This window comes from Deinococcus arcticus, from assembly GCF_003028415.1.
In the GTDB taxonomy this organism is placed as follows: Bacteria; Deinococcota; Deinococci; order Deinococcales; family Deinococcaceae; genus Deinococcus; species Deinococcus arcticus.
This window is the reverse complement of record NZ_PYSV01000009.1, coordinates 55,158-110,453: the sequence shown is the minus strand read 5'-3', so window position 1 is coordinate 110,453 and position 55,296 is coordinate 55,158. Positions and strand designations below refer to the sequence as shown.

The 55,296-nt window shown below is 69.6% G+C and carries 51 protein-coding genes, 1 tRNA gene and 1 riboswitch (2 of these 53 running past the window's edge); of the genes, 19 read left to right on the top strand and 33 right to left on the bottom strand.

The annotated features are described in order from the left end of the window. Together C8263_RS10735 and C8263_RS10730 are read right to left on the bottom strand one after the other, a co-directional pair. On the bottom strand, nt 1-620 hold the 5' portion of the coding sequence (locus tag C8263_RS10735) for an SIS domain-containing protein (RefSeq protein ID WP_107138161.1). Its footprint begins 379 nt before the window's first position; 620 of the gene's 999 nt are visible here — the first part of the coding sequence; its start codon is at nt 618-620; its stop codon lies off the left edge, out of view. Between the two features lie 189 nt (nt 621-809). Beyond that, nucleotides 810-886: transfer RNA gene (locus C8263_RS10730), tRNA-Arg, on the bottom strand. A 40-nt stretch (nt 887-926) separates the two neighbouring features. On the opposite strand from C8263_RS10730, the gene C8263_RS10725 reads away from it, so the two are divergent. From C8263_RS10725 to C8263_RS10715, 3 genes are all read left to right on the top strand, one after another. Beyond that, a complete protein-coding gene (locus C8263_RS10725; protein ID WP_107138116.1) occupies nt 927-2,864 on the top strand; it encodes a peptidylprolyl isomerase in 1,938 nt (645 codons plus the stop codon). A 330-nt stretch (nt 2,865-3,194) separates the two neighbouring features. Then, the gene (trpS, locus tag C8263_RS10720) at nt 3,195-4,193 is read left to right on the top strand and encodes a tryptophan--tRNA ligase (RefSeq protein WP_107138115.1); all 999 of its coding nucleotides are present in this window, start codon (nt 3,195-3,197) and stop codon (nt 4,191-4,193) included. 7 nt (nt 4,194-4,200) lie between these two features. Continuing rightward, nucleotides 4,201-4,986, top strand: a complete 786-nt coding sequence (locus C8263_RS10715; RefSeq protein ID WP_107138114.1) for a segregation and condensation protein A — start codon at nt 4,201-4,203, stop codon at nt 4,984-4,986. Nucleotides 4,987-4,997: 11 nt separating this feature from the next. On the opposite strand, the gene argC is transcribed toward C8263_RS10715, so the two are convergent. The 5 genes from argC to C8263_RS10690 form a co-directional block, all read right to left on the bottom strand. Beyond that, nucleotides 4,998-5,918: an N-acetyl-gamma-glutamyl-phosphate reductase gene (gene argC / locus C8263_RS10710; RefSeq protein WP_107138113.1), complete on the bottom strand. Its 921-nt coding sequence runs from the start codon at nt 5,916-5,918 to the stop codon at nt 4,998-5,000. After that, entirely contained in the window at nt 5,915-6,145 is a 231-nt protein-coding gene (locus tag C8263_RS10705) for a hypothetical protein (RefSeq protein WP_107138112.1), read from the bottom strand. The genes argC and C8263_RS10705 overlap by 4 nt, the downstream gene beginning before the upstream one ends. Nucleotides 6,146-6,233: 88 nt before the next feature. After that, nucleotides 6,234-6,752 carry an NUDIX hydrolase gene (locus tag C8263_RS10700; RefSeq protein ID WP_107138111.1) on the bottom strand — a complete coding sequence of 173 codons (519 nt, stop codon included), beginning with the start codon at nt 6,750-6,752 and terminating at the stop codon, nt 6,234-6,236. Between the two features lie 40 nt (nt 6,753-6,792). Next, nucleotides 6,793-7,764: an ornithine carbamoyltransferase gene (gene argF, locus C8263_RS10695; protein WP_233218765.1), complete on the bottom strand. Its 972-nt coding sequence runs from the start codon at nt 7,762-7,764 to the stop codon at nt 6,793-6,795. A gap of 226 nt (nt 7,765-7,990) precedes the next feature. Further along, entirely contained in the window at nt 7,991-9,994 is a 2,004-nt protein-coding gene (locus C8263_RS10690; RefSeq protein ID WP_107138110.1) for a M14 family zinc carboxypeptidase, read from the bottom strand. A gap of 343 nt (nt 9,995-10,337) precedes the next feature. On the opposite strand from C8263_RS10690, the gene C8263_RS10685 reads away from it, so the two are divergent. Both C8263_RS10685 and C8263_RS10680 read left to right on the top strand, forming a co-directional pair. Then, nucleotides 10,338-11,123, top strand: coding sequence for a histidinol-phosphatase HisJ family protein (locus tag C8263_RS10685; protein WP_107138109.1), 786 nt, complete (start codon nt 10,338-10,340; stop codon nt 11,121-11,123). 19 nt (nt 11,124-11,142) lie between these two features. After that, complete coding sequence (locus tag C8263_RS10680) at nt 11,143-12,828, top strand: DNA polymerase/3'-5' exonuclease PolX (protein ID WP_107138108.1); 1,686 nt, start codon at nt 11,143-11,145, stop codon at nt 12,826-12,828. A 46-nt stretch (nt 12,829-12,874) separates the two neighbouring features. On the opposite strand, the gene C8263_RS10675 is transcribed toward C8263_RS10680, so the two are convergent. The 3 genes from C8263_RS10675 to C8263_RS10665 form a co-directional block, all read right to left on the bottom strand. Further along, nucleotides 12,875-13,420, bottom strand: a complete 546-nt coding sequence (locus tag C8263_RS10675) for a hypothetical protein (protein WP_146160653.1) — start codon at nt 13,418-13,420, stop codon at nt 12,875-12,877. Between the two features lie 339 nt (nt 13,421-13,759). Next, entirely contained in the window at nt 13,760-14,344 is a 585-nt protein-coding gene (locus C8263_RS10670; RefSeq protein WP_107138106.1) for a CAP domain-containing protein, read from the bottom strand. Nucleotides 14,345-15,035: 691 nt separating this feature from the next. Beyond that, nucleotides 15,036-16,196 (bottom strand): tetratricopeptide repeat protein, encoded by a 1,161-nt coding sequence (locus tag C8263_RS10665; RefSeq protein WP_107138105.1) that lies wholly within the window; start codon nt 16,194-16,196, stop codon nt 15,036-15,038. 216 nt (nt 16,197-16,412) lie between these two features. Here C8263_RS10665 and coaE point away from each other — a divergent pair, with 216 nt between their 5' ends. Next, a complete protein-coding gene (coaE, locus tag C8263_RS10660; RefSeq protein ID WP_107138104.1) occupies nt 16,413-17,051 on the top strand; it encodes a dephospho-CoA kinase in 639 nt (212 codons plus the stop codon). Nucleotides 17,052-17,102: 51 nt separating this feature from the next. Here coaE and pyrG read toward each other — a convergent pair whose 3' ends face one another. The 6 genes from pyrG to recD2 all read right to left on the bottom strand — a co-directional run bounded on the left by pyrG (nt 17,103) and on the right by recD2 (nt 25,040). After that, entirely contained in the window at nt 17,103-18,734 is a 1,632-nt protein-coding gene (pyrG, locus tag C8263_RS10655; protein ID WP_107138103.1) for a CTP synthase, read from the bottom strand. 289 nt (nt 18,735-19,023) lie between these two features. Then, nucleotides 19,024-19,836 (bottom strand): PilW family protein, encoded by an 813-nt coding sequence (locus C8263_RS10650; protein ID WP_107138102.1) that lies wholly within the window; start codon nt 19,834-19,836, stop codon nt 19,024-19,026. Next, nucleotides 19,833-20,252, bottom strand: a complete 420-nt coding sequence (locus C8263_RS10645) for a hypothetical protein (RefSeq protein WP_146160652.1) — start codon at nt 20,250-20,252, stop codon at nt 19,833-19,835. The genes C8263_RS10650 and C8263_RS10645 overlap by 4 nt, the downstream gene beginning before the upstream one ends. Continuing rightward, nucleotides 20,239-20,676, bottom strand: coding sequence for a pilus assembly FimT family protein (locus tag C8263_RS10640; RefSeq protein ID WP_107138100.1), 438 nt, complete (start codon nt 20,674-20,676; stop codon nt 20,239-20,241). Before C8263_RS10640 ends, C8263_RS10645 begins: the two co-directional genes overlap by 14 nt. Further along, nucleotides 20,673-22,670 carry a DUF4900 domain-containing protein gene (locus C8263_RS10635; RefSeq protein ID WP_107138099.1) on the bottom strand — a complete coding sequence of 666 codons (1,998 nt, stop codon included), beginning with the start codon at nt 22,668-22,670 and terminating at the stop codon, nt 20,673-20,675. The genes C8263_RS10640 and C8263_RS10635 overlap by 4 nt, the downstream gene beginning before the upstream one ends. 234 nt (nt 22,671-22,904) lie before the next feature. Next, nucleotides 22,905-25,040, bottom strand: coding sequence for an SF1B family DNA helicase RecD2 (gene recD2 / locus C8263_RS10630; RefSeq protein ID WP_107138098.1), 2,136 nt, complete (start codon nt 25,038-25,040; stop codon nt 22,905-22,907). Nucleotides 25,041-25,127: 87 nt separating this feature from the next. Here recD2 and C8263_RS10625 point away from each other — a divergent pair, with 87 nt between their 5' ends. Then, the gene (locus tag C8263_RS10625) at nt 25,128-25,769 is read left to right on the top strand and encodes an ArsR/SmtB family transcription factor (protein ID WP_107138097.1); all 642 of its coding nucleotides are present in this window, start codon (nt 25,128-25,130) and stop codon (nt 25,767-25,769) included. 81 nt (nt 25,770-25,850) lie between these two features. Here the strand turns inward: C8263_RS10625 and C8263_RS10620 are convergent, their stop codons facing one another. Both C8263_RS10620 and C8263_RS10615 read right to left on the bottom strand, forming a co-directional pair. Further along, nucleotides 25,851-27,098: an MFS transporter gene (locus C8263_RS10620; protein WP_107138096.1), complete on the bottom strand. Its 1,248-nt coding sequence runs from the start codon at nt 27,096-27,098 to the stop codon at nt 25,851-25,853. A gap of 85 nt (nt 27,099-27,183) precedes the next feature. After that, nucleotides 27,184-28,146, bottom strand: a complete 963-nt coding sequence (locus C8263_RS10615) for a homoserine dehydrogenase (RefSeq protein WP_107138095.1) — start codon at nt 28,144-28,146, stop codon at nt 27,184-27,186. A gap of 325 nt (nt 28,147-28,471) precedes the next feature. On the opposite strand from C8263_RS10615, the gene prfA reads away from it, so the two are divergent. Both prfA and C8263_RS10605 read left to right on the top strand, forming a co-directional pair. Further along, nucleotides 28,472-29,569, top strand: a complete 1,098-nt coding sequence (gene prfA / locus C8263_RS10610) for a peptide chain release factor 1 (protein WP_199188381.1) — start codon at nt 28,472-28,474, stop codon at nt 29,567-29,569. Continuing rightward, nucleotides 29,556-30,050 (top strand): NUDIX hydrolase, encoded by a 495-nt coding sequence (locus C8263_RS10605; RefSeq protein ID WP_107138094.1) that lies wholly within the window; start codon nt 29,556-29,558, stop codon nt 30,048-30,050. The genes prfA and C8263_RS10605 overlap by 14 nt, the downstream gene beginning before the upstream one ends. A gap of 1,116 nt (nt 30,051-31,166) precedes the next feature. On the opposite strand, the gene greA is transcribed toward C8263_RS10605, so the two are convergent. Further along, complete coding sequence (gene greA / locus C8263_RS10600) at nt 31,167-31,637, bottom strand: transcription elongation factor GreA (protein ID WP_107138093.1); 471 nt, start codon at nt 31,635-31,637, stop codon at nt 31,167-31,169. Between the two features lie 165 nt (nt 31,638-31,802). Here greA and C8263_RS10595 point away from each other — a divergent pair, with 165 nt between their 5' ends. Beyond that, a complete protein-coding gene (locus C8263_RS10595) occupies nt 31,803-32,141 on the top strand; it encodes a hypothetical protein (protein ID WP_107138092.1) in 339 nt (112 codons plus the stop codon). 78 nt (nt 32,142-32,219) lie between these two features. On the opposite strand, the gene C8263_RS10590 is transcribed toward C8263_RS10595, so the two are convergent. The 3 genes from C8263_RS10590 to C8263_RS10580 form a co-directional block, all read right to left on the bottom strand. Further along, nucleotides 32,220-33,284 (bottom strand): phosphohydrolase, encoded by a 1,065-nt coding sequence (locus tag C8263_RS10590; protein ID WP_107138091.1) that lies wholly within the window; start codon nt 33,282-33,284, stop codon nt 32,220-32,222. Continuing rightward, on the bottom strand, nt 33,277-34,074 hold the full coding sequence (locus C8263_RS10585) for an enoyl-CoA hydratase-related protein (protein ID WP_107138158.1): 798 nt from the start codon (nt 34,072-34,074) through the stop codon (nt 33,277-33,279). Before C8263_RS10585 ends, C8263_RS10590 begins: the two co-directional genes overlap by 8 nt. Before the next feature lie 270 nt (nt 34,075-34,344). Continuing rightward, nucleotides 34,345-35,088: a phosphorylase family protein gene (locus C8263_RS10580; RefSeq protein WP_107138090.1), complete on the bottom strand. Its 744-nt coding sequence runs from the start codon at nt 35,086-35,088 to the stop codon at nt 34,345-34,347. Nucleotides 35,089-35,426: 338 nt separating this feature from the next. On the opposite strand from C8263_RS10580, the gene C8263_RS10575 reads away from it, so the two are divergent. The 3 genes from C8263_RS10575 to C8263_RS10565 all read left to right on the top strand — a co-directional run bounded on the left by C8263_RS10575 (nt 35,427) and on the right by C8263_RS10565 (nt 39,157). Next, the gene (locus tag C8263_RS10575; RefSeq protein WP_107138089.1) at nt 35,427-36,623 is read left to right on the top strand and encodes an S-layer homology domain-containing protein; all 1,197 of its coding nucleotides are present in this window, start codon (nt 35,427-35,429) and stop codon (nt 36,621-36,623) included. A 72-nt stretch (nt 36,624-36,695) separates the two neighbouring features. Further along, entirely contained in the window at nt 36,696-37,040 is a 345-nt protein-coding gene (locus C8263_RS10570) for a hypothetical protein (protein ID WP_107138088.1), read from the top strand. 62 nt (nt 37,041-37,102) lie between these two features. Further along, nucleotides 37,103-39,157, top strand: coding sequence for a single-stranded-DNA-specific exonuclease RecJ (locus tag C8263_RS10565; RefSeq protein WP_107138157.1), 2,055 nt, complete (start codon nt 37,103-37,105; stop codon nt 39,155-39,157). 177 nt (nt 39,158-39,334) lie between these two features. On the opposite strand, the gene C8263_RS10560 is transcribed toward C8263_RS10565, so the two are convergent. From C8263_RS10560 to C8263_RS10545, 4 genes are all read right to left on the bottom strand, one after another. After that, complete coding sequence (locus C8263_RS10560) at nt 39,335-40,357, bottom strand: NAD(P)/FAD-dependent oxidoreductase (protein WP_107138087.1); 1,023 nt, start codon at nt 40,355-40,357, stop codon at nt 39,335-39,337. Nucleotides 40,358-40,359: 2 nt separating this feature from the next. Further along, a complete protein-coding gene (locus tag C8263_RS10555) occupies nt 40,360-40,788 on the bottom strand; it encodes a CoA-binding protein (RefSeq protein ID WP_107138086.1) in 429 nt (142 codons plus the stop codon). Further along, a complete protein-coding gene (gene hemL / locus C8263_RS10550; RefSeq protein ID WP_107138085.1) occupies nt 40,785-42,128 on the bottom strand; it encodes a glutamate-1-semialdehyde 2,1-aminomutase in 1,344 nt (447 codons plus the stop codon). The genes C8263_RS10555 and hemL overlap by 4 nt, the downstream gene beginning before the upstream one ends. 105 nt (nt 42,129-42,233) lie before the next feature. Beyond that, the gene (locus tag C8263_RS10545) at nt 42,234-42,896 is read right to left on the bottom strand and encodes a hypothetical protein (protein ID WP_233218764.1); all 663 of its coding nucleotides are present in this window, start codon (nt 42,894-42,896) and stop codon (nt 42,234-42,236) included. Nucleotides 42,897-43,138: 242 nt separating this feature from the next. Here C8263_RS10545 and C8263_RS10540 point away from each other — a divergent pair, with 242 nt between their 5' ends. Beyond that, nucleotides 43,139-44,515, top strand: coding sequence for an alpha/beta hydrolase (locus C8263_RS10540; RefSeq protein WP_107138083.1), 1,377 nt, complete (start codon nt 43,139-43,141; stop codon nt 44,513-44,515). 45 nt (nt 44,516-44,560) lie between these two features. Here the strand turns inward: C8263_RS10540 and C8263_RS10535 are convergent, their stop codons facing one another. The 5 genes from C8263_RS10535 to C8263_RS10515 form a co-directional block, all read right to left on the bottom strand. Beyond that, nucleotides 44,561-45,193, bottom strand: a complete 633-nt coding sequence (locus C8263_RS10535; RefSeq protein WP_107138082.1) for a thiamine diphosphokinase — start codon at nt 45,191-45,193, stop codon at nt 44,561-44,563. Next, nucleotides 45,190-46,167 carry an ABC transporter ATP-binding protein gene (locus C8263_RS10530; RefSeq protein ID WP_107138156.1) on the bottom strand — a complete coding sequence of 326 codons (978 nt, stop codon included), beginning with the start codon at nt 46,165-46,167 and terminating at the stop codon, nt 45,190-45,192. Before C8263_RS10530 ends, C8263_RS10535 begins: the two co-directional genes overlap by 4 nt. Nucleotides 46,168-46,180: 13 nt before the next feature. Further along, a complete protein-coding gene (locus C8263_RS10525; protein ID WP_107138155.1) occupies nt 46,181-47,722 on the bottom strand; it encodes an ABC transporter permease in 1,542 nt (513 codons plus the stop codon). A 405-nt stretch (nt 47,723-48,127) separates the two neighbouring features. Next, nucleotides 48,128-49,156 (bottom strand): thiamine ABC transporter substrate-binding protein, encoded by a 1,029-nt coding sequence (locus C8263_RS10520; RefSeq protein WP_107138081.1) that lies wholly within the window; start codon nt 49,154-49,156, stop codon nt 48,128-48,130. Between the two features lie 54 nt (nt 49,157-49,210). Beyond that, nucleotides 49,211-49,310, bottom strand: a riboswitch (TPP riboswitch). Nucleotides 49,311-49,342: 32 nt separating this feature from the next. Continuing rightward, entirely contained in the window at nt 49,343-49,801 is a 459-nt protein-coding gene (locus tag C8263_RS10515; RefSeq protein WP_107138080.1) for a hypothetical protein, read from the bottom strand. Nucleotides 49,802-49,850: 49 nt separating this feature from the next. Here C8263_RS10515 and C8263_RS10510 point away from each other — a divergent pair, with 49 nt between their 5' ends. After that, nucleotides 49,851-50,300, top strand: coding sequence for an NUDIX domain-containing protein (locus C8263_RS10510; RefSeq protein ID WP_107138079.1), 450 nt, complete (start codon nt 49,851-49,853; stop codon nt 50,298-50,300). 24 nt (nt 50,301-50,324) lie between these two features. On the opposite strand, the gene C8263_RS10505 is transcribed toward C8263_RS10510, so the two are convergent. Together C8263_RS10505 and C8263_RS10500 are read right to left on the bottom strand one after the other, a co-directional pair. Then, nucleotides 50,325-52,472, bottom strand: a complete 2,148-nt coding sequence (locus C8263_RS10505) for a DNA internalization-related competence protein ComEC/Rec2 (RefSeq protein ID WP_233218763.1) — start codon at nt 52,470-52,472, stop codon at nt 50,325-50,327. 77 nt (nt 52,473-52,549) lie between these two features. Beyond that, on the bottom strand, nt 52,550-52,930 hold the full coding sequence (locus tag C8263_RS10500) for a ComEA family DNA-binding protein (protein ID WP_107138077.1): 381 nt from the start codon (nt 52,928-52,930) through the stop codon (nt 52,550-52,552). A 189-nt stretch (nt 52,931-53,119) separates the two neighbouring features. On the opposite strand from C8263_RS10500, the gene rpmH reads away from it, so the two are divergent. The 4 genes from rpmH to C8263_RS10480 form a co-directional block, all read left to right on the top strand. Continuing rightward, the gene (rpmH, locus tag C8263_RS10495) at nt 53,120-53,263 is read left to right on the top strand and encodes a 50S ribosomal protein L34 (protein ID WP_019585335.1); all 144 of its coding nucleotides are present in this window, start codon (nt 53,120-53,122) and stop codon (nt 53,261-53,263) included. Between the two features lie 91 nt (nt 53,264-53,354). Beyond that, entirely contained in the window at nt 53,355-53,783 is a 429-nt protein-coding gene (rnpA, locus tag C8263_RS10490; protein ID WP_107138154.1) for a ribonuclease P protein component, read from the top strand. After that, nucleotides 53,780-54,034, top strand: coding sequence for a membrane protein insertion efficiency factor YidD (gene yidD, locus C8263_RS10485; RefSeq protein WP_332888941.1), 255 nt, complete (start codon nt 53,780-53,782; stop codon nt 54,032-54,034). The genes rnpA and yidD overlap by 4 nt, the downstream gene beginning before the upstream one ends. After that, nucleotides 54,031-55,296 carry the 5' portion of a YidC/Oxa1 family membrane protein insertase gene (locus C8263_RS10480; protein WP_107138076.1) on the top strand. 378 nt of this gene lie beyond the right edge of the window, so only the first 1,266 of its 1,644 coding nucleotides appear in the window; the start codon lies at nt 54,031-54,033; its stop codon lies beyond the right edge, outside the window. The genes yidD and C8263_RS10480 overlap by 4 nt, the downstream gene beginning before the upstream one ends.

Sequence of the window (55,296 nt, the reverse complement as noted above, 5' to 3'; positions counted from 1 at the left end):
CCCTTCTCGTGCTGTGCTTCGAAGGCGCCGGTCACCAGCGGCAGGCTGTCGCCCAGCAGCGGCACGGCCAGTGTCTTGGCGGTGCGGGCCAGCAGGTGCTGCCATGCGTGCGGCAGGGCCTCGGCGTCGGGGGCCGCCAGCAGCAGCGGCGTGCGGCCCCACAGGCTCCAGGCCAGGTCACGCGCCGGGTTGTTCTCTGTCACCTGGGGCGCGCAGCGCGCGGCGAGGTCCTGCAGCAGGGCGTCGGCGGCGCGGGCCTGGTCGCCGTGGCCGCTGGCGTGGGCCACGTACTGTGCAAAGTGGTAGGTGGCCAGCGGCCCGCCCGGCACCAGCACGTCAATTTCCTCGGGGGTGCCGCCGGTGGCCACGCGGCGCACCTGCGCGCCCGCCACGGTGGCCAGATCGGCGTAGTCGGTGGCCAGGGCGCCGGCGTCGGGGCTGCCCAGCACAAACTGGGTCCCGCTGCGCGCCAGGCTGCCCGGCACCAGACTCTGGGCAAGGTGCGCCGCCAGGGTGCCTTCCCCCGCGCCCACCAGGCCGTAGGGCCCCTCTTCCGGGCGGTCGGGGCCGGCATAGGTGCCGGGCAGGGCTTCAAGCAGGGTCAGGAGGTGAGGGCTCATGGCCCCAGCGTAGCTCAGCGGGCGCCGGGCCCACAGGGGGGCACAGGCCAAAAACGGCCTTCCAGACGGCCTCTGGTGCCTTCACCTCCGCTTAACCCTGCATGCTAGAATCCGGCGCGTGTGCTTCAGAACGGCCCCCCCTGTGGGCACCAAAGAACATCACCCCGCCGGGGGGCAGGGTGAGAGGGGTGGCGCGCTCGACTGGACTCGAACCAGTGACCTTTGGCTCCGGAGGCCAACGCTCTATCCACCTGAGCTACGAGCGCAAAGCTCCGGTACCCTAGCACTTCGTATGAAGGAGATCAAGTGAACAAGAAGAAACTCGTGAACGTCCTGATGGGCGTTCTGGCCCTGCTGCTGATTGTGGGCATGGCCTATCAGTTCACGCCCAATCTGGGCGACCTGTTTGGCCGCAAGCAGGACGGCACGCCCGCCCTGACCGTGAACGGCGCCACCGTGACCGCCGAGGACTTGGAGGCGGTGCGCCGCAGCAACCCCATTCTGGGCAGCGCCGACACTGGCGTGCTGGCCGACGACTTCAAGACCTACATCGTGGCCCAGAAGGTTGAGCAGACCCTGGTGACAAACGCGGTGCGGGACATCCGGGTCAGCCGCAACGACGTGAACGCCAAGGTCAAGGAAGTGCGCGAGGCCAACGACCTGACCGACAACAAGAAGTGGACTGACGCCCTGCAGGGCGCCGGCCTGACCGATGCCAGCTACCGCGAGCAGGTGCGCCAGAGCCTGGCCATTGAGCGCAAGGTGGACGAGCTGAAAAAGGCCGTGCCCGCGCCTACTGAGGCCGAGCTGCGCGCCTACTACGACCTGACCCCCGAGCGCTTCCAGACTGACGCCCGGATTCAGGGCCGTCAGATTGTGGTGGCCGACAAGGCCAAGGCGCAGGACCTGCTGGGCCAGCTCAAGGCCGGCGCCGACTTCGCCAAGCTGGCCGGCGAGAACAGCACCGAATTCAAGGACCGGGGCGGCGCCCTGGGCCCCATCGAGAACGGCGCGCCCCGCCCCGTGGCTCAGGTGGCGCTGCCCAGCGAGGTGGGCGCAGCGGCCTTTGCCCTCACGGACGGCGGCCTGACCGATGTGGTGGAAAGCGGCGGCAAGTTCTACATCGTGAAGGTGGAAAAGTACCTGCCCCCGGCCCCCAAGCCCTTTGAAGAGGCCAAGAGCGACCTGACGACCGCCGTGACCGAGCAGAAGCAGAACGCCGCCCTGGAAGCCTGGGTGCGCGACCTGAAAAAAGACGTGAAGATCGAGTACAAGGACATCAACTGGAAGACGGAAAATCCGGCCGTGGCCACGGTGGCAGGCCAGGACATTCCGTACTCGGATGTGGTGGGCCAGGTTGTGAACAACCAGCAGTTCGCGGGGCTGCTGCAGCAGGTGCCACCCGAGCAGGCCGCCGGGCTGGTCAACGGCATCCTGAAGCCGCAGACCGTGCAGCAACTGATTCAGGCCTACGCCGCCCCCACCATCGCCGAGCGCCTGAAGCTAAACCTCACCGGCACCCGCCAGGAACAGGCGGCGGCACTGGCCGCGTATGGCAGCCGGAACGTCCGCGTGAGCGCCGCTGACATCTCGGCCTTCTATGCCCAGAACAAGGCGCAGTACGCCAATCCCGCCAGTGCGGCAGTGGCCGAGGCCAACTTCAAGGACCAGGCGGGAGCGGTGGCGTTCCGCAATGGCTTCTCGGGCGGCAACTTCGTGACGGCAGCCAGCAAGGCGGGCGGCACGGTCAGCGAACGCGGCACCGTGACAGCTGGCGACGGCGGCCTGAGCGAGGAACTGAACGCGGCGGTGTTCAGCGCCAAGAGCCTGAAAGACGCGGGCGAGGGCAGCCTGAGCGATGTGGTGAAGGTGGGCGAGCGCTTTGTGGTGCTGTACATCACCGACCTGAAGCCCGCCACCACCCAGCCCCTGAGCGCCGTGCGCGACGAGATTGAAGCGCAGGTGCTGGCCCAGAAGAAGACCGAAGCGGGCCAGAAGTTCCTGGACACCCAGGTGGCGGCCCTGAAACCCAAGGACAACCTCAAGGCCGTGCTGGCCGCGCAGGAAAAGCGCGTGGCCGCCCAGACCCCCAAGGCGCCCGCCAAGACCACCCCTGAAGAGGGCAGTGGCACCGGCAGCAGTGGCACGGGCAGCACTGACACCGGCGCCGCCCAGGGCAGTGAAGGCCAGAGCAACGAAGGCCAGAGCACCGGCACCCCGGCCGAGGGCACCAGCGAGCGCTGATCCCCCGCTCTTGACCGCCGCCCCGCAACGTTGCGGGGCGGCGGTCTTTCTGGAGGCGCCCACCCGCTGCCCGGCGGGTACTGGCAGGGTCACGGTGGCTGGTGGTGCAGCCAGGACCCGGCCAGCCGCACTGGCCCCGCTCATCCAGAACACCCCACAGGCCAAAGCAGCTTGGAAGGGCGCAGGAGCGCTGCTCCATTGTCAGAGGCTCCTCTGTTCCCGTGTTCGCGCTGCGGCGCCTCACTGCGCGTCTGCTCAACCCTCGCCTGCGGCTCACCCTGGTCTCGTATCAGCGGCGTCTGCTCCCACATGCACTAGACTCGGCCGGTTATGCCGCGTGTTTTCTCTGGAATTCAGCCCACGGGCGAGCCTCATATCGGGAACTATTTCGGGGCCATGCGGAACTACGTGGCGCTGGGCGAGCAGTACGGCAAGAACTCCATCTACTGCGTGGTGGACCTGCACGCGCCCACCAACCCGGCGGCCTTTGATCCGGCACTCCTGGCCGCGCGCACGCTGGACATGGCGGTGGCGAACTTCGCGGCGGGCCTGGACCCCCAGAAGGTGATTTTCTTCGTGCAGTCGCATGTGCGCGAGCACGCCGAACTGGGCTGGCTGTTCACGCTGCTCACCCCCGTGGGCGAGCTGGAGCGCATGACCCAGTACAAGGACAAGGCGCAGAAACTGGAAAGCACCCCGGCGGGGCTGCTGATGTACCCGGTGCTGCAGGCCGCCGACATCCTGCTGTACAAGGCCGACACCGTGCCCGTGGGTGAGGATCAGGTGCAGCACATCGAGCTGACCCGGGAAATTGCCCGCAAGTTCAACCACGCCTACGGCGAGACCTTTCCCGAACCCAGGGCGGTGCTGGCCGAGGGCGCGCTGCGCATTCCCGGCGTGGACGGCCAGGGCAAGATGAGCAAGAGCAAGGGCGAGGCCAGCACCCTGGGCATTCTGGAGCCGCTGGAGTCCATCTGGCAGAAACTGCGCGTGGCCCCCACTGACCCGGCGCGCGTGCGCCGCACCGATCCCGGCGACCCTGACAAGTGTCTGGTGGGCGACTACCACAAGCTGTTCAGCGACGCCGAGACGGTGGCCGAGGTATACGCGGGCTGCCGCACGGCGGGCATTGGCTGCGTGGACTGCAAGAAGAAACTGATGGTGGGCATTGGCGCCCACCTGGGGCCCATTCAGGAGCGCGCCGCCGCCCTGCAGGCTGACCCCGATTATGTGCGCGACGCGCTGGCGCAGGGGGCCCGCGAGGCGCGCGCCATCGCCCAGCCGATCATGGAAGAGGCGCGCGAACGGGTCGGCTTCCTGCGGCTCTGAGCGGGCCATGACCGCGACGCTGGCCCCGCCTGCCCCGGCCTCGCCCACCCCGGGGGCAGGCAGCTTTCTGGTGGCGCTGCCCGGGTTTGCCGGCACGCTGGGCGAACTGGCCGCTGCCCTGCGCGCCGGGCGCGTGCCCCCGGCCGAGGTGCCGCTGCTGGCCCTGACCCGCGAGGTGCTGGCCTGGGCCGGGCGGGTGACCGGCGAGGGCCCCGCCGCCCTGGCTGACGCCCACCCCGAACTGCTGCCCACCCTGGCGGCCGTGATTGCCCTGAAGGCCCGGCTGCTGCTGCCCCCCGAAGAGGACGACCTGCCGCCAGAGGCGGACGTTGATGAGCCGCCAGCCGACGAGGTGCTGCGGGGCGTGGAGGCCCTGGCGCAACTGGACACCCTGGTGGGGTTTCTGGCCGCCCGGCGGCGCGAACGCGAGGGCCTGATTCCGGCCCGGCCCTTTCCGGTGACCCTGCCCCGGCCGGAGCGGCCACGCAATCCCCAGGGCAGCCTGGCCCGGCTGGTGCGCGCGGCGCGCACGGCGGTGCGGCAGGTGGAGGTGCCGCTGCTGGCGCGCGACCGCCTGACCCTGCAAGACGCCCTGGGCGCCCTGAGGGCCTTTGGCCGGCGCCTGCGTACCTTTACCTTTCGCGGCATTCCGGCGCAGGACTGGGGCGAGCGCACCACCTATTTCGCGGCGCTGCTCGAAGGGGTCAAAGAGGGAACGTTCAGCGCCGAGCAGGCTGAGCCCTACGGCGAGATCGCGGTGACCTCTCACCTGACCGAGGGCGCAGAGGGCTAGGCACCCTCGGCTCAGCCCAGGTCCAGCATCAGCTCCAGGTTCTGTACGGCGGCGCCGCCGGCGCCCTTGCCCAGATTGTCCAGCCGCGCGGCCAGCAGCGCCCGCTCGTCATCGGCCGAGGCGTACACGAAGAGGTCCAGATCGTTCGTGTCGTTCAGGGCCTGGGGGTCCAGGGGGTCCGGGTTCTGGTCCGGGCCGGACACCCGCACGTGGCGCTGCCCGGCGTAGTGTGTCGCCAGGGCCGCGCGCAGGGCCCCGGCCGTCACTCCCAGGTCGCGCAGGTGCAGCGGAATCGTGACTGTCATGCCCTGGGCCCAGGCGCCCACGTTGGGCGTGAAGACTGGCGTACGGGTCAGGCCGCCGTAGCGCATGGTTTCCGGGATGTGCTTGTGTGCCAGCGAGAGCGCGTAGCTTAAAAATGCGCCGCGCATGGGATGAAGCTGGTTCTGCTCGTGGGCGTCCACCAGGGCCCGGCCACCCCCGGTGTAGCCGCTGTAGCCCTGAATGCTGAGCGGAAAGTCGGCCGGGATCAGGCCGGCGGCCGTCAGCGGGGCCAGCAGGGCAATGGCCCCCGTGGAATAACAGCCCGGATTGGCCACGAACCGCGCGGCGCGGATGCAGGCAGGCTGCTCCGCATTCAATTCTGGAAAGCCGAACACCCACCCCGGGTCAACCCGGTGGGCGGTGCTGGCGTCCAGCAACCGCGCGGCCGGGTTGGTGGTCAGGGTCACGGCTTCCCGCGCGGCGTCGTCGTGCAGGCACAGAATGGACACGTCGGCGGCGTTCAGCAGTTCGGCGCGGGCGGCCGGGTCCTTGCGCCGCGCGGGGTCAATCCGCAGCAGTTCTAGGTCGGTGCGGCCCGCCAGCCGCGCGCGAATCTGCAGGCCGGTCGTGCCGGCCTCACCGTCAATAAACACTCTGGGAAGGGTCATACGGAAACCTCTGTCAGGGGCTGAATGATTTGAAGGGAGAGGCGAGCGAAGAGGAGATGCAGACTCTGCCCCGGTTGAAGATGCGTCCAGAGGGGTGGGTGCATTGGCACGATGCGGACAAAACCCGTTTCACCCCGCGCCAGAACCTCCGGTTTGACCGTCTCCCACTGGGCGTAGGCCCGAACTTCCTCATCTGCACGGGAAAACACGACGATGTCGCCGTCCATAGGTCCCAGATGCTCACCAAGCCGCCGGCTCAGAAAGGCGCCTGGATAGTCGTAGGGCAGGTGCAGTCGGGCCAGCAGGCAAGGAGCCTCAGCCATGCCCGGTTCCGTAACAGCGCCGTATCAGTTCGGCCAGGTCGCCCTTGGCCGGATCACCTGCTGCGATGCGCGCCAGTACCTCGGCGGGGGTCAGCCACTCGGCACCGCTGAAATCGTCCGGGTTAAAGGCAGGAGCCACGTCCGAGCGGATCTCGTACACCCGCATGAACGCACTGAGCGGAGTGTCGAAAGGGGAGAAGGCGGCCACCTCCCGCCAGGGCACCGTGTCCAGGTCCAGATTCAGCTCCTCCTGGGTCTCGCGCCGGAAGGCCGCTTCGTAGCTTTCGCCGCGTTCCACATGGCCCCCCACGCTCATGTCCAGGCACCTGGGAAACACCCTCTTGCTGGGCGTACGGCGCGGAATCCACAGCTGCCCGGCCCCGTTCACCACGAAGGCATTCACCACCCGCACTGGCAGGCGCCGGGCCCAGGCGTCCCCGCGCGTGACGGTGCCTACCACCTCGTCGCGCTCGTTCACCAGGTCCAGCCATTCGGTGGGGGTTGTGGTCATGGCCTCCATTCTGCGGCCAGGGCGGGGGCCACTGCGCCCATCACCAGCGCGGCTTCAGATGCCCCATCAGGTGGTACAGCAGCGCCTTTTGCGCGTGCAGGCGGTTTTCGGCCTGATCGAACACGCGGCTCTTGGGGTGCTCGGTGGCCTCGGGCACCGTTTCCTCGCCGTAGTGCGCAGGCAGGCAGTGCAGGAAGATGCCGTGTGGGGCGATGGTCTCCAGCATCCCTGGCGTCACCTGATAGCCCCGGAAGGCCCGGCGGCGGATGTCGGCCTCGGCTTCCTGGCCCATGGAGATCCATACGTCGGTGTACAGCACGTCGGCGCCCTCCACGGCGCCTAGGTCGTTGGTCAGAGTCACCTTTACCCCCGCGCGCACCGCGTCCATCAGCACGCCCGCGTTGGGCTCGTAGCCCACCGGGGTCACCACCGTCACGTCGGTCCCGGTCAGGATACCCATGTGAATGTGGCTGTTGGCGAGGTTGTTGCCGTCCCCGATGTACACCACCCGACGGCCGCGCAGATCATGGCCGAAGGCTTCCTCAATGGTCTGGTAGTCGGCCAGCAGCTGCGCGGGGTGCAGCATGTCCGACAGGCCGTTGATCACCGGAATGGCGGCGTGCTGCGCCAGTTCCTGCAGGGTCTGCTGCAGGTACACGCGGCCCATCACGCCGTCCACCCAGCGTTCCAGGTTGCGCGCCACGTCGCTCACGCGCTCGCGGGTGCCCAGGCCAATCTCGGTGTTGGACAGGGTGATGGCGTGCCCGCCCAGCTGGTACATGCCCACGTCGAAGGTGGTGCGGGTGCGCAGACTGGCCTTTTCAAACACCAGCGCCAGCGACAGGCCCGCCAGCGGTTTCACCTGCCGCCACTCACCGCGCTTCATGGCGTGGGCGGTGTCCATCACGGCGCGCAGTTCGGCCGCCGTCATATCGAGGTTGCTCAGGAAGTCGCGCCCGGCCATCACGGGGGCAGGCAGGGTGTCTGGGGTCAGGGGCGCAGGATTATTCATGATGGTCAGGAGGCTAGCGGCAGTCTCGCCTTTGCCCTTCTTCCCCTGCGCTCCTTTTTTGACTTTGCTCTCGGCCTTCGGCATAGGGAAGAAGTATACCCCTTGCCTGTCATCACCGGGTGGGCAGGGAAGGAGAGAGCGTATGTTTATTCGCCACCAGCGTTTGAAAATGCAGGAGTGGGACGGTCGCCTGAATGAACAGGCGCCGCCCCACTCCTGCGCGCGCTTACTTCGTCTCAGTCAGGGTGTAGCTGCCCGAGCCGCTGTAGCCGTACACCCGCCAGCGGTAGGTGCCGCTGGCCGCGCTGTACGTGATGGCCTCGGTGCTCGTGCTGCCCTCGCTGGCCGCCACCGTGTTCCAGGTACTGCCCGAGAGCTGCTGCAGGTACAGGTCAAAGTCAGTGCCGCTGGGCCCCGTCAGATTGCCTTTCAGGGTGCCGCCCGCGGAGGCGAAGCCTGTGCTGCCCGGTTGATAAGAGTTGCCGCCGCTGCTCACGCTGCCGGTGTAGGTGGTGGGCGTGGGCGTGGTGCTCCCGCCCACGGTGACGAACAGCGCCGAAACCGGGCCGTAGGTGCCGCTGGCATTGCGGGCGCGCACATAGATGGTGTGGCGCCCGGCACTCAGCCCGCTGGTGGAAACGGTGGCCTGCACACTCTCGCGGCCCGCGTTGAAGCTGCCGTCTGCAGCGGTCATGGCCCGCGCCGTGCCGCCAGCCCAGGGCGGTGTGTCAATAAAGTACTCGGCGCCGGCCACGGTCCGGGCCGGTTCGGTGCCGTTGCTGGTATTGAAGCGGGTGTTGTCGGCGCTGGCACTCAGGGTAAAGCTGGCCCCCGTGGCCACGCTGGCCGGCGCCGTGACGCTCACGCTGTCCGGGCCGCTGCCCAGCTGGTAGGGTGCGCGCGCCACCCGCAGGGCGTACAGCAGCGCCGCCTGGTTTTTGGGCAGGGTGGTGCCGGTAAAGGTGCTGCACGGCTCAAAGAACGCGGTGCCCAGCTCGAAGGTGTAAGACGCCACGCCCAGCTCGCCGTAGGCAAAGTCATCCGTGGTGCCGCTGGTGGGGTACAGGCCCACGGCCTGTTCGGGCTTGTAGCCGTTGAAGTAGGCCAGCTTGCGGCCCAGCGACTGCAGCGCCGTGGCGTTGGCCGTGGGGGTGGTGGTGTCGCCCCAGGGCCACAGCACCAGCTGCGAGTAGCTGTGAATATCCACGTACACGCCGGGCGTGGTGGCGGGCGCGGCGTCGCTCCGGGCCGGGCCCCGGTTGTCGGCAAAGGCCGCCTTCATCAGGTTCTGCAGGTTTTGCGTTTCGGGCTCGGAGGCGGCGCCCACGCCCCGGTAGGTTTCGTTGCATGGGTCAGTGCTTGATCCCCCGGTGCCCCAGGCGTAGTTGAAGTTGCGGTTCAGGTCCGCGCCGAACAGGCCGTTGCTGCAGCGCTGCGTGTCGTTCACGTTCTTGCGCCACGAGGCCCCGGCCTCGGCCTTCTTGCGGCCATCGGGATTGCTTTGCAGCACCAGCCAGACTTCCTGGGAGTCCAGCATCCAGGTCACGTCGGCGTCCTTACCGTAGTTGCTCACCAGATACTCGGCAAAACGGGTGGACAGCTCGGCAGGCGTGTACTCGCGGGCGTGAATGGACGCGGTGATCAGCAGCCGGGGCTTGGTGCCGGCAATGCTGCGGTTGGTCAGCTTCAGCACGTTCATGCTGTAGCCGCCTCGCCCCTTGGTTTTCAGCCAGCTGTCGCCAATAGAGGTCCAGGTGGCTAGATTGGGGTACTGAGTCACTATGCTCTGGGCGCTGGTGTACGTTTCTTCCACCGTGCGGTAGCAGGGATAGCCGCTGATGGACAGGCTGCCCAGGTTCTGCTTCAGCGATCCGCTGTGCCGGGCCGTCTCGGCGGGGTCAATGCGGATGGTCCAGCCCCGGGTCAGACCGGTCACGCGCAGGCGCTCGAAATCGGCCTGCCCCACGTCCAGCAGCACGAATTTCTCCTCGGCGCTGCCGCCCAGCGGCTCGAAGGTCTTGACGATGTCAATCCAGTCGCGTTCGGTCTGGAAGTCAATGCGCGAGACAACCACCGGGTTCTGCTGAAAGGTGCTGCACTCGTCGGCCGTGGCCACCAGAGAATTTCCGGGCGCGGCCGGCGGCGCGGCCTGGGGCGCGGGGGTCTGCGAGCAGGCGGCCAGCAGCAGGGCGGTACTCAGAAACAGGGACGAGGTGAGCTTTCTGGTCATAACAGCCTCCGGGGCAAAGGGGCACGCCTGCTCCAGAAGCCGCGCAGCGTCAGCGGCCATGAACAGAAGCACCTGCGTTGTGGGTACCCCGGCACTGTAACATCCACCTTCCCCAGTTCAAGGTCAGACTGTCCGGATAAACTGAACGGGACGTTGAGAATTGACAGGCAAGCGCACACTTCTGTGCTAGTGGCATTCGGGTCTGGGCCGCTGCCGCCGGGCTGCACTGGGAGAAGCGGGAGGGGGTAGGGTGGGGCAGACGGCAGCAGGAGTGCCCTAGACAGCCCGCAGACCCTCCGTCCCTTCTACAGCCCGCAGCGGCGCGTGCTCTACCCTGAAGCCCATGACCGCGCCTCTGTTCGATTCGCACATGCACACGCCCCTGTGTGGGCACGCGACGGGTTCGCCGCGCGAGTACGCCCAGGCGGCCCTGGATGCGGGGCTGGCCGGCGTGTGCTTCACCGACCACATGCCCATGCCCGCGTGGTACGACGCCCCCTGGCGCATGCGGCTGGACCAGCTGGACGCGTATATCGAGGCGGTGCAGGCGGTGCAGGCCGAGTTCGCCGGGCGCCTGGAGGTGCGCCTGGGGCTGGAAGCGGACTTTCACCCGGGGACCGAACGCTTCGTGGAAGAGGTGCTGGCCCGGCACCCCTGGGACTACGTGATTGGCAGCGTGCATTACCTGGGCGCCTGGGGCTTTGACAACCCCGAATTCGTGGCCGAGTACGGGGCGCGCGATCTGGGCCAGCTGTATACCCAGTACTACGCCCTGGTGGAGGGCGCGGCGCGCAGCGGCCTCTTTGACGCCGTGGGCCACCTGGACCTGCCCAAGAAATTTGGGCACCGCGATCCCCTGGGCGCGGCTGCCCTGCGCGCCCTGGACGTGATTGCCGGGGCCGGCCTGAGCCTGGATTTCAACACGGCCGGCTGGCGCAAGCCGGTGGCCGAGGCCTATCCCGCCCCGGACCTGACCCGGGAGGCGGCCGGGCGCGGCATTCCCTTCGTGCTGGGCAGCGACGCACATGCCCCGGTCGAGGTGGGTTTCCGCTTCACCGACGCCCGGCAGGCCCTGCAGGACGCGGGCGGGCGCGTGGTGACGTACCGGGGCGGGGTGCGCCGTGGCTGAGGGGCCGGGCAAGAAAGCGATGGTGGGTGTGCTCAAAACCACCGCCGACCTGCTGGACTTGCTGGGCTCGGCGGACAACGCCTTCCGGGCCCAGGCGTTTCGCAGCGCGGCCCGCAGCCTGGAGGGGCTGGACACCGAGGCCGAGGCCCTGATCAACGCGGGCTTTGCCGGGGTGCCCAAGGTGGGCAAGACCATCGCCGCCGATCTGCTGGCCTACGCGCGCGGCGGGGCGTTCGCGCCGCTGGAAGACGCCGCCAGCCTCATTCCCGCCGGGGTGCTGAGCCTGTTCCGGGTGCGCGGCCTGGGCCCCAAGAAGATCCGGGCCCTGTGGGACGCGGGCATTGATTCGCTGGAAGGCCTGCGAGAGGCCTGCCGTGACGGCCGGGTGGCGGCCCTGCGCGGCTTTGGGGCCAAGAGTGCCGCTGCCTTCCTGGGCGCGGTGGAGTTCGCCCTGGCGGCCCAGGAACGCCAGCACCTCAGCACCGCCTGCGAGGTGACCGAAGGGCTGTGCCGGCGGCTGGCCGCCTTCGAGCCCCGCCCGGCCGGTGACGTGCGCCGGGGCCTGGACACCGTGCGCGCCGCGCGCGTGACCGTCACAGGAAGCCCGGCCGACCTGAGCGCCGCGCTGGCCGGCGTGGTGGAAGACCTGAGCCCGCTGGAGGGCCAGCCGGTGCTGGCCGGGCGGGTGGACGGCGTGCCGGTGGAGGTGGCCTACGCCCCCACCCCGGACCAGCGCGGCGCCCTGGACCTGCTGATGGGCGGCAGCGCGCCGTACCGCGAAAGCCTGCAGGCCGCCGCCAAAGCCCAGGGCCTGGAACTCGGTGGCCACGGCCTGCTGCGGGCGGGGCAGCCGCTGGCCACCCCCACCGAGGCCAGCGTGGCCCAGGCCCTGAACCTGCCGCTGCGCCCCGCCGAGTACCGCGAACCCGAGCACGACGACCTGTGGCAGACACTGCCGCACCCGGATGAACTGGTGACCGTGGCCCACCTGCGCGGGCTGCTGCACACCCATTCCACCTGGTCCGACGGTGCGGCCAGCCTGGCCGAGATGGCCCGCGAAACCCTGCGCCTGGGCCACAGGTACCTGGGCACCGGCGACCATTCGCGCGCCGCCCACTACGCGGGCGGTCTGAGCATCGAGCGCCTGCAGGCCCAGCTGAAGGAAATCCGCGAGTTGCGCGCGGCCGGGCTGCCCATCGTGGCCGGCGCCGAGGTGGACATTCTGGAAGACGGCACGCTGGACTACCCCGACGACGTGCTGGAAGAGCTGGATTACGTGGTGGCCAGCGTCCACAGCCTCTTTACCCTGGACGCCGCCCGCCAGACCGAGCGCCTGATCCGCGCCGCGCAGCACCCGCTGGTGACCATCCTGGGCCATCCCACCGGGCGCCTGCTGCTGCGCCGCCCCGGCTACGCCCTGGACCTGGACGCCGTGCTGGCCGCCTGCGCGGCGCGCGGCACCGTGGTGGAAATCAACGCCAACGCCTACCGCCTGGACCTGGACTGGCGCGTGGCCCTGCGCTGGCGGGAGCGCCTGACCTTCGCCATCAACACCGACGCCCACGTGCCCGCCGGACTGGGGGACACCCGCTACGGTGTGATGGTGGCGCGTAAGGCGGGCCTCATGCCAGCGCAGGTGGTCAATACCCTGGACCAGGAGGCGTTTCTGGCGTTCGTGGCGGCGCAGCGGGCGGCGCGGGGCTAGGCCCATACAGCAAAGCGGGGGCGGCGCCCATGGCCGCCCCCATCTGTTACCAGATGTCCCACATGACGCCCAGGCGGCGCGGCTGGGGATCCAGCGCTTCGGCACGCTCCAGATCGCCCTGCAGGGCCAGCTGGCAGATCTCCCGCCCGGCCCGGCGCCAGCGCCGACGGGCCACGCGAGTTGCCGCAGAAACGCCCCCCCTCAGGCCGCCCCGCTTGAGCCAGCGCCGGGCCTGCTCCTGCTGGAAAGTGGCCACGGCTTCTTCCAAGGCCCAGGTCATGACGGGCGTGCGAAAAGGGGTGCCCAGCCGCTGGGCAAACCCCACCCGGTACCCCACCACGGCCCAGTGCGGCTTGGGCTTGCGGCGCTGGCGCCGCACCGGTTCCAGCACCGAGCCCGGATGCTGCGAGGCCAGCACCTGTGCGTGAACCCACTCTTCAAACTGGCCCAGTTCGCACCACTGCCGCCGGGGCCACGCGGCCTGAACGGCCTGTGGCTCCCCGTAACCCAGAAATGGCTGAATGTGGTGCGCAAGACGACGAGCGATAAGGCGGCGCGTGTGCTGTTCACGCGTCCATAAACGTCCGGTCATAGCAGGCCCCCTCCGAAGGGCCTACTGGGTGTCGTCTCGCCAGGTCATCCTCACGAGCATAGGCGCTGGCCCGCGCCGATGCATCCGCCAAACGGCTGAAGCGAATGGCCGTTCAGGGCGCTCCTCTGCTGCGGGTTTGGGGAACGGCCCCGCCGCTGTCCCCGTCTGTCTCAGCCGTACCGCTTTTCCAGCCACCCTGCCGCGCCCCCAGTCCATGCGTTCACAGCACCCAGCCTCCTGCCCACAAAAACGGGCGGGACTGTTCCCCTCACAGAACAGTCCCGCCCTGGATTTGCTGCAGGCGCCCGGCTTCAACTCCGGCGCGCGGGGCGCGTGCCCTTAACGCGTGCCGAAGTTCTGCACCCAGTAGGTGCCGTAGGGGCTGCCGGGGCGGTAGGTGTAGCCCACGCCCAGTTCCCGCAGGCCGGGGTCCATCAGGGTCTTGCAGTGGCTGGGGCTGTCCAGCCAGCCCTGCACCACGTTCTGCGCGGTGTAGCCAGCGGCAATGTTCTCGCCCACCTGGCGCCAGCCCACGTAGCCGGCGGCTTCCATGCGCTGGGCCGGGGTGCGGCCCTCGGGGGTCATGTGGTTGAAGTACCCGCGCTCGGCCATGTCGGCGGCGTGGCCCCGGGCGGCGGCGGCCAGGTGGCCGTTCCAGGTCACTGCGGGCGCGGCGCCGAAGGCCTGCCCCCCGCAGGCGCGGGCCTGGGCGCGCGCCACATTCACTTCCGCCAGAATCTGCGCTTCCTGGGCGCTCATGGTCTGGTCGCCGGCGCCGGTGCTGGGGGCCGCACTCTGGCCACCGCCGGAGGTGCTGCTGCTCACGGTGGTGGGGGTGCTGGCGGCTGGGGCGCTGGGACCGCCGCCACAGGAGGCCAGCAGCAGGGCGAAAGGCAGGAGGGCAGTCAGGGCAGTCTTGGGCATGTGAGGGTCCTTTTCGCACGGCGGGGCGGCGCATGCGGTTGAAGTGCCCTCACGGTACAAATGTCAGACTTTCAGCCCGGTCACTTCCGGGAACATGAACGTGCCGTCCCCACGCTTGGCGGGCCCCGGCTCCAGCTTGCCCTGAAAAAAGACGTCCTGATGGGGATTTCCACCCTCTGACACCCGCGTGCCTGCCCGGATTCCACAGCACACCCCCCAGGGGGTCATCCTGGGGGGCACATTAAGGGGGCGTTCAGTGTTCGCTTCCCTGTCAGAGTTCTGTCAGACGAACGGCCATCTGTCGCGCCGACCCACTGGAACCAGGCTGGCGGCTCCACGCCTGGAGGAGTGCCCGGTGCCCGTATCACTCATACGAGTTCCGAAAAATTCCGTAACACATTCCGGAATTTTTCCGACCAGCGGAAGAAGGAAAAAATACGGAGTTCCGGGAATTGGACTGGCACAGCGCCGAAGGCGGGGAACATCCGGCTCTTTCCCGGAGGTGACGGAAATGGACGGCAGTCCGTATCAGCTGGCATCGGTGAGTCAAGGGGTCTGCCTTCCTCTGTTCAACTCCCGCGCGCCCGGCCCTGCTCCTTGCTCTGCGCCGCCGCTTTTCAGGTCCCTCCGATCGGAAAAACCCCGTCATGCGCGACGGGGTTTTTCAGAAGCCCTCTAACGGGCGCCGGGCTCAGCGCACGCGGTTCAGGCCGTCCTGGGCGGGCCGGTAACTGGGGCTCAGCTTCAGGGCGCGTTCGTAGTTCTCGCGCGCCTTCAGGCGGTCGGCGGCCACCGCACCCGAACCGCGCTCGTAGCTCAGGCCCAGGTAATACAGGTATTCGGGCGTGTTGCTGCCCAGAGCGGCGGCGCGCGTCAGCTGCTCGCGCGCGCCCTTCAGGTCGCCGCTGTCCAGGGCCAGACGGCCCAGGTAGTAATAGAACTCGGGGTAACGCAGTGGGTCCAGGGCCACGGCCTGGGTCAGCTGCGCGCGGGCGGTGGCGGTGTCCTTGGCAAGGTAGCTCACCACACCGTACTGACCCACCGCGTAGGCGTTCTTGGGGGCCAGCCGGGCGGCCTGCGCGGCTTCTGGGCGGGCCGCCGTGAGGTTACCGCTCAGGGCCAGCAGCTTGGCGTAGTAGGCGCGGTTGTAGGGATCGCGGGGGTCCACGATCACGGCCTGCTGCAGGCTTTCCAGGGCCAGCGGCAGGTTGCCGGTGGCGTAGTACATATCGCCCAGGTTGTACAGCAAAATGGCGTTATCGGCGTTCAGGGCAATGGCCTGCTTGAAGGCGTCAATGGCGCGCCCGGCGTCGCCCTGCAGCTTATACACGTAGCCGCGTTCGTTCCACACGCGGCTCAGTTGCACGTTCTTGCTGGTGCCGGCCTGGGCCAGCGCCTCGGCGTCGGTGAGCACGCGCAGGGCTTCATTCAGGTTCCCGCCCACACTGGCACGGTCCCCGGCCCCGATGTACTGCTGCACATACGCCTGAGACAGCGAGATATACGCGTCGAAGTTGCGGCTGTCCATGCTGATCAGGCGCTTGAGGGTTTCGATGCCGGCGCTGTACAGCCGCAACTTGATCTGCGAGCGCCCCAGGCCAATCAGGGCCTCGGCGTTGCGTGGGTCCAGTTCGGCGGCCGCGCGGTAGGCCACGTAGGCCTGATCAAACTGGCCCTGCTCGTAGTAGTACACGCCCAGCGCCACGTAGTTGGCAGCCGGAATGGTGCGCGGCGCGGGCGCCGGGGCAGCGGCAGGGGCCGTGGGGGTGCTGGTCGGCGTGCCGGGCGCAGCGGGCGCGGTCTGCGCCGCCGTCATGCCCAGCGTCAGCAGCAGGCCCAGCAGGCCGGTCATGGTGATGCGTCGATTCACTCGGAAACCTCCGTGGGGCGCAGCGCGGCTTCGCGGCGCGGCCTCACCCTGCCAGAAATGGGCATAGGGGCATGATACGTGAGAACGCCAACAAATCGGGTGAAGTGGCCGTGAGAGGGCAGGAGCCGCATATGGGCAGTGTTCCGGGCCCCCGTGACGCCGGTCTGATGAGCGCCGGCGCCGTGTACAGTTGCGGGCATGAACGCTTCCGCCGCCCCTGCGCCGCCCCTGCGCCGCCTGGGCCTGACCGGCAGCATTGGGGCCGGCAAAAGCACGGTGGCTGCCCTGCTGCGGGCCCACGGCCTGAGCGTGCTGGACGCCGATGAACAGGCGCGGCTGGTCACGGCCGAGCCCGAGGTGCTGGCCCAGATGGAGGCCCGCTTTCCCGGCACCGTGAGGGGGGGGGTGCTGGACCGCGCCGCCCTGGCCGCCCGCGTGTTCCCCGACCCGGCAGCGGTGGCCGATCTGAACGCCATTGTGCATCCCCGGGTGCGGGCCCGCATGGCCGAACTGGAAGCGCAGGCGGCGGCGCGCGGCGAGCGCTGGGTGGTGCAGGATGTCCCGCTGCTGTTTGAGGGGGGGCTGGACGCGGGCATGGACGCCGTGCTGGTGGTGGACGCCCCGCTGGCGCTGCGCCTGGACCGCGCCCTAGCCCGGGGTGGCCTGACCCGCGAGGACATCCTGGCGCGCGACGCCCGGCAGCTGCCCGCCGAAGAAAAGCGCCGCCGCGCCACCTGGGTGATCGGGAACACCGGTGATCTGGGGGCGCTGGCGGCGCAGGTGGCGGGGGTTGTGAAACACCTCTGGGCGCGGGAGGCGGAAAGCGGGAGGCCGTAGACCGAGCGGGCGCATGGGCGTTGCGCCCGCGCACCGCGCCCTGCTGCCTGCTTACCTGTTCAGCGCCGCGGCAATAAACCCCGCAAACGGCGGGCTGGGGCGCATGGGGCGGCTCTTGAATTCAGGGTGGGCCTGCAGGGCCACGAAGAAGGGGTGGCCCGGAATCTCAATGCTCTCCACCAGACCGGCGCCGCGTCCGGCCACGCCCGGCGTCACGCCGCTGATGATCAGCCCGGCGTTCCGGAGCTGCTCGGTGTAGGCCGGGTTGACCTCGAAGCGGTGGCGGTGACGTTCCTTGACCACGCCGCCCTGGGGCACGCCGTACAGCTCGGCAATCCTGGTGCCTGCGCCCAGGTTCATGGGCCAGTCGCCCAGGCGCATGGTGCCGCCCAGGCCCGCCACTTCCAGCTGTTCGGGCATCAGGTCAATCACCTTGTGGGGCGCGTACTCGTCGAACTCGGTCGAGTTGGCGCCCGAGAGGCCCGCCTTGTGGCGCGCGTATTCAATCACCGCAATCTGCATCCCCAGGCAGATGCCCAGGTAGGGCGTGCCAGTTTCGCGGGCGTACTGCGCGGCGCGGATCTTGCCCTCAATGCCGCGAATGCCAAAGCCCCCGGGCACCAGAATGCCGTCGGCGCCCGACAGGCGGGTCTGCACGTCCTCATCCGACACGCTGGGGTCGGCCAGTTCCTCGGCGTTCACCCAGCGGATATTCACCCGGGCGTCGTTGGCAATGCCCGCGTGGGTCAGCGATTCCATCAGCGACAGGTAGGCGTCGGGCATGGCGGTGTACTTGCCCGCAATGGCAATCGTGACCTCGCGCGTGGGCTGCTTGATGGTCTTGACCGCGTTCTGCCACACGCCCAGGCTGGGGTGAATGCGCTCCAGCGAGAGCAGGTCCTCGACCACCTTGCCCAGCCCCTGTTCTTCCAGAGCCAGCGGCACCTCGTAGACGTGAGAGACGTCGTAGCTGGAAAACACCCGGTTCTCGCGCACCGAGGTAAAGGCGGCGATCTTGCGCGTGATCTCGGGCGGCAGCTTGTCCTTGCTGCGAACCATCACGATGTCGGGGCTGATCCCGACCGAGCGCAGTTCAGCCACCGAGTGCTGGGTGGGCTTGGTCTTGAACTCGTTGGAGGTGCCCAGGTACGGCACCAGCGTGAGGTGCAGGTACAGCACGTTTTCGTCGCCCTCGTCGAACTTGAACTGCCGGATGGCCTCCAGGAAGGGCAGCGACTCAATGTCGCCCACGGTGCCGCCCACCTCGATCAGCACGATCTCGGCGCCGGCCGTTTCGCCCGCCGCGCGGATGCGGCGCTTGATCTCGTCGGTGACGTGCGGAATGACCTGCACGGTCTGCGACAGGTAATCCCCGGCGCGCTCCTTACGAATCACCTCCTGGTACACCTGCCCGGTGGTGATGTTGCTGCCCGGCGGAATATCCAGGTCCAGAAAGCGCTCGTAGTTGCCGATGTCCAGGTCCGTCTCGGCGCCCGACGCGGTCACAAAGACCTCGCCGTGCTCGTAGGGCCGCATGGTGCCCGCGTCGATGTTGATATAGGGGTCAATCTTGACCGCTGTGACCCGGTAGCCGCGTGCCCGCAGCAGGGCCCCCAGACTTGCACTTGCCACGCCCTTGCCAAGGCTGCTGACCACGCCGCCTGTTACGAAGATGTATTTCATCGCTGACCGCGAGCGCCTGACCCCCACCTGCGGGGACCAAAAAGAAAAACCGGGGCGCTCGGCCTCCGGGATTTCAGGATAGCACGCCCCCGACCAGATGGGGGCGCGGCTCATACGGGTTCCGAAACATTCCGGAAGTGTTCCGGAATGTTTCCGACCGAAGGGACTCGCAGAGCTGCGGAGCAGAGAACGAAAAGATGCGGATATCCAGGAATTGGACCCCTCCCAGCCGAAGGCGGGGAACATCCCCCTTCTTCCCGGATGTTACGGAAATGAACGGCAGTCCGTATCAGGGCGGCAGCGTGCCGATGTTGCGCGGCGCGGCGCTCAGGGCCTGGATCCAGGTGGTGGGGTCAGCCGAGGTGCGCGCCGGAATATTGACCTCCTTGCCCGAAGCGAGGCGGCTGAGGCTGAGGTTCAGGGTCACCCGCACGTTGCCGGGGGTCTGTGGGTTGTCGGCCTGGATGGTGAACAGCTGGGGCAGGTTGGTCACGGCGGGCTGCACGTAGTCCAGCAGCAGCTTGCCGCTGCCGCCCGAGACATCCAGGCTGCCCAGGCTGGACAGGGCCGGGGGCGCGTTGGAGGGCAGATTTCTGGTGTATTCCACCAGCAGCCAGCGGTTCGCATTGGCCGCGTCTACGCCGGGATTGTTCTGACCGGTGGCATTGGAAACCCACCCGCTGCGCAGCACGGGGTAATAGGCCATGAATTTGTAGCAGGCATTTTCGTTATCGATGGCCCCGGTTGTGGCGTTCAGGCATGGCGCGCCCGTGACCACCCGGGGCGAGCGGATGAACGCCAGGATAGGCGCGCTGGCGTTGCCCACCACCCAGCTGCCGCCGCCCGGGCGCGCCGTGGTGTAGCCGCCCCCCAGATTCAGCGCGGCGCCGTTGGGGTACACGTAGGCCGCCTCGCGCACATTGGCGGCCACATAGTTCATGGCGATCTGTCCTTCCTGCAGCAGATCGTTGCGCGCCTGCAGGTTGGTGGCACTGCCCGAACTGGAAATGAGCAGGTTAGAGGCCGCGAACAGCACGATCAGGGCCAGGGCCACGGCCACCAGCAGTTCAATCAGGGTAAAGCCTTGCGCGGCCGTCTTCATGGGCGGGCCACATCCACGACCAGGGTGGAGCGCGCGGTGTCGGCCTGGACCACCAGCTGCAGGCGGCGAATGGGCGCCGTGTCGGGCGCATTGCCGCTGCAACTGGCGTTCAGGGGCGCGCTGCCCACCGCGTTGCCGTTCAGGTCCAGGTTGGTGACTGTCAGGGTTGCGCCAGCCGGAATGGTGGCAGTGGTGCAGCGCTGGTCATACATGGCCGCCGAGAGCCAGTCGCCCCGGATGGTTTCCAGCAGCGCCTGCGCGGTCTGGGTGGCGCCCACCTGCTGGGTGCTGCGCCGGGTCAGGCCAAAGAAGCCGGTCAGAGGGGTCAGTACCACCATCACAATGACGCTGACCAGCAGCACGCCCACCAGCACTTCCACAATCGTGATTCCGCCCTGCGTATCAGTTCGTCGCATCAATCATCACCTTCCCGGTGATTCCCACCACCTTGACTTTGGTTTCGCGCCCGCCCGGGTGACGCAGAGTCCAGACCACCCCGTTGCCGTCGGTGGTGCCGCCCGGCGCTTCATAACTCACATGATTGCTGCCGGTGGCCGCCGCCACCACCACGCCGCCCGGCAGGGTGCGCGTCTGGGTGCCCGTGCCCCGCGTGACCGTGTAGGCCGGGGTATTCAGGGCCACGTCCAGCCGGATGTCCTGGCCGCCCTTCAGGGCGTCGCTGCGCGCCTGGCGCAGGTCGCCGGTCAGCTGCGAGGCGGCCTCGCGCAGCTGCGTGGTGCGGTAGCTGCCCAGCAGGTTAAAGCCCAGCACCCCGGCCAGAATGCCCAGAATCGCCATCACCACCAGCAGTTCCAGCAGCGTAAAGCCCTCGCGTTTCATTCGTTCCTCTGCTGGTTTTCGGTGGCGCTCACGCTCTCGCCGCGCAGGCGCAGCGGCTGGCCCATGGGCTGCACGGCGGTCGCGCTGTCCATCAGGCCCAGTTGCCAGTTGCGGGCGGTGGGAAAGAAAGGCGGCTCGTAGCCCTGCAGGGTGCGGGGGTCGAACACGAAGTTGCGGCCGTAGCCGGTGCTGGCCGAGTCGCCGCTGAAGGTGCCGAACGCCCCGTAATAGTTCTCGATGATGCCGCCGATGAGCTTCACGTTGCCCATGGCGCTGCCCTCGTTGTACTTGTCCACCTGCACGGCGCCGGTGCCGGCCATCAGCACCGCGTGAATGGAGGGGTCCATGCCCATCTGGTCTTTCATGAGATTCACGTTGCCCTGCGCCGAATAGATGCCCAGGATGTTCTTGGTACTCAGGTTGGCGCAGGCGGCCGGGGTCACGGTGCCGTCGCCGGCCACCGCGTGCTCTCCGGCACAGGGCGGGTCGGCGTAGCGCAGGCTGCTGGTGATGTTGATGTCGCCCGACGCCGCCAGCGTCAGCCCGGCAAAGGAGGCCACGGCCGCCCCGGAAGCGCTGTTGGGTCCGGCGCTGAGGTTCTGCACGCTGCCCGCCACGTACAGCACCCCGTTAAAGGCCGAGGCCACCCCAGGCTTGAAGGTGCCGTCTGGCTGGCGCTCGGCGCCCTTCCACTGGCCGTCGGTATCCAGGATCTGCAGGAGGCCGTTCTGGCCCAGGGCCAGCTGCGTGGTCACGGGGCCCGTGAGGCCGGCCACTGTGTACGTGATGCGCTGCACCGTCTGTCCGGCAATCGTGTCCTGATACAGCTGCATCTGGCTCACGTTGCCGGGAATATTGATGCCGCCCAGCAGAGCTTCCTGCTGCTGGTCGCTGCCGTTTTCCGGCAACTGGACGTATGAGGCGTTCCAGTTCACTCCCTGCGTGAACTGCGGCGTGGCGCAGCTGGTGCCCGCGCAGTGCGAGGGGGCCTGCGGTGTGGGGTTCATGCTGCCTACCGGCACGAAGGTGCTGTTGAAGGTGGCGCCGGGGTTGGCCGGCGCGCCGCAGGTGGGGCCGTCGGGGCCCGTGGTGATCTGCCCGGCCGGGCAGCCCGCGCTGGTGACGGCGCCGCCAAACCAGGGCCTGCCCACGAAGTTGAAGTGCTGGTTGGTGTGGACCGGGCCGCTGAACAGCGTGCGGCTGGTGAAGTAGATGCCCCCGCCACTGGCCTCGGCGGCGGCGCTGAGGTAATGGTGGTTGGTAAACAGGGCGTTGGGCGCCAGCGAGGGCCGCCGGATCAGCAGATTCAGTTCCTGCTGTCCGGGGCGCACCGTCACGCGCCGGGTGGCGCCGCCGGCCTCGCCGGTCACCTTGGCGGCCGGCACCTGGAAAAAGACGCGGTAGGCCACCGGGCTGTCCTTGACCACCCGCGTGGGCTTCAGGCCGTAGGTCACCCGGTAGCTGGCGCCGTCCTGGGTGCCGTCCAGCGCGGCCCCCGTCTGCCCGGAAAACAGGTCCGACCAGAAGCGGCTGCGCTCGGTCTCGCTGGTGCCGGGCATGCCGGCCAGGGCAAACTGCGCTGCCCCGGCGGCACGCAGCAACACATTCACGCGCGGGTTCAGGGCCGTGGCCTCGTTCAGGCCCTGCGCGCGCGAGGTCAGGTCGCACACCTCGGCGCCGTCGGGCAGGGTGGCGGGCAGGCTGGTCAGGCCGCACAGGGCGGCAATGTCGGCCTCCATCTGCGGCAGGGTGAGGTTGGTGGGGTAGCGGGCGACGCCAAACAGGATCTGCGCGGCGCGCAGCCGCGCCTGCACGCGCGCGGCGCCGGATTCGGCGGCGTACTGGGCGCGCAGCGTGGCTTCCTGGTCGGTGCTGGAACGCCGGGTGGACAGCGTGACCTGCGCCGTCACGCTCATGATGACGGCCAGCATCAGCATCACGAGCAGCAGGGTCACGATCAGGGTCGCGCCCTGGGTGCGGTGGTTCGGCGGCATGGTGCTCAGTATGAAAGCCCAATGCGAAAAATCTCACCCCCCTGTTCGGGGAGTGTGGAAAATCCCAGATTCGCTAGGCAGCCTGTGACAGTTCTGTCAGAGTGGAGGGCTAAGTACGTTGCACCTCACGTTACGACTTTGCAGGAGAGCACCGCAAAGTCTCCACTCCCGGTGCAACGTCCTTTTTTCGATACTCGCTCCGCTCGGTTGATCTCAAGATCAACAGCGAGCTACTTAGCGCCCGCGAATGCGTTCCAGCAGGGCGGTGTGCCGTTCCTCGCGTGCCCGGCCCGCCGCCTTGGCCCACGCGCTGGCCGAGCCCACGGCGAAGAAGCGCTCCCGGGCCCGAGTGAGCGCCGTGTACACCAGATTGCGGCTGAGCATGGGCATATGGGCCTCATGCAGCACGCCCAGCACCGTGCCCCATTCGCTGCCCTGGGCGCGGTGCACCGTCAGGGCGTAGCCCAGCTGCAGATTGAACAGCTCGGCGCCGGCCAGCTCCACCACGTTGCCGTCGAAGTCCACGGTCAGGCGCCCGCCGCTGTCTTTCAGGACCGTGCCCACCGTGCCGTTAAACACCTCGTTGGTGTAGTCGTTCTTGGTCTGCACCACCACGTCCCCGGCGCGGGCCTGCCCGTCGGCAATGCGCACGCCGCCCTCGCCGGGGTTAAACAGGCTCTGGAGATGGTGGTTGAGCATCTCCACGCCCAGCGGGCCCTTGCGCATGGGGGTCAGCACCTGCACCTGCGCCGGGCCTCCCAGGTCGCGCACCAGCAGGGCCACGCGCCGGGCGCCCACATCTGGCTCGGTCTCGGTGACATTCAGGCGGGGGTCGCCCCACACAGGCGCCTGGCCCTGCAGCAGCCCGTGGGCCGCGCGGATAATCGGATTCTGGGCCGCCTGCCGGTACACCTGGGTCAGGCGCACGGTGGGGGCCACCTGGGTCAGGGCGTGCAGGGGCAATCCCGCGTCTACGGGGGGCAGCTGGTCGGTGTCGCCCACCAGCAGCACCCGGGCCCCCGGCGGCACCGCTGAAAGCAGCGAGAGCATCAGCCCGTCGCCGCACATGCTCACCTCGTCCACAATCAGCAGGTCGTAGGGCGCGGGTTCCAGGTGGTTGTGCCGGAAGCCCGCCGGGCCGTACCCCAGCAGGCGGTGAATGGTGCTGGCGGTGCGCCCCGTCACTTCCCCCAGGCGCCGCGCGGCCTTGCCGGTGGGGGCGCACAGGCCCACCTCCAGACCCAGCTTCTCGGCCAGATCGGCCACGGCGCGGGTGGTGGTGCTCTTGCCGGTGCCGGGCCCGCCGGTCAGCACCACGAGGCGGTGCTCTTCAAGCAGGTTCAGCACGCCCGCCTGCTCCTCAGAGAGCCCTTTGGCGGCCCCCTTGGGCACGGTCCAGTCCTGCCCGGCCGGCGGGGTGGCCAGCAGGGTGCGAATCAGCCCGGCCAGCTTCCTCTCGGCGCGCAGCACCGGGGGCAGATAGATGCGGCTGGGCTCATGCAGCGCGTCCTCGGTGGCCAGCAGGGGCGGGGAATCGTCGGCCAGGCGGCCCAGTTCCACGGCCGTGTCCACCGCCAGCCGCGCCTGCGCCGCCGAGACGCGGGTGTAGTGCGCCACCCCCCGTTCAGCCCGGCGCCGGGGCAGGTACGAGTGCCCGCCCTGCTGCGCGGCCTGCTGCAGCGCGTACACGGCGGCGGCGGTCAGGCGCCGGGGGTCGTCCAGGGTCCCGCCCGCGGCCTGCCACAGCTTGTCGGCCGTGAGAAAACCGATGCCCTCCACCTCGGTCAGGGCGAACAGATCGGCTTCCAGGCGTTCCAGGGCCGTCTCGCCAAAGTGTTTGACCGCTCGCTGCGCCTGCGAGATGCTCAGGCCCAGGCCCTGCAGCCCGGCCAGCAGGCGGCGCTCCAGGCCCTGCTGCGACCAGCTCTGCACCATCTTGTGCAGGGTGCTCTGCGTCACGCCGGGCACCTGCAGCAGGCGCTCGGGTTCGGTTTCCAGCACGTCGAAGGTGCCGGGCCCAAAGGTCTTGGCAATGCGCCCGGCCAGCACCTTGCCCACGCCGCCCACGCGCGCTTCCAGGTAGGCGGCCACCCCGGCCTCGGTCAGGTCGGCGGGCTGGGCTTCCAGGACCATGTTCAGCACCCGGTACTGGTAGCCGTATTCCCGGTGCTCTTCCATCAGTACGTCGGCGCTGAAGGTGTCGCCGGCTTCCAGGGGCGGCATCACGCCGATCACAGTGGCGTCGGGGTCCTCGCCTTCCGCGTTGCGGATGCGGGCCGACATGACGGTAAAGCCGGATTCGGCGCGAAAGCGCACCTTGTTCACGCCGCCAGACACGCGGAAGGCTTCGGTGGGGGGGGCGGCCGACATGAGACTCACAGCATAGCGTGACCCCAGGCATTCCGGCGTGAGCGGAATGGGGAAACAGAAGCGGGGCGCGGTGGCACACTGTGGAATGTGCTCCCCGACGCCTTTACCGCGCACACCCCAGAACAGGCCCGGCTGCTGCTGGCCGAGGACACCCTGGCTGTCCTGGGCCCCCTCATCCCGGAGGCGCTGAGCGCCAGTGAGGTCGCGCGGCGCTGCGGGCGCCCGCTGAACACCACGCACCACCACCTCACGCGCCTGCTGGGGGCCGGGCTGGTGGCCATAGCCGGCGAGCGGCCCCGGGGCGGGCGGCCCATCAAGCTCTACCGCGCGGTGGCCCGCACCTTCCGGGTGCCCTTTGCCTTGACGCCGCATGCCACGGTCGAAGAGCTGCTCTCGCGCGTGAGCACCACGTTCGTTCAGGAGGTCACCTGCGAACTGGCCCGGCTGTTTGCGGCAGACAGCGGCACCGAACTGATGATGGCCACAGACGCGCTGGGCCAGCTGGGCATGAGTGTGGCGCCGAAGGCCCTGAAGGCGGCGCCGCCCCACGGCGCGGTGGGCAACATGGGGCGGCGCACCCTGAGCCCGCAGAGTCAGCGCGAACTGGAAACGCGCCTGCGCGACCTGCTGGCCTGGGTGGACGAGCGGGCCGCTGCGGACGGGCAGGCCCCGGACGCCCAGCCCTGTCTGCTGGGGCTGCTGTTCACGCCGGTGCAGGGGGGGCCATGAGCCATGAGCCATGAGCCATGAGCCATGAGCCATGAGCCATGAGCCATGAGCCATGAGCCATGAGCCATGAGCCATTTTCCCTCAGGGGTTGGCGGGCAGAGGGCCCGGGACTGGAGCCGCGCCCCGGTCCCGGCGCAGCAGGCCAGCCCATACGGGCGCGGCCAGCAGGGCCAGCGCGCCGGCCACCGCGAACACAGTGGCGATGGGCACCCGGTCGGCCACCGGGGCCAGGCCCAGCAGCACCAGGGGCATGCCGGCCATGCTCACCATGGTCAGCAGGCTGCCCACGCGGCCGTAGAACTCGGGCGCCACGCGCTGCTGGAAAATCACCCCAATCGAGACGTTGGCGGCGGCGTTGAACAGGCCCAGCACGGCGGCCAGCGCGTACATCTGTCCGGCGGTCTGCGACAGGCTCAGGGCCAGTACCGCCGCGCCCATGCCGGCCAGGCCCCACACGCTCAGGCGGGCAGGGGACAGCCGGGGGCCCAGCGCCGCCAGCATGAAACTGCCCAGAGCTAGGCCCCCCAGCATCAGGCCAAAGAACAGGCCAAAGCCCTGTGCGCCGGCCCCCAGAGCGGTCATGCGGGCGGGCAGCAGCATTTCCAGCGGCGCGAACGAGGCGTTCAGTAAGAAGGCCAGCGCGGGCAGACCCAGGATCAGCGGGCTTTGCCGGGCATAGGCCAGCCCGGCGCGGAAATCCGCCCAGAAGGGCTGCCCTGGTGCCCGGGGGGCACGCGCCGGCAACTGAACCAGCAACAGCAACGCCGCAAACAGCAGAAAGGAGGCGCCGTCCAGCATCAGGGCGGGCGCACTGCCCAGCGTTCCCACCAGTACCCCGCCGCCCACCAGGCCTGCCAGCTGCAGGCTCTGCGCGGTGCCCTGCATCAGCCCGGCGGCGCGCTGTACCTGATCCGGCGGCACCAGCCGGGGCGTGACCCCCATGCTGGCCGGGCCGTAAAACGCGCCGATCAGGCCCGTCATGAACGAGGCCGCGTAGATCACGCCCAGCGGCACCTCGCCGCCCAGGGCCAGCGCCCCCACGCCCAGTTGCAGCAGGCCGCGCAGCACGTTGCCCAGCACCAGTGGCAGGCGCAGCGGCAGGCGGTCCACCAGCGTGCCGAACAGCGGCGAGAGCAGCCCCGGCAGCAGGGCGAGCGCGAGGTTGACGCCCATCAGACCTGCGCTGCCGGTCTGGTTCAGCACCAGAAAGCTGGTGGCAATTCCAGCCAGCGCAGTGCCCAGGGCGCTCTGGGCACTGCCCAGCCACCACAGGACGAACGAGCGGTTCCACAGGCGGTCGGGGGCGGCAGGCGGCGGCGCTGGGGTCATGCCTCCAGCGTGCGCCCCGGGCTACTCCGGGGGCGAGGCCCGGCGTGGAGTAGCCCCCCATGCCGCAGATGCGGCGCAGCAGTCTTCAGTGCAGCGGTACGTGCCCCGGAAACCCGATCACCCAGTCCAGCAGGTCGCCCACCATGGCGCTGGCGGTGACCATGCCCCCGGCCCCGCCGCCCGCAAACAGCAGGGTGCCGCATTCCTCGCCCTCGTACACCATGGCGTTGCGGCTGGCCCCGCCGCTGCACAGCGGATGGCGGTCGGGGAGCGACTGGGGCGAGACCCGGGCGTGCCAGCGGTCCCCGTCGCGTTGCAGTTCGGCCACCAGCTTGATCTGTTCTCCACGGGCCCGCGCGGCCTGCACCTGTTCCAGGGTCACGCCCTCAATGCCCTGCACCTCCACATCCTCGTAGCGGAAGTTGCCGTCGGCGCAGAAGCGGGCCAGCACCGTCAGCTTGTGGGCGGTGTCAAAGCCGCCCACGTCCAGGGTGGGCGGGTCCTCGGCGTAGCCCAGGGCCTGCGCTTCCGAGAGCGCCTGCGCGTAGGATTTGCCGCCTTCCATCTGGGTCAGGATGTACAGGCAGGTGCCGTTGAGCACCGCCTGCAGCCGGGTAAAGGTGCTGGCGCGCAGCACCGTGCTCATGGGGCCAATCACCGGGGTGCCGGCCATCACCGAGGCCTCGTAGTACAGCTTGCCATTCAGCGCGTACTCGCGCAGGTCGTCCCAGCGCTCGGCCAGCAGCGCCTTGTTGGCAGTGATCACCGGCCGCCCGGAGCGCAGGGAGGGGTGCAGCAGCGCCAGCGGACGCTCAATGCCGCCCATGGCCTCAATCACCACACCGCACTCCTGCAAGAACGCAGGGTCGGCCGTCAGTGGGGTGCCGGGGGGGCAGTCGCGCGGCTTTGCAGGGTCGCGCACCAGCACGCCCGCCACCTCAATGCGCACGCCCAGGTCGGCAAAGATGGCGGCGCGGCGCTCAATCAGGGTCAGGACATTCTGGCCCACAGTGCCGCAGCCCAGCAGCCCCACAGTCACGGTTCTCATGCGCCCGACTGTAGCGCTGCCCTGCTGGGGTCCCCAGGCGCCGGGTTAGACGGAGGCCGGGCCCGCGCGCCCCCGTGCCGGGGCTGCGTGGCTGGGACAGTGGGGTGCAGAGGTGCTGGAACGGTGTGACCCAGCCAGTGTGGCCCGGCCGGTGTGGCCCGTGGTATCCGGCTCTGGACCAGCCTCCCAAACGTAAGGAATTCACGCGGGGGCCGTGTCAGCTGCGCGATATGGCTGGACGCTAGACTGCCTCCATGTTGTCCGTGTTCATTCTGTGTGGTTCCCGCCGGCCCGGAGTGGCCCCAGACCGGCGCGGCTGGCGAACGTGAGTGCCCGCCTCTCGGCCCTCGCCTCGGAATTCGGCATGGTGGAGCGCGCGCTGGGAGACCCGGCGGCGCTGGCCGATTCCCGCGAGTACGCCCGCCTGACCCGCCGCCACCGCGAACTGCTGCCCCTGATGACCGTGTTGCGCGAGCGCGAGCAGCTGGACGCCGATCTTGCGGGCGCCCGCGAGCTGCTCAGTGACCCCGACATGCGCGAACTGGCCGCCCAGGAGGTGCAGGGCCTGGAAACCCGCCTGAGTGAGCTGGAAGCCGAACTGGTGGTCCTGCTGCTGCCCACCGACCCCGACGACCCCAAGGACGTGATTCTGGAACTGCGCGCCGGGGCCGGCGGGGCCGAGGCCGGGCTGTTCGTCATGGACCTGCTGCGCCTGTACACCCGCTACGCCGAGGGGGCCGGGCTGCGCCTGAACGTGCTGGACGCCAGCGAGAGTGACCTGGGCGGCGCCAGCAAGGTGGTGGCCGAGGTGAGTGGCGACGGCGCTTTCCGGGCCTTCAAGTGGGAGCGCGGCGTGCACCGGGTGCAGCGCGTGCCTGCCACCGAGAGCCAGGGCCGCATTCACACCAGCACCGTGACCGTGGCGGTGCTGCCCGAGGCCGAGGTGGGCGAGGTGCAGCTGGACCTGAGCGAGGTGCGCATTGACGTGTTCCGCTCGCAGGGGGCGGGCGGGCAGGGCGTGAACACCACCGACTCGGCGGTGCGCGCCGTGTACCGCGCCGGCACCCCGGACGAGATCATGGTGGTGTGTCAGGACGGCCGCTCGCAGATTAAAAACCGCGAAAAAGCGCTGCAGGTGCTGGCCGCCCGCCTCGCAGAGCGCGAGCGCGCCGCCCGGGAAGCCCAGGAGCGCACCGAGCGCGCCGCGCAGGTGGGCACCGGCGAGCGCAGCGAGAAGATCCGCACCTACAACTACCCACAAAACCGTGTGACCGACCACCGCTTGGAAGGCGAGCACAAAAACCACCCGCTGGACACGGTGATGACCGGCGCCCTGGCCCCGGTGGTGGCGGCCCTGGCGCGCACCCAGCGCGAGCGGCAGCTGCTGGCCATGGCTGGGGAGGAGCAGCATGGGGCGGCGTGACCTGCTGGTGGCCGCCGGCATTCTGCGCGACCGCTTTGGCCGCGTGCTGCTGGTGGGCAACGACTGGCAGGGCCACGGCCGCGTGCGCCACACCCTGCCCGGCGGCGTGGTGGAACACGGTGAAACCCTGCCCGAGGCCCTGTACCGCGAAATCTACGAAGAAACGGGCCTGAAGCTTACCGGCATCAAGCACATGGCCTATACCGTGCACATCGAGGACGAGCGCCGGGGCGAGCGGGCCATCGCCGTGGCCTTTGAGGCCACCTGGGACGGCCTGCTCAACCCCGCCGACCCCGACGGGTTTATCGTGGAGGCGCGCTTTTGCACCCCCGAAGAGGCCCTGGACAAAATAGAGGCCCCGCCCATGCGCGAGCCCCTGAGCGATTACCTGAAAACCGGCGAGCCTGGCCGCTTCTACGCCTTTAAAGGCTGGGACGGACGCGGCGGGCTGCGCATTCCGGCCCTGAAACCGCGCACTTAAGTCGCTCGCTGTTGATCTTTAGATCAACCGAGCGGGCTGGAACAGCTGCGCCGCAGAGCGAGTCTCGAAAAAAGGACGTTGCACCGGGCGTGGAGACTTTGCGGTGCTCTCCTGCAAAGTCGTAACGTGAGGTGCAACGTCAAGTACCTCGCCCCTCCCATTTCAACGGTTCAGAAGGGTGCAGAAACGTTTCCATTCCCGGTGCAACGCACTTTTTTCTCTTCCCATACGGATTCCGTCCATTTCCGTAACATCCGGGACAGCGCCGGATGTTCCCCGCCTTCGGCGCTGTTCCAGCCCAATTCCCGGAAATCCGTCTCTTTTCCCTCTCCCTCTGGTCGAAAAAATTCCGTAACACGTTACGGAATTTTTCGGAACCCGTATCACTCTGCGGCGCCGCTGTTCCAGCCCGCTCGGTTGATCGGGAGCTTGGCAGCGAGCGACTTAGGCAAGTGGGTGGGCCTGCCCATGGCGCGCCGAGACGTTCACGCTCAGGTTGAGCGGCACAGGCCCAGTCCAGAGCGGCTGCCACGCCTGAAGCTGGGTGCAGCACAAAGCGGCCCAGTTCGGCGTGAAAGGCGCTGTACGCCGGTTGCTGGCGTGCTGCGCCAGTTCGCGTTCCAGTGGCCGGAGTCCCGTATTTTCTCTGTTCTGCGCTGCAACCGGCGTGGGCAGCCACCGCCTGAGCGCCGATGTGGCGCAGGGCCGGGACCGGGGCCCCGCCGGGCGCCCAGGCCCTCATACAAGCCTCCTCTGATTCCAAAGCGTATTGGAAAGGGCGCAGGGGTGCTGTTCCATCGCCGGAGTCCTGTCTTTTCTCTTCTTCGCTCTGCGAGTCCGCTCCCCCCTCGCCTTCGGGTCACCTGAGTCCCGTAGCAGTAGCCGCACGCCATAAAGGTCAGATCGGCGCGCAGGGTCAGAGGTGGGTGGGCCTTGAACGTCAGCTGGGATAGGAGCGGCCCGGCCCCTGGGCGCTGGACAGTGCCTTTGACCCCCTGACCGTGGCGGCGCTTTCTCGGTGGCCGTGGAGCGGGGGACACCAGTTCAGCGAAACCAGGAAAGCCTGCCCCGGTGCAGGGCAGGCTTCCCAGGCGCGCAGGCGCCGCTCACCCGGCTTCAGGCGTAGTCCACGCTCAGAATCTCGAACTCGGCGGTGCCCTTGGGCAGCTGCACCGTCACCTTCTCGCCGGCCTTCTTGCCGCTCAGGGCCTTGCCGATCGGGCTGGCGTCGCTGATCTTGCCCTTCAGCACATCCACCTCGTAGGTGCCCACCAGCTCAAAGTGGTGCTCCTTGCCCTTGGCATCTTTCACCCGCACCCGGGCGCCCAGGCCCGCGCCGCCGGAGGCGTCTTCTTCAATAATCAGCGCGCGTTCCAGCTGGCTTTCCAGCTCGGCAATGCGGGCCTCGTTCTCGCTCTGCTGCATGCGGGCCTCGTCATAGGCGGCGCTTTCGCGCAGATCGCCGTCCTCAATGGCGCGGCCCATGTTCTCGGAGATTTCCTCACGCTTGGTGGTTTTCAGGTAGTGCAGCGTTTCGAGCAATTTGTCATACCCACGCTGGGTCATGGTGATGCGGTCTCTGGTCATAGACGGTCAAGTATAGGCCCCGGGGCAAAGGGGCAGGGTGTGATCTGCGCGGCAGTGGGTGAGGCGGCGCCCACGGCGCCAGCGCCGCATTTCGCCGGATTCTCTAAAGACCAGGCTCAGTGCCGTCCCACCCAGCGCGGGTGGGGTGCAGGCTAGCGTGAGGCCATGACCCGAGACGACCGAGTGGACAGAGGCGGCGGCTACGCCCCCGACGGCGAGATTCGTGACGACGGCACCACAGGCGAACTGCTGCAGGAAAAGATGGTGGCCGAGAGTCTGCTGCACCAGGACGTGATGGGGGAGAGTGGCAACCCCAATGACCAGCCCGGCTTCAACGATGGCCGGCTGGGCGGCCGCGACTTTGAAGACCGCCAGGGGGTGCCCAACAACACCGGTGACAGCGACCTGGAAGGCCGGGCCGCTGGCGGCGAGGGCACCCACCGCAGCGGCGGCATTGACGGCGGCCCGGAGCGGGCCACCCCGCTGCCCGGCACCGACAAGTAGGCCCAAACACTTCAGAGAAAGGACCGCTCCTGGCTGGGCGGTCCTTTCTGCTGTCCTGCGGCGCTGTTCCGGCTGGGCTTACCGGCTGCCGTTCCCGATGCCCAGGTTCTCTGCCACGGCCTGCTGCACCTGTTTCTGGGTGTCCATGACCTCCACCGACACGCGCTCGCCGCCTTCGAGGTCCATCACGAAGTGGTCGCCGTCCAGGCGCACGCGGGACAGAATCTGCTCCTCGCCTTCGGGACGGGTGGCGGCGCGCAGTTCCACGAAGCGGCGCATGGGCGTGCGGATGACCTTGGGCGCCAGAATCTCTTCTACCTGAAAGATGCCGCCGGAGTTGTTCATGGTCACGCTGATAAGCACCGGTTTGTCGCGGCCCTTTTCGATCACCACCTGATCCACGGCCAGGGCGCTGATGGAATGAATGTCCACGCTGCCCATGGAAAAGGCTTTGCGGCCCCGGCCCTTGGTGATGTCGGTGCCGTCAGCGACTGCCGTGATGCCGCCCTCAAGGGTAAGGGGCGCGGGGTTCAGGTCGTGGCAGTTGATGGCCCCCAGAATGAAGGAGCGGACCTTGGTGCGCTTGAAGGGATCGGGGTACAGCGGCCCCATGATCCGGTCCAGGATGGGCAGGGCCAGGGCAATGCCGTGGGCCTCGTGGCCCACCCGGTGCACCTGGTTGCCAATGTCGTGCAGCATGGTCCCCAGAATCACCGCCAGAAACACGTCCTGAGCGTCGCCCACGCCACTGTCCATGATGTCGGGTTTGACCCCGCCTTCCAGCAGCAGCTCGGTGATCGCCATGCTGGCCGCGCCGGTAATAAAGGCGTGCACCCGGCCGTGGTCGTTGTAGCCCAGCTTGCGCATGGTGATGTAGTTGGCCATGTCCCAGTGGGCCAGGGCCTCGGGGTCGCCGCGCAGGGCCTCGTAGGCGGCCAGGGCGCGGGGGTACTCCTGCAGGTCAGTGCGGATGGCCTGGTTGGCTTCCTCAATCAGCTTGGCGCGCGGCGTGGTGAATTCCACCACCCGGGCGGGCGGCGGCGTGCCCTCCCGCCCGGCCACATCGCTCACCTTGCCGCCCTCCACGCTCAGGCGGAACTTCTGCTCGCCCCCGGCACCCCCCGGGCCGCCGTCCTCATTCACCCTGGAACTCCGCGCGCCGCTTGTTCAAAAAGGCGTCCACCCCCTCGCGGAAGTCCTTGGTGGCCACCGTCATGCCAAACAGATCGGCCTCGACTTCCAGGCCGCCTTCAAGCGTAGTGTCCAGGCCCCGGCGCACCGCTTCTTTCACCAGCGACAGGGCGATGGGGGCGTGCCGCAGCATGCTCTCGGCCACCTCGCGCGCCTTTTGCAGGGCGTCGTCGGCCACGTAGTTCACCAGGCCCATGGTCAGCGCCTCGTCGGCCTTGACCTGCCGGGCGGTCAGCATCAGGTCCAGGGCGCGCCCGGCACCTACCAGCCGGGCCAGCCGCTGGGTGCCGCCGAAGCCCGGAATCAGGCCCAGGCTCACCTCGGGCAGGCCCAGGCGGGCCGTGGTGGCCGCCACGCGCACGTCGCAGGCCAGCGCCAGTTCCAGGCCGCCCCCCAGCGCAAAGCCGTTCACGGCGGCAATGACCGGAATGGGCAGCGAGGCGATCTGGTGCATCACGTCCTGCCCGGCCAGGGACATCTCGCGGCCGTCATACACGCCGTCCAGGTTGGTGAACTCGCTGATGTCGGCGCCGGCCACGAACGCCTTCTCGCCCGAGCCGGTGATGATCAGCGCGCCCACCTCGGCGTCTTCCACAATCAGGTTGACCGCCTGCGCGATCTCCGACAGGGTGTCGGCGTTCAGGGCGTTCAGGGCCTTCGGGCGTGTGACCGTCAGGACCGCAATGGGGCCATGCTGGTCAATCTGCACATTGTTGAATTCAAATTCGTCCAGCTGCGTCATGGGTTCATCCTGCCACACGCGGCGGGGGACGCGCCGGGGGGGCCAGGCCACCCAGACACCAGGCCGCCGCCCGGCCCCAGGGTGCGGGAAACCGGGCGGCGGCATGCTGTGTTGACGCTGCTTGTTAAGGACGTTGCACCTCACGTTGCGAATTTTCAGGAGAGCACCGCAAAGTCTCCACTCCCGGTGCAACGTCCTTTTTTCGATACTCGCTCCGCGGCGCAGCTGTTCCAGCCGGCTCGGTTGATCGGGGGCTTGGCAGCGAGTGACTTAGCCTGGCCCGGTCCGTTCTCCCTGTTCGCGGGCAGCCAGGGTGGCAATGGCCTCCAGCGCCACGCGCACCATGCGGTCCACGCCAGCGGCCAGCACGTCGTCTGGTACCAGCTGCGGGTCGCCAATGTCGTTGCTGCACGCAGTCAGGCAGGCGGCGCGCAGGCCACGCTGCGCCGCCACCAGGAAAATGGCGCTGGCCTCCATTTCAAAACCCAGCACGCCGCGTCCGGCCCACAGGCGCGCGTGTTCGGGGGTGCTGGCATAGAAGGCGTCCTCGGTCATGATCAGCCCTACATGGTGCGGGGCGCCCTGGGCGCGGGCGGCCTGCACCGCCGCCTCGTTCACCTCGAAGCTGGCGGCTGGGGCGTAGGGTGCCCCGCCCAGCAGCTGGCGGGTGGTGCCGTCGTTGGGCACGGCCGCCGTGGCAATCACCAGATCACCGGGAGCCACGCTGGGGGTGGCGCCGCCCAGGGTGCCCACCCGGATCAGGGTCCGGGCGCCCAGCCGCGCCAGTTCCTCGGCCACGATGGCGGCGCTGGGGCAGCCCATGCCGGTGGTCTGCACGCTGACGGGAACGCCCCAGTAGGTACCGGTAAAGCCCAGCAGTTGCCGGTGCGACGTGTATTCCCGCGCGCCGTCCAGATAGGTCTGGGCGATATGGCGGGCCCGGTTGGGGTCGCCGGGCAGCAAGACGAAGGGGGCCACATCCCCTGGCAGGCCACGAACATGAATCTGACTCATAAATCAAGTATAGAGAGGCGCAGTGGTGGGCCACAGAGCGCTTTTCAGGGCCCATCTTTACTCATGAGGCACAAGAGTAACGTTGCAGACAGTTTTCTCATAGAGAACCTGGTTTTCAGGCGCAGCACGTCAGAAGGTCTCTCAGACTTCGGGTGCTTTTTCTCATCCTATATACACTTTTAGGACTGAGTCAGGCCGCGCTCATGTGGCGTCGGGTCATCAGGCACTTCCGCGACGGAAATTCACAAAAGGCTCACTCCCCCTGCCTACGGTGGACCAAAGGAGGACAGGTCACGATTCTGCGGGCCTGCCCTTTTTGAACCGAAGGAGAACTCCACATGCGCAAATCACTGATCTTCGCGTCCACCCTGGCCCTGAGCCTCGGCGCTGCCGGCGCCCAGACCGCCCCCGCCACCTCTGCACCGGCCCAGGTCACCCTGAGCGATGTGCCTGCCGGACACTGGGCCAAGGACGCCGTGGACCGCATTGTGCAGTGCGGTCTGATTCAGGGCTTCCCCGACGGCACCTTCCGGGGCAACGAGAACCTGACCCGGTACCAGGCCGCGCTGATCTTCTACCGCGCCCTGCAGGCCGGCGCCCTGGCCAACTGCGGCTTTAACGCCGGCGACATGACCGCCATTGCCAACGGCATGCAGGAAGTCAGCACCGAGCTGGCCGCCATCGCCACCCGCGTGACTGACCTGGAGCGCCTGAGCGCCGAGCAGCAGGCCCGCATTGACGCGCTGGAAGCCCGCATCAACGGCCTGGGCACTGGGACGGCCACCGGTTCGGCCGATGTGGCGGCCCTGCAGGCCCGCATCGACGCGCTGGAAGCCGCCATCCGCAACATTCCCGCTGGCCCCGCCGGTCCTGCGGGCCCCGCTGGTCCCCAGGGCCCGGCCGGTCCCCAGGGTCCTGCGGGCCCGGCTGGTCCCGCCGGCACCAGCGCCAGCGGTACCGTGACCACCACCCCCGTGACGCCCCCCGCCACCGTGGTGATTGGCGAGCCCACCCCCACGGAAGTCACGGTCAGCCGTGGCCTGTACGCCGGCATTGCTTTCGGCGCCAAGTCGGCGGGCGTCGGCTCCGAGTGCCTGTCACTGGGCAGCGGCGCCAACCGCACCCGCGTGAACTACTGCCTGACTGGCACGGCCATGGTGGGCTCCAGCAACGTGCTGGGCCCGGTCGGCGCCCGCGCCGCCGTGGAATACACCCCGGCCTTCAACGCCATCAGCGCCGACGTGAACGCCACCTATGAAATCAATACGGGCGGCGGCCTGACCCCCTACGTGGGCGCCGGTCTGGGCCTGACGAGCGGGCTGGTGCGCAACAGCAGCACCGTCAACGCCACCGACCTCTACGCCAATGTACTGCTGGGCGCCGATTACCGCGTGACCGACAGCATTGCGGTCTTCGTGGAAGGCAACGGGCGCTACTACTTCAGCAATAAGGGCGCGGGTACCGGTCTGCCGGCCAACGCCACCAACGGCGGTTTCAACGGCGGCGTCAAGGCCGGCCTGAAGTTCTACTTCTAAGCTTCCTCTGAAGCAGGACCCTCCCATGCGGGGGGTCCTTTTGTCTGGCCGGGCGCGGGCTACACTGGGGGGATGCGCCTTGTTTCCTTTCTTCAGGTGCTGTTCCTGCTGGGCCTGCTGGCCTACCTGGCGCTGGTGACCCTGGAAAACCCTGGACTCGTGCGCCTGCCGCTGCCGCTGGGTGGCGGCGAATTCACGCTGTCGGTGGGGGCCGGTGTAACCGTTTTTCTGCTGCTGGGCGCCGCCTTTATGGGGCTGCTGCTGCTGCCCGGGCTGTGGAATGAGCGCCGCCGCCGGGCCCGGGAAGCCCGCTTGCGCCGCGAGGCCGAGGCGCGCCTGACAGCCACCCTGCAGGCCCGGCTGGGTGCGGCACCTGACCCAGCCGGGGCCGACCGCCCCCGCCAGGAGGGCGCGTGACCGCCCAGCCCCCTCAGTGGGTGCTGGCGGCCCCCAGTCCCCGCCCCCAGCTGCTGGACACCATGCGCACCTGGGGGGTGGCCCCGCCCCTGGCGCAGGCCCTGGCCGGGCGGGGCCTGAGTCCGGCCCTGCTGGCACCGCCCCTGGCGCTGACCCCCAACCCGGCGCTGCGGGAAGCGGCGCGGCGCCTTGCTGGGGCCATTCAGGCGGGCCGGCGCCTGCGCATTCACGGGGACTACGACGCCGACGGCGTGAGCGCCACGGCTGTGCTGGTGCTGGGCCTGCGCGAACTGGGCGCCGAGGTGCACGGCTTCATTCCGCACCGCCTGAACGAGGGCTACGGCCTGCACCCCGACCGCGTGGACGAACACGCCGCCGCCTGCGACCTGCTGGTGACCGTGGACTGCGGCGTGACCAACCACGCCGAGATCCGCGCGCTGCTGGACCGGGGCACCGAGGTGATCGTCACGGACCACCACGCCCCGGGGGACCACTTCCCCGAGGCGCTGGTGGTCCACCCCCATCTGACCCAGGGCTACGACGGCGCTTTGCACAACCTGACCGGCGCGGGTGTGGCCTACCACCTGCTGTGGGCGGTGCGGGACGAACTGGGGCAAGGCGAACCCCGGCACCTGAGCCCCCTGGCCACCCTGGGCACCATTGCCGATGTGGCGCCGCTGGTCGGCGAGAACCGCGCGCTGGTGCAGGCGGGTCTGGAGGAGCTGGGCCGCACTGGGCTGCCGGGGCTGCGGGCCCTGCTGGAGACCGGGCGCGTGACCCGTCCCGGGGCGCGCGACGTGGCCTTTGTACTGGCGCCGCGCATCAACGCTGCCGGCCGTCTGGGCGAGGCGGACATCGCCCTGGAGCTGCTGACCACTGCCAGCGCCCACGAGGCGCGGCGCCTGGCCGAGTACCTGGAAATTCGCAACCTGGAGCGGCGCAAGCTGCAGGACGAGATGTTCGCGCAGGCCCTGACCCTGGCTGACCCCCGCGACCCGGCGCTGGTGGTCACGCACCCCGACTGGCACGCAGGCGTGATGGGCATTGTGGCCAGCAAGCTGGTGGACACCTACCACAAGCCGGTGTACATCGTGGCGCAGGGCAAGGGGTCGGTGCGCAGCACGCCGGGCATCAGCGCGGTGGGGGGACTGAAATTCAGCCACGACCTGCTGAAGCGCTACGGGGGCCACCCGGGGGCGGCCGGTTTTGCCATGGACGAGGCCCATTTTGCGGCCTTTCGTGACCGGGTGCATGCCTATGTGCGCCAGTTTCCGGCACCGCTGCCCCGCGTGCGTCTGGACGCGCCGCTGCCGGCCCTGGGCGCGGGCCTGGACCTGCTGGAACAAACAGCGGCCCTGGAGCCGTTTGGCGAGGGCCACCCGCTACCGCTGTGGCATCTGCGCGACACCCTGACCGACACCCGGCTGGTGGGCAAGCGCGGCGACAGCCTGCAGTTCAAGGTGGCGGGGCTGCGGGGCGTGAAATTTGGCGAGTCCGACGCCGCTGGCGGGGAACGGGACCTCGCTGCCCACCTGATGGGCAGCGAGTGGCGCGGGCAGAGCCGGGTGGAGTTTCAGGGGCAGGCACTGCGGGTGCCGGCGCCAGTGGCGCTGGACGCCCCGCCCCCCGGCCTGTCGCTGCCCCGGCTGGACCCGCGCGCCGCCCTGGGCCACCTGCGCGCCGGCGCAGCGGCCCACGCGGCCGGGCCCGTGGCCGAGTACCTGCGCGACAACGTGCCGGGCCTGACCCTGGTGGCCGCCGGCGCGCCCCACCCCGGCGGCGAACTGATTCTGTATACCCTGCCCGCCGAGGACGATCTGCGCCGCTGGATCCGGGGTGGCCGCGTGGCCTTTGCCTTTGGCCCCAAGACCCTGGCCGACCTGGAAGGAGCACTGACCCGGCAGCACCTGCTGGCCCCCCCCGGCAACCCCCTGCGCGAACTGGTGCCCGGGGCCGGCGACCAGCACCTGGAAGCCGCCGCCGACGCCTACCGCCGCTGGCAGTGGGCCCACCACTGGCGCGTGCTGGATGACGAGGGCTGGACCGCCAGTGTGCTGGCCATGCTGGGCCTGGGGCACGAGGAGGGGCAGACCCAGCCGGCACTGGCACTGGGGTGAAGGGGGCCAGGGGCTATGAGCTGTGAGCCATGAGCCATGGGGTAAGGGCAGCGAGCGGGTGCTAGAGCCGGTTCTGGGCAAGGGGTGAAAGCGGGAGGGGCACATGCAACTGCTCCTCCCGCCTGTGCTCTTCCCTCAGAGCTCATGGCCCAAAGCCCATGGCCCAGAGCCCTTTCTTCACTCCCCCCCGGCCATCCAGCGCGCCAGGGCCCAGCCGCTCAGCAGGGCCGCTTCCACGCGCGGGCCGTGGGCGTCTGGCGTGAACCAGTCGCCGCACCAGCCCAGACCCAGCGCCTCGTCCCAGTGACAGGGGCCGGGGGCGCGGCGGGTGGGGGTGGCAAAGCGCCAGCGGTGGGCAAAGGCCGCAGTCGTGGGCAGCGCCTCGCCCATCACAACCTCGGCGGCGGCCAGCAGCAGGTCGCCTGCCTCTTGCGGTGAGGCGTCCAAGTGGGCGCGGGTCCAGTCAGCGCCCGCCTGAAGAATCAGGGCCGGGGGATGGCCTGGGGGGCGCTTGGTGTGTTCCAGCGACAGCCAGTCCAGCGCCGGGTGGTTCAGGCGGGTGGCGGGGTGGAGCCAGCGCGGGGCCCCAGCGAGCACCGCGCCCACCGTCCAGCAGGGATCGAAGGCCACGCGCGCGGCGGCCTGGGCCGCGTCCTCACTGGATGGCGTTTGCAGGGCGCCGTCCAGCTGCAGCGGTGCCAGCAGGGCCAGCAGCTGCGGCGCCGGCAGATTCAGCACCAGCCGGGCGCTGTCCCAGACTTGGCCGTCCCGGGTGTGCGCCCGCCAGTGCCCGGGGCGCCGCTCCAGACTGGTGACCTCCACGCCGCTGTGGACGTCCACGCCCCGCGCCAGCACGCGGCCCAGGGCACTCAGGCCCTCGGGCGGAGCATAGCGGGGATGGGTGTCCTGGGCTGCATGGACCTCGCCGTCTGCCCAGTGGGCCACGCCCCGGGTCCACACGGCATTCCAGCCCTCGCGCACGCCGCCCTCTGCCAGGGCCACAGTGCGGGGGTGCCGGGCGGTGAAGAAGCGGGCGCCGTGGTCCAGCCGGGCCACGCCCCCCTCAGGCAGCGGCACACGCCGGGTGGCCGCCCGGCCCGAGACACCCCGGCCCTTGTCCAGTATGGTCACGCGCGGGCCCGCGTCCCGGGCGCAGGCCAGCCCCGCAAGCCCGGCGCCCACCACCAGCAGGTTCAGCATGGCTACAGCAGCGCCCGGTGGTCGGCCAGCAGGCAGCGGTCCTGCACCACGTCAATGCCGCGCGCCGTCAGTTCGCGGGCGGTGGCGTCGTCGCGGATGCCCTGCTGCAGCCACACCACCGGGGGCAGTGGGGTCATGGCCAGCAGATCGGCCAGATGCTCGCGCACCTTGTCGCTGCGGCGAAACACGTCCACGATGTCCACCGGCGTGCCAATCTCGGCCAGGGTAGCCACCGCGCGGTGGCCGAAGTAGCTCTCGCCCCGCGCCGCCAGCGCCGGATTCACCGGAATCACCGTGTAGCCCTGGCGGTGCATGTATTCCGGCACGTAATGCGCCGGTTTCATGGGGTCGTGGTGAAAGCCCACCACGGCAATCACCTTGCTGGTGGTCAGCACCTCGCGCAGCTGGGCGGTCTGGGTCAGCAGGGTCATGCGCCCCCCACCTCGGCAAAGGCGGCCTGCGCGGCGTCCAGCGTCAGGCCCAGTTCGGCGTCGCTGTGCATGCCACTCACGAAGATGCTCTCGAACTGGCTGGGCGCCCAGTACACCCCCCGCGCCAGGAGCCCCTGGAACCAGCGGGCAAAGGCGGCCGTGTCGCTGCGCGCGGCGTCTGTGTAGGTGCGCAGCGAACCGTCCGGGGCGTCCTGAAAAAAGGCCGTGAGCATGGAGCCGATGTGGTTGATGCTGATGGCCACGCCCGCTTCCCGCGCCGCCTCGCGCAGCCCGCCCGCCAGCGCCGCCGTGTAGGCGTCCAGCCGGGCATACAGGCCGGGGTCGGCCTCCAGGGCCTGCAGGGTGGCCAGCCCCGCCGCCATCGCCAGCGGATTGCCGCTGAGGGTCCCGGCCTGATACACCGGGCCCTGCGGCGACACAAAGTCCATCACGTCGGCCCGGCCGCCATACGCCCCCACCGGCAGGCCCCCGCCGATGATCTTGCCCCAGCAGATCAGGTCCGGCTCCAGGCCCAGCAGCCCGGTGGCCCCGCGCAGCGACAGGCGAAAGCCGGTCATGACCTCATCGGCAATCAGCAGGGCGCCGCTGGCCTTGACGCGGTGCAGCGCGGCCAGAAATTCGGGGGTGGGCATCAGCACGCCCGCGTTGCCCACCACAGGCTCGAAAATCACGGCGGCGATCTCGTGCCCGCGCGCCGCCATCAGGGCGTCCAGGGCGGCCGGGTCGTTGTATTCGCTCACCAGGGTCAGGCGGGCGTAGTCCTCAGGGACGCCCGCGCTGCTGGGCGCCGCGTTGCCCAGCGAATCGGCGTTCGTGAGCAGGCCGCTGCCCGCTTCCACCAGCAGGCCGTCGGCGTGGCCGTGGTAGTTGCCCCGGAACTTCACGATGAACTTGCGCCCTGTGGCCCCGCGTGCCAGCCGCAGGGCGCTCATGGTGGCCTCAGTGCCGCTGTTGACAAAGCGCACCCGCTCGGTGCCGGTCAGGCGCGTGACCTGCTCGGCCAGTTGCACCTCGCGCTCGCCGGGCGCTCCGAAGCTGGTACCGCCCTGCAGGGCCTGGGTAATCGCCTCCCGCACACCGGGGTGGTTGTGCCCCAGAATCATGGGCCCCCACGACCCGATGTAATCAAGGTACGTCGTGCCGTCCGCGTCGGTCAGGTAGGCGCCGTCGGCGTGGGCAATAAAGCGCGGCGTACCGCCCACACTGCGAAAGGCGCGCACAGGGCTGTTCACCCCGCCGGGCGTGACGGCGCGGGCCCGCGCAAACAGCGCTTCCGAACGCGCTGTTGGGCTGGACACAGAAGAAGCGTCGGTGGTCATGCCGCCCACCTTACCGGAGCCCCGGGGCTGCTGTACGGGCGCCAGCCCACAGAACGCCGCCCAGCGGCACCGGGCCTGCTGGGCGGCGCGAACGCGGGCGGGAGTTTACAACCCCAGCAGGCCCGCCGCCGCCGTGGCGCTCAGCTCTCGCCGGAAGGGCTCCACCAGGGCGCGGTCCGGGCCGCCGCCCGCCTGCACGGTGCTGCTGAGGTCCGGCAGCTGGCCGTTCTGCAGGGCCTGGGCCGCCTGGGCGAAGTCCACGGTGGGCAGGCCCAGGGCGCGGTTCACAGCCGCGCGGACCTGAGCGTAGCGCTCGGGGCTCATGCCTTCCTTGGCCAGGGCCGCCGCCTGGGCCTGGCGCGCGGCGCCCACGCTGCTGCCCGCGTTGCGCAGCACCGCCATCATCTGCAGCACGTTGGGGCTCTGGCCGTTCTGGATGTCGGTCCAGACCTGCTGCACGCCAGTGAACGAGGAGCCCAGGGCGTTGCGGACCTCGCGGCGCACGCGCACGAAGCGCTGAACCTCTGCCCGGGTGAGGGGGGCGTTGGCCGCTGCGCCGGGGGCCGTGCCGCCACTGCTCTGGGCACCGGTCTGGGGCTGGGTTTGCGTCTGGGCGGGTTGCGACAGGCCGGCCAGGAAGTTGCGCGCGGGCTGAATCACCATAAACCACGCCAGACCCCCCAGCAGCGCCAGCACCAGCAGCGTGCCGCCGCCACAGCCCAGACACCCGCAGCCCAGTCCCCGTCCATTCATTCCGACCTGTCTCATCTCTGCCCCCTACGAGGGGGGGCCCGCGTGGGTTCCCGGCGCGGGGTGGAAACGCTATCATCGCCGGGCCGTTGTCCAATTGAACCCGGTTCAAACCATGTCTGGCCCCAACGCTGGCGCACCCCAGGCCGCCGAAGCTGCGCGAGCTGCTGGGAGCCCCGCGCCGGCCCGGTGCTGTTCTGGGATGGAGCCGCCACAGACCGAAGTTCGTCTCTATCCCCTTTCTCCCGGAGGTTTCCCCTATGCGCGCCCTGACTGCTGCCCTGCTCTCGGCCCTGGCCCTGAGCGCCTGTACGCCGCTGCCCCCGCCCCCTGTGCCCGACACCCGCGCGCACGACACCCGCGCCTTCACGGCGGTGGTGCCCACCATCAGTGCCGTGACGGGCGCCGAACTGTTCCAGGGCAAGATGGCTGGCCTGCGCGGCGAGGCCAGCTACGCCATAGAAGTGCCCGCCAACTGGAACGGCCAGCTGGTGATGTATGCCCACGGCTACGCGGGCGAGGGCAAGGACCTGCGGGTGCAGACCCCACCCCTGCGCGCCCTGTGGCTGAGCCAGGGCTACGCCTGGGCCGCCAGCTCTTACAGCGCCAACTTCTACGACGTGCAGGCGGGTGTGGAAGACACCAATGCCCTGGCCAACGCCTTTGTGGGCCTGACGGGTGGCAAGTACGCAGCCCCGAAAAAGACCCTGATCGTGGGCGTGAGCATGGGCGGGCACGTGGCGGGCGCAGCGGTGGAAAAGGAAACGCAGCAGAGCGCGAAAAACAAGACCGCCTACGCCGCCGCCCTGCCCCTGTGCGGCGTGATGGACGAGGATTACCAGTTTCAGTGGCTGGGCGACTACCCGCTGGTGGCCGCGCAACTGGCGGGCCTGGGCCCCAAGACCTTCCCCCAGGGCCAGGACGCCTTCCGCGCTGCCCTGCCCGACATTCTGGCAGCCAGCTTCAGCACGGCCAGCGGCGCGACCTGGCAGGAGAATGCCACCCAGGGCGCCAAGCTGCGCGAGATCGCCCGCACCCTCACCGGTGGCCCGCGCCCGGCCTTTGAACTGGGCTTTCGCAGCGCCCAATGGCAGCAGGTTGTCCTGAGCACCGGCGGGGCCGACGGCACAGTTATGGGGATCCTGCCGCGCAACATCTACAGCAACGTGGGCACCACCTACCGCTGGACGGCCGGGGCCACCCCCACCGAGGCCGAGAAGCTTTTTAACGCCAGCATTGTGCGGGTGGGCGCGGCCCCCGACGCCAACCCCGCGCGCCCTGGCAGCGTGCGCTGGCTGCCGCGCGTGAACGGCGAGGTGAGCGTGCCGGTGCTGACCCTGCACACCACCGGGGACTTTTACGTGCCCTTCCGCCACCAGCAGCTGTACCGCGCGGCCGTGACCGCAGCGGGGAACGGCGACCGGCTGGTGCAGCGCGCCATTCGCGCCGCGGGGCACTGCGAATTCAGCCCGGCAGAGCTGACCGAGGCGTTCGCCGATCTGGTGAAGTGGGAGGCCACTGGCATGAAGCCTGCTGGCGACGACGTGACCACCGCCAGCGTGGTGGCCGACCCCGCCTATGGCTGCCGCTTTACCCGGGGCACCCGCGCGGGTGTGGAGGCCTGCCCGGCGAACTGAACCAGGGGGAAAGAGAGGGGGCGGCCTGAATCAGCCGCTCCCTTGTCAGTGTTCAGGCTCGTTTCCGGGCAACGCGGTCACCAGCGCCTGCCCGCTTCTCAAAGAGGCATGAACCCCGGCCGCCTGCACCTCATTGCTGATCGTCCAGCCGCTGCCCTGGGGAATATCCGCGCCGGGCAGCGGCCAGCGCACGCCCCGCAGGGTCAGGCCGCGCAGGGCCGTGAGCGCCAGGACGCTGAGGGTGGCACCCGGGGGCAGGGCCAGCGCCAGGGGCGAGGCCGGCAGCAGCGGCCAGCCCCATTCGTCGCCGCTGGTGAGGGTCACGCGCCGGCCCTCCCCAGCCAGCCGCACAGCGCCCAGCGCCAGCCCCAGCGTGTGGTCAAAGCGGCCCCCGAACGCCCCCACGACCACCAGTTCGCGGGCACCCCGTTGCAGCGCCGCTTCCACCGCCAGTTCGGCGTCGGTGGCGGCCTTGGCGGCAGGGAAGACCTCGCGCGGGGCCGAGAGCGCCAGCCCCGCTGAGGAATCAAAATCGCCCACCCACAGGTCCACCTTCAGGCCCAGCGGGGCCGCGTGCCGCGCGCCGCCGTCGGCCGCCACCACCAGCGCGGGGCGGGGCAGGGCGCGCAGCAGGGGCGTGTCCACCAGCCGCCCGCCCACCAGAATCCAGGCGATCATTCCTGCTCCCGGTCATCGGGCAGCGGGCGCACCTGCGCCTCATCCACGCTCAGGCGCAGGGTATTGCCCGCCAGCAGCCCGGCTTCCCGGGGGCTGAGGGTCAGGGTGAGCGGGCCCAGCGCGTGGGCCACGGTGACCACGAGCCCGCTTTCGGTGCTCTGGCGGGCCACGACGGGCCAGGGCCCGCCAGGGCCCAGCTGCAGCGCGGTTTCCGGCACATGACGCACCTGCCCGGGCCCGGCCGGCAGCAGGTTGCGCTCACCCAGAAAGGCCGCCACCCAGGCGGTGGCGGGCTGGGCAAATACTGTCTCCGTGGGGCCAGCCTGCACCAGGGCGCCTGCCCGCAGAATCACCACCCGCCCAGCGAGGGCGCGGGCCTCGCGCTGGTCGTGCGTGACCAGCAGCACCCCGGCGTCTATGCGGGCGAACAGGCCGCGCAGCCCGGCCCGCAGGTCTGAGCGCAGGCGCTCGTCGAGGTTGGACATGGGCTCGTCCAGCAGCAGCAGCGGTGAACGGGTGGCCAGGGCGCGCGCCAGGGCCACCCGCTGCGCCTGCCCGCCCGAGAGCTGCGCGGGGCGCCGCCCGTCCAGTCCGGTCAGGTCCACCAGGGCCAGGGCCTCGCGTGCCTGGGCCTGGGCAGCGGCGCGGGCCACGCCCCGCACCCGCAGGCCATAGGCCACGTTGTCCAGCACGCTCAGGTGGGGAAACAGGGCGTAGTCCTGAAACACCAGCCCCACGCCCCGCGTTTCCGGGGGCTGGCGGGTCACGTCGCGTCCGCCCACAGCCACGGTGCCGGCGTCTGGGCGCTCCAGGCCGGCCACCAGCCGCAGCACCGTGCTCTTGCCGCAGCCTGATGGCCCCAGCAGGGCCACGGTTTCGCCGCGCGCCACGGTCAGCGACACGTTCTGAACAGCCTGCACGGTTCCGAAGGCTTTGTGCAGGCCGCTCAGGGTCAGGGCCGCTGCAGCGCTCATGCCCTCCAGCATCTCACGTCACCTCGCCTTTGCCACCGTCCAGCAGGGCAAAGGCCAGGGTGGACAGCAGCAGCAGGGCCGTGGCCAGCGCGCAGGCCTCGCCCAGATTGCGCTCGCCGGGGCGGCCCAGGCGCTCATACAGGCCGGTGGACAGGGTGGCCCATTCGGGGCGGGTGAGCACCAGGGTCGCGCCGAATTCGCCCAGCACCGTGGCCAGGGCCAGCGCGCCGCCGCCGCGCAGCGCGGGCAAGGCCAGCGGCCACGTCACGGTGCGGAACGCCGCGCCGGGGCTGGCCCCCAGCGACCGGGCGGCCTCGTGCAGCCGGGGGGGAATGGCGCGCAGGGCCGGCAGCACCGAGCGCACCACCAGCGGCCACGCCAGCAGCGTGTAGGCGGCGATCAGCAGCGGCAGCGTGGCCGCCAGCGCCGGATAGGCCAGCAGGTATCCGGCCGCCAGACTGACCGGCGAGACCATCAGCGGCAGCAGCGAGAGCAGGTCCAGCACCCGGGACCGCGCCCGCCACGCCCCCAGGGCGTACAGACCGCCCAGCACGGTGGCCCCGGTCAGCGCCAGCAGGCCAAAGCGCAGCGTGTTGCCCACCAGGGCCGGCGTGGACTCATCGGCCAGCACGCCCTGCCAGAAGGCCAGCGTGGGCCCTGCCGACCCCCACAGGCCGCGCACCACCACGGCCAGGAGCGGGGCAAAGCAGATCAGCATGGTCACGGTGCCCAGGCCCAGCAGCGCGGCCCGCACGCCGCCCTGCGCCCGGGGCAGGCCGCCCACGCTGACTCCACTGCCGCCCCGGCTCAGGGCCACGTAGGCCCCGGTGACCAGCAGGGTCAGTGCCAGTTGCCCCACGATCAGGGCGCTGGCTTCTGATAAGCGCAGTTGCAGGGCGGTCAGGGTGTAGATTTCTACCTCCAGCGTGGCGTAGCGCTCGCCGCCCAGGGCCAGGGGCAGACCAAAGCTCAGGGCCGAATACAGAAACACCAGCGCGGTGCCCGCCAGCACCCCGGGCAGCGCCAGCGGCAGCGCCACGTCCCAGGCGGCCCGCCACGCCGGGGCCCCCAGCGACCGCGCCGCGCCCAGCAGCCCTGGCGACACCCGAACGAAGGCCGCGTGGCTCAGGCGCACCATAACCGGCAGGTTAAAAAACAGGTTGCCCAGCACCAGCAGGGCTGGGGTATCGCTCAGGTCCAGCCCGGTCCAGCGTGTGACCATGCCCTGCGGCCCCAGCAGGGCCGTAAGGCCCAGCACCGCCACCAGCGTGGGGGTAACAAAGGGCAGCAGCAGCAGGCGCAGCAACAGGGCCTTGCCGCGCACCTCGTAGCGGGACAGCAGGTAGGCCAGCGGCACGCCCAGAATCAGGGCCAGGGCGGCGCTCAGGGCGGCCTGGGTCAGCGTCCAGACCAGGCGGGACTGGAAATAGGGGTCCTGCCAGACAGCCAGGGTCACGCCGCCTTCGAGGAGGGTGCGGGTCAGGGGCAGGGCCAGGAAGAGGGTGAGGAAGAGGAGACCCGGGAGGGCCAGGAGCCAGGGGAGGAAGTGGGTCATGGGCTTGTGGTTTTGTTTCGTAGGCCCCACCCCCAGACTCGCAGAGCTGCGCAGCAGAGGGGAGACGACTTCGCCGCGCAGGGCGGCCTGCGCGTTGCCACTGGTTAGACTCATGCGCCTGGAACCTGGTGGCAGGGGGAGCAAACGTTCGCACTGGGCAAGAGTTTTTACTGGAGTCGGCTGGGCTTCTCTCTTCGTTGACGTGTCCGGCTTCGACGCCATCCTCCGCCCCACCGCAATGGCCCGCGCGCTGCGCGCACGACGGCCTCGTCTGGATCTGGGCGCTCCAGGGGCAGGAAGGCTTGGTGCGGCCCAGCAAGTTCTACTCTGAAAAGCTAAAGGTCAGCGTGGGGTGGCCTGTTTGTTTTTTCCGCGCTCCGCTTCCCGCCAACTGCCTCCCTTTCCTCACCTTGCGCGCAGCACCTGTGTCACCCAGGCGTCCACAAGGCGCTGGGGGTTGGCGCTGACAGCCGGCTTGATGGGCTCCACCTTCGGCTGCTGGGCGAACCTGAACACGGGGTTCAGGGGTGTGGCCTTGGCCGCTGGGTAAATCCACATGCGGGTGGGAATATCGGCCTGTACGGGCGCGCTCAGCATGAAGTCCACGAACTTGCGGGCCAGGGCAGGCTGTTTGGTGCCCTTCAGGATGCCCACGCCTTCGAGCTGGGTGTACACGCTGCCCGGCAGGAACAGGTTGCCCGTGGGGCTCTGGGCAGGCAGACGGGCGGGGTTAAAGCCGTCGGCGTAAAAAACCTCGGCGGCGGGGCTGCTGGCGTAGGACAGCACGATGGGGTACCTGCCGCCGTTTTTCGTGAAGTCCTTGTAATAGGCCTCACTCCAGCCGCGCGTGACCTTCATGCCGCCTGCACGCGCCGCGCGCCACCACGCCCACGCGCCCGCCTCGCCGTAGTGGTTCACGGTGGCCAGCAGGAAGGCCAGGCCCGGGCTGCTGGTGGCCGGGCTCTGCACCACGGTCAACTTGGCGTAGGCCGGCGTTTTCAGGTCATCCAGGGTTCTGGGCAGCGCCAGCCCGGCCTTTTCGAACCACGCGCGGTCGTAGTTCAGGGCCACGAAGCCGTAATCCACGGTGTTCAGCAGCCCCGTGTCGTCCAGGCGGTATTCGGCGGGCACGCGGCCCTGGGCCGGGGACCGGTAAGGTTCCAGAATCCCGGCCTGCTTCGCGCGGGGCAGCAGGCTGTTGTCCAGGCCATACACCACGTCGGCAATGGGCGCGCGGCGGGTCAGGATCAGGCGGTTCAGGAGTTCGCCCGCGTCGCCGCCTTTCACGAAGCGCACCTTGACCCTGTTGGCGCTCTCGAAGGCGGCGATCAGCTTCCTGTCCACGTCAAACGAGTCGTGGGTAATCACGGTCAGGGTGGTCTGGGCCTGGGCGGCCCCGGCCAGCAGCAGGCCCAGAAGCAGTGTTGTGCGCATCAAAAAGTCCCCTCGCGTCACGAGGGGAAGCGGGGGCCTGCGCCCACAGGGAGCGGGGCAGGCCGGTCACGCTCCCTCCGCCGGAATGACCCGGATCAGGTTCCTGGGGTAAGTCTCAGCCCGCCTCTTTGAGTGGGCACCCCCGGTGACGCACCCGCGAAGATAGCGCATGGGCAGGCGGTGGGCTCAGGCTTCAGCGTCCTCGGGGAGCGTGCGGGGATACCGGGAGACGGTCAGGCCCAGGCCAAGCTGCCCCGCCAGTTGAATGAGGGCACGGGGAAAATGGTCGCCCTGAAGCACAATTTCCTGCCCGCGTTCATCCAGGGTGCCCACACGGTCTTCAATGCCAAAGTCCAGTTCCGCAGCGGTGTGGTCCCAGTCCGGGTCTGCCGCTGTCAGCAGGCCATTCAGCTTCAGCAGGCTGGCGTGGTGCGTCTGCAGGAAGGCGATCACGTCTTCAACCTGTTGTTCGGGCTGGCAGAAGTCGGCCGGGCTGGCAGCGACCAGAAAACCAGAGTCACGCGCGATACCGGAAGGAAAGCGCTGGGGTTCCCCCTCGCGCCAGACGTGATGTGGGGTGAGGTCTGTGCCGGCCAGAAACGCGGTCACATCAAAGTGCCCCCAGACGCGCAGAATGCAGCTCATGGCCCCAGCCTAGAGCCAAGGATCACCCGGCTCATGCCACCCTGAGCGCATGACGTTTCATCTGGTGTCCTGGCTGGTGGTGCAAGACGGACAGGGGCGCGTGCTGCTGGGGCGCCGCGCGGGGTCGTCCTATGCGAGTGGGCTGTGGGGCCTGCCCGGCGGGCGCGTGGAGGCTGGCGAGAGCCTGGCCCAGGCCGCGGCGCGTGAAACCCGGGAAGAGGTGGGCCTGAACGTGGACCCGGCCGACCTGACCTGCCTGGGCGCCTGCCGCTACGACCTGGAGGGCACGGCAGGCCTGGATGTGTTCTTCCTGACCCGCACGTGGCAAGGCGAGCCCCAGCCGCTGGACAAAACCTCGGCGGTGGGCTGGTTTGGGCTGGACGCGCTGCCGCCTGATGTGCTGCCCTGGCTGCCCGGCATTCTGGAGGCCCATCTGGTCGGCGGCCAGCGCCTGACCGAACTGATTGACGGCTGGGACGGCCTGCGCGCGCTCCTTTAATCTGTTCCCACGGCTCACGGCCTCCTACGGCACCGGCCAGCGCACCGTCCCCACCTGATCGGTGCGCCAGACCTTCGAGCCGGCCTGCGCCAGCCGCGCCAGCACGTCGGGGTGGGGGTGCCCGTAGGTGTTACGGCCCACGCTGATCACGGTGTCGGCGGGGGTGGCCTGGGTCAGCAGCGCCGCGCCGGTGGAATGGCGACTGCCGTGGTGAGCGGCTTTCAGCAGGTCCAGATTCCCGGGCCCTGCCATCGCCTCGCCGGCCTGGGCCAGATCGCCCAGAAACGCCGCGCGCCAGCCGCGCGATTCCAGGGTCAGGGCCACGCTGTTTTCGTTGTCCTCGTCGTGCCAGTCCTGGCCGGTGGGCCACAGCACCGTCAGCGCAGCGCCCGCCGCCTGCACGCGGTCTCCCCGGCGCACCTCGCGCACCGGCACGCCCCGGGCCTGGGCTTCGGCCAGCGCGGCGTCCAGCACCGGGTCGCCGCGCTTGCGGTGGCCCACCCACAGTTCCCCCACCGGCAGGGCGCGCAGCACCGCCGGCACGCCCTCAATGTGGTCGGTGTCGGCGTGGGTGGCCACCAGTACGTCCAGCTGGCGCACCCCCAGCGCGCGCAGGGCCGGCACCACGGTGCGCCCGCCCACGTCATAGTCGCTGCCCACCGAGCCGCCCGCGTCAACCAGCATCGTCAGGCCCGGCAGACGAATCAGGGTGCTGTCGCCCTGGCCCACGTCCAGAAACACCACCTCGCGCGCGGGGCGCAGCCAGCCGGGCAGGGCGGTCAGCAGCAGACAGGCCAGCAGGGTGCCCAGCGCCGTGCGGGCCCGCACCCGGCCCAGCAGCCACAGCCACCCGGCGCCCAGGGCTGTGGCGTAGGCCACCACCCCCGCTGCGCCAATGGCGCCCCAGCTCAGCACCGGCGCGCGGCCAAAGGTTTCGGCCACCGCCAGCAGCGCCGAGGCCAGCAGGCCACTGACCACATTCAGCGGCGCGGCCAGTGGGCCCAGCAGCCCGGCCACAAAGCCCAGGGGCACCAGCGCGGCCATGATGACCCCCGCCACCAGATTGGCCGGCAGCCCCACCAGCGGCAGCTGCCCGAAGGTCCCCGCCACCACCGGCAGGGTGCCCAGTTCGGCCAGCAGGGTCGCGCTGATCGCCAGCCGCAGGGCGTGGGGCCAGCGCGCGGGCAGGCGCCCGGCCACGCGCAGGGTCTGCGTGAGGGCCAGCACCGCCAGAAACGACAGCTGAAAGCCCACGTCCAGCAGCCACAGCGGAAAGGGCAGCAGGCAGGCCAGCGCCGCCAGGGCAATCAGACCCAGGGGATCGGGGCGACCCCGGCCCAGCGCCAGGGCAATCAGCACCGCCGCGCCCATGATCACTGCCCGCGTGATGCTGGGCGAGGGCTGCACCAGCAGCAGGTACGGCAGCAGCAGGGCCGCCGGCAGGCCGTAGCGCCACGCCGGCGCGGCCCCCAAGCGAATCAGCAGCCACACCAGCACCCCGGTAATCAGGGCCACGTTCTGCCCCGACAGGGCCATCAGGTGGGCCAGCCCGGCGCGGGCGAAGGCGTCGCGCACCGCGTACCCCTCGGCAAATTCCTCCCGGCTGATGTCGCTCCGGTCGCCCAGCTCAATCGCCTGCATCAGCGCGGCCTGCCGCTCGGTCAGGCCAGCACTGAGGCCCCGGCGGAACCAGCCGCGCAGCCCGCCTTCCGGCTGGTGGGCCCTAACCCTGGCCCCCACCAGCACCGCGCCGGGGGTGGGCACCAGCAGGCCCCCCTGGGACCGCAACCACGCGGCCTGATCAAAGCCGCCCGGCACGTCGCGGCCCTGCGGGGCCACCAGGCGGCCAGCTACCTCTAGCACGCCGGGGCCCTGTGCAGGTTTGGGACTCACCGCCAGCCGGGCGCGCGGCGCACTCAGCGTCAGAAACTGGCCGTCCCACTCGCCCTTCAAGGTCACCTGGGCGCCCAGCCAGGGTGTCAGCGGATCGGGGCGCGCCAGGACCGTGTGGGCCGAGAGCCACCCGGCGCCGCCCCCCAGCAGGGCGAGTGCGGCCAGCCCCGGGCGGGCGTCCAGCAGGGCCAGGGCCACGCCGGCCAGCAGCGCCGCCGCACCCCAGGGCACCCCCAGCGCCAGCAGAATGCCGCCGATGACCCCCAGTACGGCCGGCACCGACCACGGCAGTTGGCCGGCCCGGCCCGTGACCTGGGCGCGGGGCCGGCTGGAGGTGACAGGGAAGGCCGCGCTGTTCAGAAGGTCACCAGTCCCCGGAGGGTCTGCAGCGCCGAAGGGCCAATGCCTTTTACGCGGTCCAGATCGGCCAGCGAGCGGTAGGGCCGCCCCGCCACGATGCGCGCGGCCAGGGCGGGCCCCACCCGGGGCAGGGCTTCAAGTTGCTCGGTGCTGGCGGTGTTCAGGTTCACCCGCCCGGAAATCAGCGGCTGCACGCTGGCGGTGGCCGGGTAGGTGGGCGGTTCGGCTGATGTGGCGGCCATGGGGGTACCCAGGGCCACGCGCGTGACCTGCGGGGCCTGCGGGCGCGGCCAGAGCGCCGGGCCCAGGCTCAGCGCAGCGCTCAGCAGCACGCCGCCTGCCAGCAGCGCGGTCCAGGGTGGGGCAACACTTGGCATGCGCCCCAGGCTAGAGGCTGCCCCGCGCGCGCGCTGCCGCACATGCCTGGGCGCGTGGGCCCCTTTTCGGCCCTGGCAGGGGCGTGCTACACTTCCAGAGTTTGCCTCCCCAGGGAGGCGCTTCTCGCGTGACGCGGGGCCGGCAAGAGCAGTGTGGCCCACTCCGCGAGCAGTAAGGAGAAAAGCACCATGAAGCGTACCTACCAGCCCAACGTCCGCAAGCGGGCCAAGACCCACGGTTTCCGCGCCCGCATGAAAACCAAGGCCGGCCGCAACATCCTGGCGCGCCGCCGCGCCAAGGGCCGCCACCAGCTCACCGTCTCTGACGAGTAAGCCCCCTTCACCGGGAGCGCCCGCTATTTCCCAGTCCACCCCCTCCAGCGCCACGCAGGCACGGCCCCGCCGTCCGGTGGCGCTGGATGCATTGCGGGGTGACCGGGAATTTCGCAAGGTGCGCGCCCACGGCGCGGTGGTGCGCGACCCGCTGTTTACCCTGCGCGTGGCCGAGTACCGCCCCCGCCACGGGGAAGCGTGGCGGCCACGCGCCATCGTGGGCATCGTGGTGCCCAAAAAGACCCTCAAGCGCGCGGTGGACCGCAACCGTGCCCGGCGCCGCGTGCGCGAGGCGCTGCGCACCCTGCCCGGCGGCCTGCCCGCCTGCCGCGCCATCCTGATGCCGAACCCCGCGGTGCTGGCCGCGCCCTTTGCGCAGCTGCAGGCCGCGCTGCAGAGAGCGCTGGCAAAAGCGCCGGGCCGGCGGGGGCGCGGCGGGAACCCGGGCGGCCCGGGGCGCGTACCCGGTGCCGTGCCTTCCTCCCCGACCCCGGGCCCAACGAGCGGTGAGGCCTCGTGAGCGGCCTGCGTGACGTCCTTGTGCGGGGGGTGCGGTTTTACCAGCGCCGTCTCTCGCCGCGCAAGCCCGCACCCACTTGCCGTTTTAGCCCCACCTGCTCGGAATACGCCGCGCAGGCCGTGGAGCGGCACGGTTCGCTGCGTGGCAGCTGGCTGGCCACCTGGCGCATCCTGCGCTGCAATCCCTTCGTGCCGGGCGGGTTCGACCCGGTGCCCGACCATTTCCCCAAGAGGCCCCCTCAGACCCCATGAAGACCAGACATCTGCTTTCCCTGCTTGCTGCTGGCGGCGCGCTGCTGCTGACCGGCTGCGGCACCACTGGCCCCCTTCCTACCTTCGGCAAGGCCATCACCCCCGAGTGGATCACCGCCGATTTCGACGGCGTGCGCGGCAACGAGTACATCGTCACCAGCAACCTGCAGGACGTGGTGTTCAACAACCGGGGCGAGGTCATCGGCTGGTATGTCAAGAACTACGCCGGCACGCCGTATATCAAGCGCCGGGCCGATGGCACCTACGATTTCAGCGCCCTGCGTGAGCAGAAGGGCATCTTCAATCTGGTGGCTGGGCGCAAGGCGCTGGCCGTGCAGGGGGAGGGCCTGGACCCCGCCCAGCCGGCCCAGGTGCAGCCCCCCACGGGCCTGACCACCGACCTGAAGGCCAACCGCCAGGACGCGGTGTTCCGCTACGTGCAGGGTGGCGTGAGCGTCACCAAGACCGTGACCCTGCGCCCGCGCAACTTCAAGGTGGACGTCAAGACCGAGGTGACGGGCGGCCCCGAGCGGGTGAACATCCTGTTCCCGGGCCTGGGCCGCGCCCAGAATCCCCGGGTGCAGGCGGTGAGTCCGGGGGGCCAGCCGGCCGCCGTGCAGGGCAGCGGGACCCTGCAGGTGAAGAACATTCAGTACGCCGCCATTCAGGAAGTGCCGGGCGGCATGAACAGCCAGATTGTGCAGGCGCTGATCGTGCAGCCGCGCGGTGACACCCGCGCCGATGTGGCCCTGACTGGCGGCGCCCAGAGCCTGCTGAGCGCCAGCGTGCCCGCGGCCAGCACCCTGGAGGTGTACGGCGGCCGCAACGAACTGATTCACCTGTACCAGAGTGGCTATACCACCCTGCCGGGCCTGTTCGATCCCAACTGGTTCGGCCAGATCAGCCTGTACATCGTGAAATTCATGGAGTGGCTGTATGGCCTGATTGGCAACTGGGGCCTGGTGCTGGTGGCACTGACCATTGTGCTGCGCGCCGCCATGTGGCCGCTGATGCAGGCGCAGGGCCGCTCCACAGCCAGGATGCAGGCCATGCAGCCGCGGATGCGCGAGATTCAGGCCAAGTACAAAGAGCGCCGCGACCCGGATTCGCAGCGCGCCATGCAGACCGAGATGGCGCAGCTGTACCGCGACTACAACTTCAACCCGGCCGGCTGTCTGTCCAGCTTCCTGCCGTTCCCGATTCTGATTGCGCTGTGGTCCACCATCCGCAACTTTGAATTCGACAGCGGCTTCCTGTGGCTG

Bases quoted from the DNA above. Each gene is read 5' to 3' on its own strand.
- greA (WP_107138093.1), bottom strand. From the start codon at position 31,637: ATGACCAGAGACCGCATCACCATGACCCAGCGTGGGTATGACAAATTG.
- C8263_RS10515 (WP_107138080.1), bottom strand. From the start codon at position 49,801: ATGAGCTGCATTCTGCGCGTCTGGGGGCACTTTGATGTGACCGCGTTT.
- hemL (WP_107138085.1), bottom strand. From the start codon at position 42,128: ATGACCACCGACGCTTCTTCTGTGTCCAGCCCAACAGCGCGTTCGGAA.
- C8263_RS10640 (WP_107138100.1), bottom strand. From the start codon at position 20,676: ATGAAACGCGAGGGCTTTACGCTGCTGGAACTGCTGGTGGTGATGGCG.
- C8263_RS10715 (WP_107138114.1), top strand. From the start codon at position 4,201: ATGACCGCGACGCTGGCCCCGCCTGCCCCGGCCTCGCCCACCCCGGGG.
- C8263_RS10685 (WP_107138109.1), top strand. From the start codon at position 10,338: ATGACCGCGCCTCTGTTCGATTCGCACATGCACACGCCCCTGTGTGGG.
- C8263_RS10535 (WP_107138082.1), bottom strand. From the start codon at position 45,193: ATGATCGCCTGGATTCTGGTGGGCGGGCGGCTGGTGGACACGCCCCTG.
- C8263_RS10530 (WP_107138156.1), bottom strand. From the start codon at position 46,167: ATGAGCGCTGCAGCGGCCCTGACCCTGAGCGGCCTGCACAAAGCCTTC.
- C8263_RS10650 (WP_107138102.1), bottom strand. From the start codon at position 19,836: ATGAAGACGGCCGCGCAAGGCTTTACCCTGATTGAACTGCTGGTGGCC.
- C8263_RS10555 (WP_107138086.1), bottom strand. From the start codon at position 40,788: ATGACCCTGCTGACCCAGACCGCCCAGCTGCGCGAGGTGCTGACCACC.
- C8263_RS10705 (WP_107138112.1), bottom strand. From the start codon at position 6,145: ATGGACGGCGACATCGTCGTGTTTTCCCGTGCAGATGAGGAAGTTCGG.
- C8263_RS10540 (WP_107138083.1), top strand. From the start codon at position 43,139: ATGCGCGCCCTGACTGCTGCCCTGCTCTCGGCCCTGGCCCTGAGCGCC.
- C8263_RS10545 (WP_233218764.1), bottom strand. From the start codon at position 42,896: ATGAGACAGGTCGGAATGAATGGACGGGGACTGGGCTGCGGGTGTCTG.
- C8263_RS10500 (WP_107138077.1), bottom strand. From the start codon at position 52,930: ATGCCAAGTGTTGCCCCACCCTGGACCGCGCTGCTGGCAGGCGGCGTG.
- C8263_RS10565 (WP_107138157.1), top strand. From the start codon at position 37,103: ATGCGCACCTGGGGGGTGGCCCCGCCCCTGGCGCAGGCCCTGGCCGGG.
- argF (WP_233218765.1), bottom strand. From the start codon at position 7,764: ATGAATAATCCTGCGCCCCTGACCCCAGACACCCTGCCTGCCCCCGTG.
- pyrG (WP_107138103.1), bottom strand. From the start codon at position 18,734: ATGAAATACATCTTCGTAACAGGCGGCGTGGTCAGCAGCCTTGGCAAG.
- C8263_RS10645 (WP_146160652.1), bottom strand. From the start codon at position 20,252: ATGCGACGAACTGATACGCAGGGCGGAATCACGATTGTGGAAGTGCTG.
- C8263_RS10570 (WP_107138088.1), top strand. From the start codon at position 36,696: ATGCGCCTTGTTTCCTTTCTTCAGGTGCTGTTCCTGCTGGGCCTGCTG.
- C8263_RS10525 (WP_107138155.1), bottom strand. From the start codon at position 47,722: ATGACCCACTTCCTCCCCTGGCTCCTGGCCCTCCCGGGTCTCCTCTTC.
- C8263_RS10605 (WP_107138094.1), top strand. From the start codon at position 29,556: ATGGGGCGGCGTGACCTGCTGGTGGCCGCCGGCATTCTGCGCGACCGC.
- C8263_RS10595 (WP_107138092.1), top strand. From the start codon at position 31,803: ATGACCCGAGACGACCGAGTGGACAGAGGCGGCGGCTACGCCCCCGAC.
- C8263_RS10580 (WP_107138090.1), bottom strand. From the start codon at position 35,088: ATGAGTCAGATTCATGTTCGTGGCCTGCCAGGGGATGTGGCCCCCTTC.
- C8263_RS10575 (WP_107138089.1), top strand. From the start codon at position 35,427: ATGCGCAAATCACTGATCTTCGCGTCCACCCTGGCCCTGAGCCTCGGC.
- coaE (WP_107138104.1), top strand. From the start codon at position 16,413: ATGAACGCTTCCGCCGCCCCTGCGCCGCCCCTGCGCCGCCTGGGCCTG.
- C8263_RS10520 (WP_107138081.1), bottom strand. From the start codon at position 49,156: ATGCGCACAACACTGCTTCTGGGCCTGCTGCTGGCCGGGGCCGCCCAG.
- C8263_RS10560 (WP_107138087.1), bottom strand. From the start codon at position 40,357: ATGCTGAACCTGCTGGTGGTGGGCGCCGGGCTTGCGGGGCTGGCCTGC.
- C8263_RS10620 (WP_107138096.1), bottom strand. From the start codon at position 27,098: ATGACCCCAGCGCCGCCGCCTGCCGCCCCCGACCGCCTGTGGAACCGC.
- C8263_RS10665 (WP_107138105.1), bottom strand. From the start codon at position 16,196: ATGACCGGCCTGCTGGGCCTGCTGCTGACGCTGGGCATGACGGCGGCG.
- C8263_RS10690 (WP_107138110.1), bottom strand. From the start codon at position 9,994: ATGACCAGAAAGCTCACCTCGTCCCTGTTTCTGAGTACCGCCCTGCTG.
- C8263_RS10635 (WP_107138099.1), bottom strand. From the start codon at position 22,670: ATGCCGCCGAACCACCGCACCCAGGGCGCGACCCTGATCGTGACCCTG.
- C8263_RS10680 (WP_107138108.1), top strand. From the start codon at position 11,143: ATGGTGGGTGTGCTCAAAACCACCGCCGACCTGCTGGACTTGCTGGGC.
- recD2 (WP_107138098.1), bottom strand. From the start codon at position 25,040: ATGTCGGCCGCCCCCCCCACCGAAGCCTTCCGCGTGTCTGGCGGCGTG.
- C8263_RS10585 (WP_107138158.1), bottom strand. From the start codon at position 34,074: ATGACGCAGCTGGACGAATTTGAATTCAACAATGTGCAGATTGACCAG.
- C8263_RS10510 (WP_107138079.1), top strand. From the start codon at position 49,851: ATGACGTTTCATCTGGTGTCCTGGCTGGTGGTGCAAGACGGACAGGGG.
- argC (WP_107138113.1), bottom strand. From the start codon at position 5,918: ATGACCCTTCCCAGAGTGTTTATTGACGGTGAGGCCGGCACGACCGGC.
- C8263_RS10675 (WP_146160653.1), bottom strand. From the start codon at position 13,420: ATGACCGGACGTTTATGGACGCGTGAACAGCACACGCGCCGCCTTATC.
- C8263_RS10670 (WP_107138106.1), bottom strand. From the start codon at position 14,344: ATGCCCAAGACTGCCCTGACTGCCCTCCTGCCTTTCGCCCTGCTGCTG.
- trpS (WP_107138115.1), top strand. From the start codon at position 3,195: ATGCCGCGTGTTTTCTCTGGAATTCAGCCCACGGGCGAGCCTCATATC.
- C8263_RS10615 (WP_107138095.1), bottom strand. From the start codon at position 28,146: ATGAGAACCGTGACTGTGGGGCTGCTGGGCTGCGGCACTGTGGGCCAG.
- rpmH (WP_019585335.1), top strand. From the start codon at position 53,120: ATGAAGCGTACCTACCAGCCCAACGTCCGCAAGCGGGCCAAGACCCAC.
- C8263_RS10700 (WP_107138111.1), bottom strand. From the start codon at position 6,752: ATGACCACAACCCCCACCGAATGGCTGGACCTGGTGAACGAGCGCGAC.